The sequence below is a fragment of the Fischerella muscicola PCC 7414 genome, assembly GCF_000317205.1.
Taxonomy (GTDB): domain Bacteria; phylum Cyanobacteriota; class Cyanobacteriia; order Cyanobacteriales; family Nostocaceae; genus Fischerella; species Fischerella muscicola.
In genome coordinates this window covers 1-57,671 of record NZ_AJLK01000019.1, presented here as the reverse complement: position 1 = coordinate 57,671, position 57,671 = coordinate 1, and the positions used below count along the sequence as shown (strand labels likewise).

General features: G+C 41.5%; 45 protein-coding genes and 2 pseudogenes (1 of these 47 running past the window's edge). 24 read left to right on the top strand and 23 right to left on the bottom strand.

Features of this window, described 5'->3' with window-relative positions; translation table 11 throughout:
• The 3 genes from ftsZ to UYI_RS0102630 all read right to left on the bottom strand — a co-directional run.
• A protein-coding gene (gene ftsZ, locus UYI_RS0102640; protein ID WP_026085701.1) for a cell division protein FtsZ crosses the window boundary here: on the bottom strand, window positions 1–987 show its 5' portion. Its footprint begins 306 nt before the window's first position; only the first 987 of its 1,293 coding nucleotides appear in the window; the start codon lies at window positions 985–987; the stop codon falls past the left edge of the window.
• Window positions 988–1,191: 204 nt separating this feature from the next.
• A complete protein-coding gene (locus UYI_RS38620) occupies window positions 1,192–1,332 on the bottom strand; it encodes a hypothetical protein (protein ID WP_016865134.1) in 141 nt (46 codons plus the stop codon).
• Window positions 1,333–2,129: 797 nt separating this feature from the next.
• Window positions 2,130–2,993: a cell division protein FtsQ/DivIB gene (locus UYI_RS0102630; RefSeq protein WP_016865133.1), complete on the bottom strand. Its 864-nt coding sequence runs from the start codon at window positions 2,991–2,993 to the stop codon at window positions 2,130–2,132.
• A gap of 1,015 nt (window positions 2,994–4,008) precedes the next feature.
• Between UYI_RS0102630 and UYI_RS0102625 the strand changes: the two genes are divergently transcribed.
• The 3 genes from UYI_RS0102625 to UYI_RS0102615 all read left to right on the top strand — a co-directional run bounded on the left by UYI_RS0102625 (window position 4,009) and on the right by UYI_RS0102615 (window position 10,956).
• On the top strand, window positions 4,009–5,355 hold the full coding sequence (locus UYI_RS0102625; protein WP_016865132.1) for an ATP-binding protein: 1,347 nt from the start codon (window positions 4,009–4,011) through the stop codon (window positions 5,353–5,355).
• Between the two features lie 258 nt (window positions 5,356–5,613).
• Window positions 5,614–10,671 carry a WD40 domain-containing protein gene (locus UYI_RS0102620; protein WP_016865131.1) on the top strand — a complete coding sequence of 1,686 codons (5,058 nt, stop codon included), beginning with the start codon at window positions 5,614–5,616 and terminating at the stop codon, window positions 10,669–10,671.
• Between the two features lie 69 nt (window positions 10,672–10,740).
• A complete protein-coding gene (locus tag UYI_RS0102615) occupies window positions 10,741–10,956 on the top strand; it encodes a hypothetical protein (RefSeq protein ID WP_016865130.1) in 216 nt (71 codons plus the stop codon).
• Between the two features lie 101 nt (window positions 10,957–11,057).
• On the opposite strand, the gene UYI_RS36415 is transcribed toward UYI_RS0102615, so the two are convergent.
• A complete protein-coding gene (locus tag UYI_RS36415) occupies window positions 11,058–11,768 on the bottom strand; it encodes a hypothetical protein (RefSeq protein ID WP_157226285.1) in 711 nt (236 codons plus the stop codon).
• Entirely contained in the window at window positions 11,747–12,079 is a 333-nt protein-coding gene (locus UYI_RS0102605) for a hypothetical protein (RefSeq protein WP_016865128.1), read from the bottom strand. Before UYI_RS0102605 ends, UYI_RS36415 begins: the two co-directional genes overlap by 22 nt.
• 699 nt (window positions 12,080–12,778) lie before the next feature.
• Between UYI_RS0102605 and psbO the strand changes: the two genes are divergently transcribed.
• From psbO to UYI_RS0102585, 4 genes are all read left to right on the top strand, one after another.
• Entirely contained in the window at window positions 12,779–13,612 is an 834-nt protein-coding gene (gene psbO / locus UYI_RS0102600) for a photosystem II manganese-stabilizing polypeptide (protein ID WP_016865127.1), read from the top strand.
• 611 nt (window positions 13,613–14,223) lie between these two features.
• A complete protein-coding gene (locus UYI_RS0102595) occupies window positions 14,224–15,000 on the top strand; it encodes an RNA polymerase sigma factor SigF (RefSeq protein ID WP_016865126.1) in 777 nt (258 codons plus the stop codon).
• A 101-nt stretch (window positions 15,001–15,101) separates the two neighbouring features.
• Window positions 15,102–15,986: a hypothetical protein gene (locus UYI_RS0102590; protein WP_016865125.1), complete on the top strand. Its 885-nt coding sequence runs from the start codon at window positions 15,102–15,104 to the stop codon at window positions 15,984–15,986.
• Window positions 15,987–15,991: 5 nt separating this feature from the next.
• Window positions 15,992–16,237: a hypothetical protein gene (locus tag UYI_RS0102585; protein ID WP_016865124.1), complete on the top strand. Its 246-nt coding sequence runs from the start codon at window positions 15,992–15,994 to the stop codon at window positions 16,235–16,237.
• Between the two features lie 139 nt (window positions 16,238–16,376).
• Here UYI_RS0102585 and UYI_RS0102580 read toward each other — a convergent pair whose 3' ends face one another.
• Both UYI_RS0102580 and UYI_RS0102575 read right to left on the bottom strand, forming a co-directional pair.
• Complete coding sequence (locus UYI_RS0102580) at window positions 16,377–16,886, bottom strand: pyridoxamine 5'-phosphate oxidase family protein (RefSeq protein WP_016865123.1); 510 nt, start codon at window positions 16,884–16,886, stop codon at window positions 16,377–16,379.
• A gap of 353 nt (window positions 16,887–17,239) precedes the next feature.
• A complete protein-coding gene (locus tag UYI_RS0102575) occupies window positions 17,240–18,829 on the bottom strand; it encodes a glycoside hydrolase family 57 protein (RefSeq protein ID WP_016865122.1) in 1,590 nt (529 codons plus the stop codon).
• Window positions 18,830–19,007: 178 nt separating this feature from the next.
• Here UYI_RS0102575 and UYI_RS0102570 point away from each other — a divergent pair, with 178 nt between their 5' ends.
• Window positions 19,008–19,715, top strand: a complete 708-nt coding sequence (locus tag UYI_RS0102570; RefSeq protein ID WP_016865121.1) for a hypothetical protein — start codon at window positions 19,008–19,010, stop codon at window positions 19,713–19,715.
• A gap of 483 nt (window positions 19,716–20,198) precedes the next feature.
• On the opposite strand, the gene rsgA is transcribed toward UYI_RS0102570, so the two are convergent.
• The 5 genes from rsgA to grpE all read right to left on the bottom strand — a co-directional run bounded on the left by rsgA (window position 20,199) and on the right by grpE (window position 26,272).
• Window positions 20,199–21,308, bottom strand: a complete 1,110-nt coding sequence (rsgA, locus tag UYI_RS0102565) for a small ribosomal subunit biogenesis GTPase RsgA (RefSeq protein WP_016865120.1) — start codon at window positions 21,306–21,308, stop codon at window positions 20,199–20,201.
• A complete protein-coding gene (locus UYI_RS0102560) occupies window positions 21,305–21,562 on the bottom strand; it encodes a sulfurtransferase TusA family protein (protein WP_016865119.1) in 258 nt (85 codons plus the stop codon). The genes rsgA and UYI_RS0102560 overlap by 4 nt, the downstream gene beginning before the upstream one ends.
• Window positions 21,559–22,689 (bottom strand): molecular chaperone DnaJ, encoded by a 1,131-nt coding sequence (dnaJ, locus tag UYI_RS0102555; RefSeq protein WP_009456791.1) that lies wholly within the window; start codon window positions 22,687–22,689, stop codon window positions 21,559–21,561. Before dnaJ ends, UYI_RS0102560 begins: the two co-directional genes overlap by 4 nt.
• A gap of 596 nt (window positions 22,690–23,285) precedes the next feature.
• Window positions 23,286–25,247 (bottom strand): molecular chaperone DnaK, encoded by a 1,962-nt coding sequence (gene dnaK, locus UYI_RS0102545; protein WP_016865117.1) that lies wholly within the window; start codon window positions 25,245–25,247, stop codon window positions 23,286–23,288.
• Between the two features lie 284 nt (window positions 25,248–25,531).
• Window positions 25,532–26,272 (bottom strand): nucleotide exchange factor GrpE, encoded by a 741-nt coding sequence (gene grpE, locus UYI_RS0102540; protein ID WP_016865116.1) that lies wholly within the window; start codon window positions 26,270–26,272, stop codon window positions 25,532–25,534.
• A 609-nt stretch (window positions 26,273–26,881) separates the two neighbouring features.
• On the opposite strand from grpE, the gene UYI_RS0102535 reads away from it, so the two are divergent.
• From UYI_RS0102535 to UYI_RS31790, 5 genes and pseudogenes are all read left to right on the top strand, one after another.
• On the top strand, window positions 26,882–28,894 hold the full coding sequence (locus UYI_RS0102535; RefSeq protein WP_016865115.1) for a GspE/PulE family protein: 2,013 nt from the start codon (window positions 26,882–26,884) through the stop codon (window positions 28,892–28,894).
• A gap of 115 nt (window positions 28,895–29,009) precedes the next feature.
• Complete coding sequence (locus UYI_RS0102530; protein WP_016865114.1) at window positions 29,010–30,137, top strand: type IV pilus twitching motility protein PilT; 1,128 nt, start codon at window positions 29,010–29,012, stop codon at window positions 30,135–30,137.
• Window positions 30,138–30,253: 116 nt separating this feature from the next.
• Window positions 30,254–31,474 carry a type II secretion system F family protein gene (locus UYI_RS0102525; RefSeq protein ID WP_016865113.1) on the top strand — a complete coding sequence of 407 codons (1,221 nt, stop codon included), beginning with the start codon at window positions 30,254–30,256 and terminating at the stop codon, window positions 31,472–31,474.
• Window positions 31,475–31,568: 94 nt separating this feature from the next.
• Window positions 31,569–32,117 (top strand): hypothetical protein, encoded by a 549-nt coding sequence (locus UYI_RS0102520; RefSeq protein ID WP_016865112.1) that lies wholly within the window; start codon window positions 31,569–31,571, stop codon window positions 32,115–32,117.
• 210 nt (window positions 32,118–32,327) lie between these two features.
• A pseudogene (locus UYI_RS31790) lies at window positions 32,328–32,828 on the top strand (EH signature domain-containing protein); the annotation flags it as partial.
• A 67-nt stretch (window positions 32,829–32,895) separates the two neighbouring features.
• On the opposite strand, the gene bioU reads toward UYI_RS31790, so the two are convergent.
• Window positions 32,896–33,918 (bottom strand): (S)-8-amino-7-oxononanoate synthase BioU, encoded by a 1,023-nt coding sequence (gene bioU, locus UYI_RS0102510; RefSeq protein ID WP_016865110.1) that lies wholly within the window; start codon window positions 33,916–33,918, stop codon window positions 32,896–32,898.
• Between the two features lie 603 nt (window positions 33,919–34,521).
• Between bioU and UYI_RS0102505 the strand changes: the two genes are divergently transcribed.
• The 4 genes from UYI_RS0102505 (at window position 34,522) to UYI_RS0102485 (ending at window position 37,646) form a co-directional block, all read left to right on the top strand.
• On the top strand, window positions 34,522–34,731 hold the full coding sequence (locus UYI_RS0102505) for a DUF2997 domain-containing protein (protein ID WP_016865109.1): 210 nt from the start codon (window positions 34,522–34,524) through the stop codon (window positions 34,729–34,731).
• 42 nt (window positions 34,732–34,773) lie between these two features.
• The gene (locus UYI_RS0102500) at window positions 34,774–35,160 is read left to right on the top strand and encodes a DUF1257 domain-containing protein (protein WP_016865108.1); all 387 of its coding nucleotides are present in this window, start codon (window positions 34,774–34,776) and stop codon (window positions 35,158–35,160) included.
• The gene (locus tag UYI_RS0102495; RefSeq protein WP_016865107.1) at window positions 35,161–35,622 is read left to right on the top strand and encodes a ferredoxin; all 462 of its coding nucleotides are present in this window, start codon (window positions 35,161–35,163) and stop codon (window positions 35,620–35,622) included.
• Window positions 35,623–36,611: 989 nt separating this feature from the next.
• Complete coding sequence (locus tag UYI_RS0102485) at window positions 36,612–37,646, top strand: glycosyltransferase (RefSeq protein WP_016865106.1); 1,035 nt, start codon at window positions 36,612–36,614, stop codon at window positions 37,644–37,646.
• A 167-nt stretch (window positions 37,647–37,813) separates the two neighbouring features.
• Here the strand turns inward: UYI_RS0102485 and UYI_RS0102480 are convergent, their stop codons facing one another.
• The 4 genes from UYI_RS0102480 to UYI_RS0102465 form a co-directional block, all read right to left on the bottom strand.
• Complete coding sequence (locus UYI_RS0102480; protein WP_016865105.1) at window positions 37,814–38,098, bottom strand: YiaA/YiaB family inner membrane protein; 285 nt, start codon at window positions 38,096–38,098, stop codon at window positions 37,814–37,816.
• A 332-nt stretch (window positions 38,099–38,430) separates the two neighbouring features.
• Window positions 38,431–40,059 (bottom strand): DUF4335 domain-containing protein, encoded by a 1,629-nt coding sequence (locus UYI_RS0102475; protein WP_016865104.1) that lies wholly within the window; start codon window positions 40,057–40,059, stop codon window positions 38,431–38,433.
• Between the two features lie 25 nt (window positions 40,060–40,084).
• Entirely contained in the window at window positions 40,085–40,690 is a 606-nt protein-coding gene (locus UYI_RS0102470; protein WP_009456761.1) for a DUF3038 domain-containing protein, read from the bottom strand.
• Window positions 40,691–41,332: 642 nt separating this feature from the next.
• The gene (locus tag UYI_RS0102465; RefSeq protein ID WP_016865102.1) at window positions 41,333–43,819 is read right to left on the bottom strand and encodes an endonuclease MutS2; all 2,487 of its coding nucleotides are present in this window, start codon (window positions 43,817–43,819) and stop codon (window positions 41,333–41,335) included.
• 555 nt (window positions 43,820–44,374) lie between these two features.
• Here UYI_RS0102465 and UYI_RS0102460 point away from each other — a divergent pair.
• From UYI_RS0102460 to UYI_RS0102450, 3 genes are all read left to right on the top strand, one after another.
• Window positions 44,375–45,538, top strand: a complete 1,164-nt coding sequence (locus tag UYI_RS0102460) for a GuaB3 family IMP dehydrogenase-related protein (RefSeq protein WP_016865101.1) — start codon at window positions 44,375–44,377, stop codon at window positions 45,536–45,538.
• Window positions 45,539–46,208: 670 nt separating this feature from the next.
• Window positions 46,209–46,556 (top strand): thioredoxin, encoded by a 348-nt coding sequence (gene trxA, locus UYI_RS0102455; protein ID WP_256678112.1) that lies wholly within the window; start codon window positions 46,209–46,211, stop codon window positions 46,554–46,556.
• A 576-nt stretch (window positions 46,557–47,132) separates the two neighbouring features.
• A complete protein-coding gene (locus UYI_RS0102450; protein ID WP_016865100.1) occupies window positions 47,133–48,206 on the top strand; it encodes an LOG family protein in 1,074 nt (357 codons plus the stop codon).
• 355 nt (window positions 48,207–48,561) lie between these two features.
• On the opposite strand, the gene UYI_RS0102445 is transcribed toward UYI_RS0102450, so the two are convergent.
• Window positions 48,562–49,044: a helix-turn-helix domain-containing protein gene (locus tag UYI_RS0102445; protein WP_016865099.1), complete on the bottom strand. Its 483-nt coding sequence runs from the start codon at window positions 49,042–49,044 to the stop codon at window positions 48,562–48,564.
• A gap of 129 nt (window positions 49,045–49,173) precedes the next feature.
• Entirely contained in the window at window positions 49,174–50,655 is a 1,482-nt protein-coding gene (locus UYI_RS0102440; protein ID WP_026085699.1) for a leucyl aminopeptidase, read from the bottom strand.
• 384 nt (window positions 50,656–51,039) lie between these two features.
• Between UYI_RS0102440 and UYI_RS0102435 the strand changes: the two genes are divergently transcribed.
• A complete protein-coding gene (locus UYI_RS0102435; RefSeq protein ID WP_016865097.1) occupies window positions 51,040–51,663 on the top strand; it encodes a Uma2 family endonuclease in 624 nt (207 codons plus the stop codon).
• A 296-nt stretch (window positions 51,664–51,959) separates the two neighbouring features.
• On the opposite strand, the pseudogene UYI_RS31785 reads toward UYI_RS0102435, so the two are convergent.
• The 3 genes and pseudogenes from UYI_RS31785 to UYI_RS0102420 all read right to left on the bottom strand — a co-directional run bounded on the left by UYI_RS31785 (window position 51,960) and on the right by UYI_RS0102420 (window position 53,951).
• Window positions 51,960–53,128: pseudogene (locus UYI_RS31785) on the bottom strand (hypothetical protein).
• Window positions 53,129–53,372: 244 nt separating this feature from the next.
• Window positions 53,373–53,507 carry a hypothetical protein gene (locus UYI_RS39520; protein ID WP_268742081.1) on the bottom strand — a complete coding sequence of 45 codons (135 nt, stop codon included), beginning with the start codon at window positions 53,505–53,507 and terminating at the stop codon, window positions 53,373–53,375.
• Window positions 53,508–53,543: 36 nt separating this feature from the next.
• A complete protein-coding gene (locus UYI_RS0102420; RefSeq protein WP_016865095.1) occupies window positions 53,544–53,951 on the bottom strand; it encodes an EVE domain-containing protein in 408 nt (135 codons plus the stop codon).
• Between the two features lie 260 nt (window positions 53,952–54,211).
• On the opposite strand from UYI_RS0102420, the gene UYI_RS0102415 reads away from it, so the two are divergent.
• Window positions 54,212–54,958, top strand: coding sequence for an SIMPL domain-containing protein (locus UYI_RS0102415; protein ID WP_016865094.1), 747 nt, complete (start codon window positions 54,212–54,214; stop codon window positions 54,956–54,958).
• An 81-nt stretch (window positions 54,959–55,039) separates the two neighbouring features.
• Here the strand turns inward: UYI_RS0102415 and UYI_RS0102410 are convergent, their stop codons facing one another.
• Window positions 55,040–55,402 carry a single-stranded DNA-binding protein gene (locus UYI_RS0102410; RefSeq protein WP_009458019.1) on the bottom strand — a complete coding sequence of 121 codons (363 nt, stop codon included), beginning with the start codon at window positions 55,400–55,402 and terminating at the stop codon, window positions 55,040–55,042.
• A 368-nt stretch (window positions 55,403–55,770) separates the two neighbouring features.
• Between UYI_RS0102410 and UYI_RS0102405 the strand changes: the two genes are divergently transcribed.
• Window positions 55,771–56,778, top strand: coding sequence for a rod shape-determining protein (locus UYI_RS0102405; protein ID WP_016865093.1), 1,008 nt, complete (start codon window positions 55,771–55,773; stop codon window positions 56,776–56,778).
• A 79-nt stretch (window positions 56,779–56,857) separates the two neighbouring features.
• Window positions 56,858–57,634, top strand: a complete 777-nt coding sequence (gene mreC / locus UYI_RS0102400) for a rod shape-determining protein MreC (protein WP_016865092.1) — start codon at window positions 56,858–56,860, stop codon at window positions 57,632–57,634.
• Window positions 57,635–57,671: the final 37 nt, after the last annotated feature.

Sequence of the window (57,671 nt, the reverse complement as noted above, 5' to 3'; positions counted from 1 at the left end):
AGCATTCACTTCGTGCAGGGTGAGATCGCTACCACCAGTGATGTTAAAGACAACACCTCTCGCGCCCTCAATTGAACATTCGAGCAATGGTGAAGAAATCGCTGCGATCGCTGCTTCTCTAGCTCTAGATTTTCCAGAACCAATACCGATCCCCATGAGTGCGGAGCCTGCATCGGCCATAACTGCTCGCACATCTGCAAAGTCAACGTTGATCAAACCAGGAATGGTAATAATATCGGAAATGCCTTGTACCCCTTGCCGCAACACATCATCTGCATAGCGAAAAGCTTCTTGCATTGGTGTTTGCTCGGGGATAACTTCTAGTAGCTTGTTGTTAGGAATGATAATTAGTGTATCTACCCTACTTTTTAGCCCCTCGATCCCTTGTTCTGCTTGGCTAATGCGGCGGCGTCCCTCAAAGATAAAGGGACGTGTAACGACACCAACAGTAAGAGCGCCCATTTCTTTCGCTACTTCTGCCACAATCGGAGCCGCACCTGTACCAGTTCCACCACCCATGCCAGCAGTAATAAATACTAAATCAGCACCATCTAGAGCTGTCGCAATCTCGTCCCGTGATTCCTCGGCAGCTTTAGTTCCAATAGCAGGATTACCACCTGCTCCCAGCCCCCGTGTCAGTTTCTGCCCTATTTGTAGTCGACTGGGAGCTGCTGCCAAAGTTAAAGCTTGAGCATCAGTGTTGATAGACCAAAACTCTACCCCACTTACATCTGATGCAATCATGCGGTTAACAGCATTACTACCACCGCCACCGACACCAATCACTTTAATGTTGGCGACTCGACCAGGAACAATGTCACCTATTCGGGTTTCTTCACGCTCAATTTTCTTGCTGTCATTATTTTGCCCAAAGCTCAGCCCTGAATGATTAAACGGATTGGTGGAATTAACAGCCAGTGAGAAAGTCGACTGTCCTGGAGATTGAGAGTTTTTATAGGTAAGTCCTTGGTTATTATCAAGAGTCATTGGATTCACAAAGGTAGATAAACGACTTTTTAAGGTGTTATTCACCTAAGAGTTAACTATAGTGTGACGCTGCCATCAACAATATGACATTGTTCTTTCTTGTTCTCCATACTTCCAACCCTTTCAGGATGAGAGATAGGAAACTTTGTTATGGGATAAGCCATCAAGGCACCTGTTTGCACAGCTAATTCTAGAGAAGTATACCTAACTATTTACCTGAAATTGACCTGTATCAGTTCTACTAGACATTAATATATTCACTGCTTTTTTACCGATTTGGCTCGGTATGCCTTTGGTAACCCCAATAACCTCTCCCTTTTGCTGCCGTTGCTTTATATTGGTCATCAATTTTACAGCTGTAAGCGTAAATTTTTTCTTGAGTTGCTGAAACTACTAAATAATTTTGGTATAAATTATTCAATACCAACGAAGAAAAATAATGCTGAAAGCTAGATATTGATGGATGTAAGTTAATAAGCCGCATGTTATTAAGGTAAATTAATTATACTTTTGTATCCCGCTAAAGAATTTCTGCACGGAAAATACTGTGCTAATTGTATTACTCGCCAACACTGGTCATGACACCTCTGTTCTCGGTTAGGTATATGTTTAATAGGATTCACCATTGGGGATAATTGCAACTTAAGACACAAAATTTGTCTTAATACTTTATTTATCAATGTTCAAAATAGAGACAACAGAAAATGATGTTTGTTGTGGTTTACTCAAATTTTGAAACATCTAATTGATTTACTGTTTTACTTACCTTCATTAAAGCATCGACTCGACGGGCAATTGTCTAAAAGTGGTTAAAAGTAATACTTTACCCATATCAGTTAGCAGGTAATAAAAAGAACTTTACTATAGCAAGTATTATGCTAAACTAAAGGGTGGACAGGTAAAAAGTACTTTTAGGCAAGACGCCATAGGTAAAGAACCTAACACCTTCCACCCTTCATTTAGATGTTAGGCAAATAACCATGAAACTTCTGACTGTCTAAAGAGAGGTTTTGCAACTAATCCTCCAACTTAATTTAGAAGTTAATGCCGATTTTTACATAGATGGGTCGGGAAACCCAACTTAAATAATAAATATATTTTTTCAACACAAAACTTCTTGATTGGCTAGGATTGCTTTAATCTCAAACACGCAGATTTTTTTTGGTCTGTTTGGGAATTGGCTTGCTATTTTTTTGGTTCATTTGTACTAGTAAATGTTCTGGATTTTTCAGATCAATGTACTCTATTTCATTGGGATTGAGTTGTGAGGGTAGATGGCGAAGTTGGGCAAGCACCTTAATTTGTTCTGGTAACTGGGGACTTGGTGTACCGAGATGTACTAAACCTAGTTCTGTTTTTAAAATTAAATTTGTTGGATCTTGCCAATCTATTTCCGTTACTTTTAAGGAAGTTTGACTCATCGCTTCATACAAAGAACTCCAGTAGGGACGGTATTGTTCTGGTGATCCGATCACTTTTAAAGTTGGTAGTTTAACTCTAGAGTCGAGGGAATTAAAATTCTCTAAAGGTATCCATACGCCATTGGCATCTAGTAATCCCATGATTACTTTTGTATTGCCATTTTTCCTGTTGGCTTGTTCTCGGCGTACTTGAGCGATCGCTACTGGTGTTCTTTCCTGAAGTTGGACTACCAATCCCGGAGGAAACAGACGACGAGTGACGGTTGCTTGGGCAATACTTGGCTGCTGCTGTAAAGAATGAGCAATCCTATAAGGTTCAATCCGCCACAAAGATTGCGGATAAGACAGCACCAGTAGAGACTGAACCTCCTCATCCGAAAGTAATTGATTTCCTGAGATCACCACATCTTTGGGAGTTTTAAGAACCCAAATCGGTTGAATTGCGATCCACAGCAAACCACCAGCCAAACTAGTCACAGCAATAGTTCGCCAAATTGCTTGAATAAATTTGATCTGGCGCTTTTTGCGTAACTTCTTACGGCGTCCTGCAATGATTGTGCGGGAAATCGATACTATACCAGCCATTCAAACCTCTGCCACACTCTTAATCCAAGTTGTGATTGCACATCTGTAACATTCAATAATTTTAGTCAAAGCTGACTTTCCAACACTGTAATAGCAACAAAATTAAGATTTTAGTAGTTAGCTATTGTACATTCATAAAATTTGGAATTTGGAATTATCTGCAAATCTGGACATTGAATTTATGTAGCCTTGTTTTACAGATGATATTCATCATTTCTGCAAGAAGACTACAAATACTTATTGACATTTTGTTACTTGTATGTAGGAAAGGCAAAATTCAGAACAAAGTGCGAAACCGAAATTATACTCTGATTTTGCATCTGTCAGAGAATTATCTACCATCAAGACTGCTATTAAAACAATCCTTCTTGGATAAACACGCTTTATCTTCATTTGTGTCTGGGAAAAGGTAAAAGGTGAAGGGGTACTCACCAGTAGGGTGATGGGGAGATCCTAATTCTGTATTCTCCCCATTGCCCCTAATCCCCACTCCCTACCTCCGCACCTCCCTATCTCCCTCACTATGAAGTTTTCCCCTTTAACCAAAAAGTATTGGCTAATAAAATATTTATTAGTATAATATATTACTTCCTACGCATACCTATTTTAATTATTGCGAAAAATAAAAATAGACATATATACTGTAATTTGGTTAACAAAATATAGTCAAAATAATAACCAGTTGATGAAATGACTGATTAATATATCTGTGTGACTCTTTTTAAATACTTGTTGTCGCTGCTACAACTAAGTATAAATTTACTGTCTCGTTTATTTCATGGTAAAACGGGGCATAGACTTACATTAAGTTAACCCGTGAGCAAAATCAGAGATTGCAAAATCTCAACAACAGGTGTAAAAAAGACAGAATACAATCAACCATCAGGGATGATAAAATTCCTACCATGCTACGGACTTACTTATGGCAAAACATGCAACAAAGAAGTCTAGTGCATACCTTTATAGGAAGGTAGGGATTATTTGTATATTAAGATACAAATAAATCTGCATCTACATGAAAACAGCACTAAATTTACAACGTTTTTATCAAGCCTGTAATCCTAGTAAAACCCTGGTAATGGGTGATGCGGCGGATCGGCAATACTACATAGACTTTTCTGATGTGCGTGGTTGCAAAATTGTAGAAGAGCTACAACGCACAATAGTTCGTATTTCTCCAGACGACCCGACTTGTCAGTTGTTTACAGGTCACATTGGTTGTGGTAAATCAACGGAATTACAACGCTTAAAGACAGAACTAGAACTGGCAGGATTTCATGTCGTTTATTTTGAGTCTAGCCAAGATTTAGACATGGCGGATATTGATGTCAGCGATATTTTGCTGAGTATAGCCCGTCAAGTCAGCACTAGTTTAGAAGCGATTAATATCAAAGAGAAATCAGGTTACTTTAGCAATCTGTTTAGAGAAATTGGGGATTTTTTACAGACTCCGATAGAGTTATCAGCAGAAGCAGAATTATCTTTAGGTATTGCGAAAATTAGCGCCAAAACTAAAGATAGTCCGCAATTACGTAATCAGCTGCGGCAGTACCTAGAACCACGCACCAATAGTATTTTGCAAGCAATCAACGAAGAATTGCTAGATAAAGCTGTTCAACAGTTAAAGCAGCGTGGTCAAAAAGGATTGGTGGTGATTGTCGACAACTTAGACCGAGTTGATATGCGTCCTTTGGCTTCGGGGCGATCGCTACCAGAGTATCTTTTCATTGACCGAGGCGAACAGTTACGCCGCCTCAAATGCCATGTAGTCTATACTATCCCCCTGGCATTAATTTTTTCTAATGAATACGAAACACTCAAAAACCGTCTTGGGGGTGGTATTGCTCCAAAAGTGTTACCAATGGTACTTGTGCGCCAAAGAGATGGTAGTGACTACGAACCAGGAATATCTCTGTTACGGCAACTAGTACTGACAAGAGCTTTTCCTGAAGTTCCCTGGAATATAAGGCTAAGTTTAATCACAGAGTTATTTGATCACCCCCAAACTTTAGATCGTCTATGTCGGATCAGTGGTGGTCATATTCGTAACTTATTGGGGCTGTTGTATAGTTGTCTGCAACGGCAAGATCCACCCTTTTCTCAGAGTTGTTTAGAAGCAGTCATCAAAGACTATCGTGATGACCTGCTATTAGCAATTGATGAACACGTCTGGGAATTGCTATTAGAGGTAGTGAATCAACAGAGTGTCAAAGGCGAGTCTGATTACCAGATATTGCTACGGAGTATGTTTGTCTTTGAATACCGTGATACTACAGGACGTTGGTTTGGTATTAGTCCAGCTTTAGCAGAAACAGAAAAAATTCTCGGTTGGCAGCAAAGCAAGTTTATTCACAACTCATAACGACTTCTGACCGAAGAAAGGCAGAAGGCAGAAGGCACAAGGCAGAAGGCACAAGGCAGAAGGCAGAAGGCACAAGGCAGAAGGGAAGAATTTATTTTCCCTCTGCCAAAAGGGTCACAAGCCTCTTAATTTATTAAATCCCCTAAATTTATTTATGGGGATACATAGCTGTCCTCTGTCAGAGTACTTCTGCCTTCTTAAGTTTTCTAAAATCCAAAATCTAAAATCTAAAATCCAAAATCCAAAATCCAAAATAGGATGACAGAGTGGAAATTCACAGCTGCTGAGAACGCCAGCGAAAATCAGCGTTCTGTGCAAAGGTTGATCCGGGCGATCGCACTCTCTAAAGGTCAATTTGCTCTTATTTTAGTGCGATGCAATTACAGGCAACTATGCGAACAGATGCTAGAGAATCTCCGTTCTCTAACTCAGGATATTTACTTACGAGAAATTTTTCTTTCGACCTCAGTTACTGCTCTGCACACCACTATTGTTTCAGAACTATTTTTAGATAATCCTGCTGTCATTACAGATTGTTTGCCATCTGCTGTGATGGTTTTTGGTCTAGAGACAGTCAGCGCTTTGGAAGACTTATTAATTGGTATCAACCAAGCACGAGATATTTATGCTGATAGTTTTCCCTTTCCTGTAATATTGTGGCTCAAAGACGAAGTAGCAACATTGCTGTCAAAATTAGCACCTGATTTTCGGAGTTGGGCAGCAACTACAATCAAATTTGAAATGGCAAAAGAAGATTTGATTGCTCTGATTAAGCAGCAAACAGAATCTTTATTTGCCAACATATTAGCAGCAGGAGCAGAACAGTTTTTATCTAATGCCGCCCTTGATTTAGATCCGAAATCTCAGCAACGCCACGAAATAGAGTCAGCACGTCATGACCTGCAAACATGCTATGGTGTCAAATTAGAACCAGAATTAGAAGCAAGTCTCGAATTTGTCTTAGGACGCGATCGCTATGCCAATGATGAAATTGAAGAAGCCTTAGATTATTTTCAACATAGTTTAGAGCTTTGGCAGCTTTCTTTAGATAGGAAGATGGGGAGAACCGGAGGTGGGGGTATCTCATCACCCCATCACCCCACCACCCCACCACCCCATCTTCTTCGACAAGCCGTAGTCCTCTTCCACCAAGGACTGTGCTATCGCCGGATGGCGGAATTACGTCCTGCACTCAACAGAAGGTATTGGCAAGACGCACTCTTGTGGTTTAGGCAATGTCTGGAAGTCTTAGAAAAAGCAGAAAGACAAGATTTAGTAGCCAAATTCATTTGGCCAGCTTGCGAAATGTTGCAACGTTTACAAGCTTGGAAGGATTTGAAAGAATTAGCTCTCCAGTCTTTAGAATTGCATCGAGTTTATGGTGATGAAGCACAAGTCGCTCAAGACTATGGCTTTTTAGCTGCTGTGGCTGCTTCTGAATCGAATTGGACAGCTGCTCATGAATTAGCCAATTCTGCGCTTTCTATTGCCGAGGAAGCGCCAGAAGTTTCGCGTCAACAGGAAAGTTCCTACCTGCTTTTATTGGGACGCACCCAGCGACAAATGGGTGAGTGGGAAGAAGCAGTCAATAACCTAGAATGGGCGAAGGTGGTTTGTGAACCACAGTATGAGCCATCACTGTACTTAGAGATTGTAGATGAGTTGCGATCGCTATACTTTTTTGAACGCCATGACTACTTAGAAGCATTTAATCTCAAACAAGAAAAAATTCAAATTGAGCATCAGTACGGCTTTCGTGCCTTTATTGGTGCTAGTCAACTACAGCCACAACGTTACAGAATTAATTCAGCTTTCCAATCACAAACAAGCACAACTTTTCCTGAGGAAATTGCCCTAGAAATTGCTGCTTCTGGAAGGCAGCAAGATATTAATCGTCTGATTGAAAGAATCACTCGCGCCGACTGTAAACTCACGGTTATTCATGGCCCTAGTGGCGTTGGTAAAAGTTCAATTCTCAAAGCTGGCTTAGTACCAGCTTTAAAACAAACAATCATCGGAGAACGCAATCCTTTACCGATTGTTTTATCTGTTTATACAGATTGGCAAACAACTTTAGGACATAGTTTAAACCAGGCGATCGCTCAAACAGAAATTACTATTAGTAGTGAATTTTCCAATAATACTATTCTTGAACAATTGCGGACTTTAACTGAGCGTAATTATACTATTATTCTCATTTTAGATCAATTTGAAGAATTTTTCTTTGTAAACAAAAATACTTTAAATAGAATAGAATTTTATCGTTTTTTTAGTGAATGTTTAAATATTGCATATGTCAAAATAATTTTATCATTAAGGGAAGATTATTTACATTATTTATTAGAATTGGAACGTCTATGCAATCAGAATAACGAGTTTGGTTGTAATTTAAGCGTAATCAATAAAAATATTCTTGATAAAGATATTCGCTACTACTTAGGAAAATTTTCTAAAAAAGATGCTATCGGCGTTATTCAAAGTTTAAATCAACGTTCTTATTATGGATTAAGTCATGAGCTAATTAATCAGATAGTACATGATTTAGCAGGAGAATTTGAAGAAGTACATCCGATTGAATTACAAATAGTCTGCGCGCAACTCCAAACAGAAAATATCACTACAATTGAAGAATATAAGCGTTGTGGCAGCTCTAAGAAATTAGTACAACGTTGGCTAGAAGAAGTCATCAAAGATTGTGGTCGGGAGAACGAAAAATTAAGTTGGCAATTATTGTTTGAATTAACTGATGAAAAAGGTACACGACCGATTAAAACAAAAGTTGAGTTAGTAGCTGCATTGGTCAAAGAAAGAGGTGGGGAGGTAGGCAGAAATATCGCTCCATCTCGAAATCTTTATCACTCTGTCACCAATATAGAAATGATTTTAGATATATTGGTCGGTAGTGGGTTAGTATTACAAGTCAAAGAAGAATCAGGCGATCGCTATCAGTTGGTTCACGATTATTTAGTGGAGCCAATTCGTCAAAAAAATAAATATGGAATGGTCGCTGAACTTGCCAAAGTCAGATTTGAAAAAACCAGAGCAGAAGTAGCCCAAAAACTCAGTCAAGAACAGCTGAATTTAGTTTTACAAAAACGACTGCGAGAGGCACGTATAGCAGGTTTAGTTTTGGCAATGATGGCAACAACAATTGCCGGGTTATGGTGGCAAGCTGACTTACAAAGAAGAGCAGCAATTCGCGAAACTAGGAGGGCAGAACGTAGTGAGACTAACTTGAAAATTAGTGCGATCACTGCCTCCTCAGAAGCTTTATTTGCTTCTAATAAAGAATTTGATGCTCTTTTAGAAAGTTTACGGGCATGGCGGAGACTCAAACAAGCAAGTGGAGTAGAACCAGATACCCGAATGCGGGTAGTAACAGCTTTACAGCAGGCAGTCTACGGAGTCACCGAGGTCAATCGGCTAGAGGGACATAATGATATTGTTTGGGGGATTGCCTTCAGCCCTGATGGTAAATTGCTGGCATCAGGTAGCCGCGATCGCACTGTGAAATTGTGGCATCCTGGCGGTGCATTACTCCAAACATTGGAAGCCAATAGCGATGCAATTACTGGTCTGAGTTTCAGTCCTGATAGTAAAACTTTAGCCTCAAGCAGTCGCGACAAAACAGTCAATCTTTGGCGTCTCAACGCAAAAACAGGAAGATTTGATTCACAACCAGAAAAAATCCTCCAAGGACACACAGATTGGGTTTTTAGCGTTGCTTTTAGCCCTGATGGCAAATTATTAGCTACAAGCAGTAAGGATAGAACTGTTAAGCTATGGCGTCGAGATGGAAAATTAATCAAAACACTGCGAGGACATCAAGGTTGGGTTAACTGGGTAAGCTTCAGTCCTGATGGTCAGTATCTTGCCTCAGCCAGTGACGACAAAACAGTCAAAATCTGGCGACGAGACGGTAAATTGGTGAAAACTTTGTTAGCAAATCAAGAAGGAGTAACCGCCCTAGCTTTTAGCCCTAATGCTCAAGTACTAGCGACAGCAGGTCGAGACAAAACAGTCAAACTTTGGCGTTTGGACAAAAGTCGTAAATATGGCTATAGTTTTCATCTTTACAAAACTTTGCAACAACACAACACTATTGTTTGGAATCTCAGTTTTAGTTCTGATAGTCAACAGCTAGCTTGCGCTGGTGATGACAACAGTGTATACCTTTGGAAAATCAACGAAAAAGGCGAGTTTGAGAATCGACCTTACAAAACCTTTAAAGGACACAGTGATGCTGTTGTGAGTGTAGCTTTCAACCCCGATGATCAGCTCCTAGCATCTGCCAGTTATGACAAAACAGTGAGATTGTGGAGTCTAAACGCGCCAACATTACCTGTTCTTCAAGGTCATACAGACCGAGTTTTGAGTGTGGCTTGGAGTCGTAATGGCAAACTGTTAGCTTCTGGTAGTAAGGATCACACTGTTAAACTCTGGCAACGTGACCGCAATAGCGGTAGAACTCGCTTATATAAAACTCTGGCTGCACACGCTGATAGAGTTCCTAGTGTCAGTTTTGACCCCAAAAATCAAATGCTAGCTTCCGGAAGTTATGATCGAACCGTGAAACTTTGGGGTCTAGATGGTCATCTACTCAAAACCCTACATGGACATAGCGATAGTGTCATGAGTGTTAGTTTCAGTCCAGATGGGGAGCTGTTGGCATCAGGTAGTAAAGACCAGACAGTAAAACTTTGGAACCGTGAAGGTCGCTTGGTTAAAACCCTAGTAGGACATCACGGTTGGGTAAATAGCGTCAGTTTTAGTCCTGATAGTCAAATTCTCGCTTCAGCTAGTGATGATCAAACAGTGAAGCTTTGGGGAAAAGATGGTACTTTGTTGAAAACCTTTTCACCTCATGACAGTTGGGTTTTAGGTGTAAGTTTTAGTCCTACTGATCATTTGTTGGCTTCTGCTAGCTGGGATAACACTGTGAGGTTGTGGCGTTCCGACGGCAGATTATTGAAAACATTGTTAAAGGGCTATAGCGATAGTGTTAACTCTGTGACTTTTAGCCCAAATGGTGAAATTCTTGCTGCTGCTGGTTGGGACAGCACAGTGAAACTCTGGAGTCATGATGGCAAATTGATTAAAACTCTCAATGGACATCATGCTCCAGTATTAAGTGTTAGTTTTAGTCCTGATAGTCAAACATTGGCATCTGCTGGTGATGACAACACCATTATTCTGTGGAATTTGGACATGAATAACTTACTATCGCGTGGTTGTAACTGGGTAAATAATTATCTTCGATACAATCGCAACGTAGATCAGCGCGATCGCTCCCTCTGTTATGGTGTCAAGAGTTAGTTGTTAATAGTTGGTTGTTAATGGGTGGTAGTTAGTGGCTTTCTACTCATCACACACTGATCCCCTTGTATGAGAACCTTGACTGAGTTGGTGGAAGAGTGGTTGGACGTGCATCACGGTAAAAATCGCGCTTCTTACCAAAATACCATTCGCAAGTTTCTAAGTTTTATCTCTGTAGATGTGATCGCCGAAATTCAGATCCGTCACGTCCGGGATTGGTTAGATTCTCTGCAAGAGGCAGACACGACGCCAGAGATAGCGAAAGTTGTAGGGCTGAAGGGGTGACAAAGGGGCTAAAACTGAGGAAATATAAGAGTGTGACCGTTTTGGGGTAAAAAAAGATAGGTCAGGCATTCTCAACAAGACCTATCAAATGATAATGTTACCTAAATTCTACCAAAACTGCTTTCAGAATCTACTGACACCTGCACAGTACAAGATGCTCGAAATCTTGGGCGATCGCCCCAAAGTGCGCGTATCATATTGAACTTTTGTTTATACTTACTTTGTGCTGGTCTAGAGCGGTCAGCATTAAGCTGTAATGCCTGGTTGAGGGCATCAACTACCACACGCCTGTTTTCAATGGCGCTCATTATATCGTCAACTGTTGCACCACTTTCAATCCAATCTTTTAAATCAAGTCCCCCATGTTTAGTTAAATGCGTCCAGTAAAAATCGCTGGGCGGGGCATACAACCACTTAGCGTCTGGGAAGTCCCCAAAAATATCTTCCATGTGCTTTAATCCAGGCTCGTCACGGTCGGGACAAAGCACTAGGTTAGCACCTTCTAAATCCGCTTTATAACTACCGTATGCTCGATATTTGAGCGCACCGTCAAGGGTTGTTGTGGCTGCTAGTCCCATGTTCCACAAAGCATCTACAATTGGCTCCCCTTCTACCATCCAGATGGTTTTACCCTCGGATTTAGCTTGCATGACCTCGGCATAGCGGTAAATGGGAATTTTGGCTCGAACCTCATCTGTTAGCTCCTTAATCCAGTTTTTGCCGTCCCAGTGGGACTGAAAAATCTGCTTTTTACCGTTACCGTCATCAATGCTCACTACTCCCCATCTCCTCACACCCCTCCACTCCCCCACTCCTCTTCAGGATCAGTCTCTGGTGGCAAATTTGCTAAAAATTCTTGCAGTCTCATCCGTTCTATGTAAGGCCAGCCACCCTCTGCCTCAATATCTTTAAGTAGTGAGTAAAGAGCTTGACGGTTATTAGGCAAATTTTCCTGAAAAGCTCCATCTCGAATCTCTCGGTGTAATTGTTCTAACTGTCTTAATAAAGCCAAAAGCGCGATCGCATCTCCTTGACAAAAGGCTACTGCATCATGTACCACCCTGACAATGTCTTGGAGCTTGTAAGATAATTTCTCTGACTCAAAAATTTTGCCTTGATTCATGCCAACTTCTGTCAATGAGACCAACTCAAATTTACCGAAGATTTCCCATTTTCATTGTTCGCTAAAAGACTTGTTTACGGAAAACAAAGGAAATTAGCCTTTAGATACTTCATCTTCATTTGTGCCTGGGAAAAGGTAAAAGGTGAAAGGGTAAAGGATGTTGCTTCCATCCCTTGCGCTTTTTTCTTTCACTTTTAACCAAAAAGTATTGCATAGTAAATGTGAGATCGCTTTGATTTTGAGTTAAAAAAAATCGTATGATCTGGCTGATCTCCCCATAAAAATATGGGCTGTATGTAGTGGCGGCAAATATATCACAAAATGACAAAAGCGACACTACGAAAGTAAAAATACTGGCACACTCACGGACACTGGGTGATGACCTAAAAAGTTGTAGCAACAATATTTACAGTAGCTCTCAACTTGGGAAAGCCGTCCGGAGGTTGGATACAGTATCTTCTTTCGAGTAATCTGCTCAAGTTACTGTGTATCGAGGCGTACTCATCCATAAACACGCCCTAGCTTTAACCAAATGCCGCCAACAATAAAACTGCTGGCTTTTGCTTGCTTTTAAGATGCCTTCCTCGTTGAATGCATCTTGACTAGTCTGGTGTTTCAACTTCAGACTCTAAAAGCAGAACTTTGAGTAAGTCGCAGTTTTACAACTTAAGATATCAATTTTTGACATTGAGGTTGACCATGAGGTTTCGCGCTGTAATTGTTGCACTCTTGGCTTTGTGCTTGGGGTTACTAACTGCTTGTAGTGAGGGTCCTACTGCTGGTAGTACAGACTTACTCACCTACGATCAAATTAAAGGTACTGGTCTGGCTAATAAATGTCCCCAACTCACAGAAACAAGTCGTGGTTCTATTCCCATTGATGCTAGCCAATCCTACGTCATAAAAGAACTTTGCTTAGAACCAACTAATTTCTTTGTAAGAGAAGAACCCGCTAATAAGCGCCAAAAAGCAGAATTTGTTGCTGGCAAATTAGTCACTCGTAAGACATATTCACTAGATCAAATCGAGGGCGACCTGAAAGTCAATCCAGATGGTAGCCTTACCTTTGTGGAAAAAGATGGCTTTGACTTCCAAGCTACCACCGTGCAATTGCCTGGAGGGGAGCGAGTGCCTTTCTTGTTTACCATCAAAGGTTTGGTTGCTCAATCACAACCTGGTATGACCAGCATTAATACCTCAACAGATTTTGAAGGTACTTTTAGAGTTCCTTCTTATCGTGGTGCTACCTTCTTAGATCCTAAAGGTCGCGGTGTTGCCACTGGTTATGATAGTGCTGTAGCTCTACCTGCTCAATCTGATGATGAAGAACTTTTGCGCGCTAACGTCAAGCGTGCTGATGTTCTGAATGGTAAAATTTCCCTCTCCGTAGCCAAAGTAGATAGTTCTACTGGTGAAATTGCGGGTACATTTGAGAGCGAGCAACCCTCTGACACTGATTTAGGTGCTGGTGAACCTAAAGAAGTCAAAGTTCGTGGCATCTTCTACGCTCGCTTAGAAAAAGCTCGTAGTTAAATGATTGTGAGTATAAAACTTGATTGCGATAGCTATGGTCGTCTTGTGTGGCGATCGCAATAGCTAATCCTCCATCACCCTTGTAGACACTCGTTACAAGGGTGATTTTTTTTGATGTTCCTTCCATTTTTTACCCTTTCCCCTTTCACCAAGAAGTATTTGAAATTTAGTTGTGAGAGCGCACGGCTGTGCGCTCCTACCGCGTATAAATGCAATACGAGAATCGCTTTTTTAAGTATTATTTCTGATACAAATTTTCTTTATCTAATCGCTATCTCTTGAGTTTCGGTTTTCGTCTATACGCCAAAATTAACTTAATTTACTTAAGTTAAGTACAATTTCGGTTTTAAATAAAGTAAAAAATTTTATATGTTTTGTATGTGTTTTCAAACACTGTAACTCATACCAAAGTTTACTAATCGATTACTCTTTTCGCTGATTTAAATCTAGCTGCATTGTCATACTCCTGATAGCAGACACTTTCATCACGACTCTTTGTGTCTCCTATGGGAGTTACTTTCCATGTCCATATTTTGAAGATATGTACATTGGAGCTTGGTTTAACAGCGAATAGTTGACTGTTTGTTTGCCAAGAGAAACAAAACGGTGCTATGCCAACCACACTCACCAACGAACTGAAGCGTGAAATTCTACAGTTGCTACGAGAATATCAACAATCTCGCTCGGCAAATGTTCGCAATCAACTGGTGAAGCTCAATTTTGGGCTAGTGAGAAAAGAAGCTCACTATTGGATAAATCAGTGCCATGAAAGTTATGAAGACTTACTCCAGGTGGGTTGTCTAGGTTTAATTCGAGCAATTGAAAGATTTGAAATTTCTAAAGGTCATGCCTTCAGTTCTTTTGCTATTCCCTATATTCGGGGTGAAATTCAACATTACCTCAGAGATAAAGGTGTGACCGTAAGAATTCCCCGACGCTACTTAGCGCTGCAACAGCAGGCTATAGGAGTTTCGCGTTCTTTGCGGGAAAAATACAATCGTCAACCAACCGATGCAGAATTAGCCGCAGCACTGGAAATTTCCACCCAAGAATGGCAGGAAATCAAATTGGCATGGATGAATCGCGCCCCTTTAAGTTTGGATGTACCAGTCCAAGATGGAGAAGAGGGGGCTACTTGCTTGGGAGAGCTGGTTGTTGATCATCGCTATCGTAGTTTTCAACTGGCACAAGAAGATCAAATTCGCTTACAACAAGCGCTGTTCCAACTCGAAAAACGTACCCGTGAAGTCTTAGAATTTGTGTTTTTACACGATTTAACACAAAAACAAGTCGCAGAACAGCTAGGTATCAGTGTTGTCACTGTTTCTCGCAGAGTCAAAAAAGGGCTGGATTTGTTGAAACAGTCAATGAGTGTAGCTGAAGATTAAATGTGAAAAGTTAGGTTATAACGGTATCAGATTTCACACTTGCTTTGATGTGTAAACAGGTTACTTTTGATACATAAAATTGACGTGATAGAGAGGGGCTGATGGGTATAAATTTAAAAATATTAATTGCAGCCATTTCAGTTTTGGCAATCGCTGCCTGTGGCTCTGAAGGAGAACAACAATCTAGTAATCCGACACCACCACCTAATACGCCAGCGCAAACGCAAAAAGCGCCACCACAAGCATTTAATAATCCTGTAGTGCCTGGTAAATCGACTTTAGCCGCTTCTGCAACTGCTAGTTTGATTCAACCCACCAATGCTAAAGAACGGATAGATATTGTGTCAAAAGGACGTAATGATCCGTTTGCTCAAATTATTGGACAATCGCCGCTAGGATTATCGAATGCTAATACAGGAATGCGAGCTGTTCCCAGGTTACTACCTCTACCAATTACCAACACCAGAGGTACATTAATAACGACAAGAACACCGCAAAAAAGAAGTGTAGTGTTAACTGCCAACTTAAATAAATCAAAAAACAATATCAACAAAGGAGTTTCAAACAAAAATCTTCCGAAATTAACTCCTGTCTTACCTAAAGTTATGCCCCAAGTTGTTCCCGAACAACGTTTGGCATCTGTATTACCACCACCATCACAACCAGATTTAGCCAAAGCAGTTTTTGTTAGTGGTGTAGTTATGGTTGGTAATCAACCTCAAGCTATTATTAAAGTACCAAATGAGCCAAACAGCCGTTACGTACAGGCAGGACAACGACTAGCAAACGGAGTTTTAATCAAACGAATTGAAATGAACGAAGGTTCAGAACCGATCATAATTCTGGAACAATATGGTATTGAAGTTACCAGAATGGTTGGTGAAGCACCTGCTAGCAGTCCACCAACAGCGACAACAGCAGCTACTGGTAATCCTGTTTCAGCAGAATCACCAGCCCCAAACGCGGTTAATATAGGATCTTCGTAAACAAGATGAAGACAAAAGAAAAAGTAGAATTTACTGGTTTACCTCTGGCAGTTTATCGCGAGGTAGCGGCGCATCTACGACAAGTAGAAGGAGTGGAAGTAGAATTAATTCCCCAATCTTCCCCACAGTTCGATTACAATCAAAGCCAAATTGCTGGCATGTGGATTTCAGTGTCTTCTGAGTCTGGTTCTATGAGTCAACAAAGAGTGGAACAGATTTTGGCTTACTATCGCAGTCGTTATACTGTTTGACAATTTACATCTGATGTGAATTGAAGAAGTAACATAAGGTTTTTGAACAATTGTCCAGTTTGATTTTAGTTAACTAACACAGATGCACACAGATAGATTATCGGTGTGCATCTGTGTTCCATGAGTGTTCGACTTAAAATTACTTTAATTCCAGTTTTTCATGCTCAGAAACATCAGCTGGTTTGCCAGTAACAGCCCCCTTCACCAAACTAATGGTGTTTGCAACTAGGCTTGATGGAGAATCCCAATATTCAGCTTTTTTGACACTAACTTTAATTAAAGCGATATCGGGTTCGTCTATTCCTTTGGGAAACCAAGCCTGAAGTTGGGGTTTCCATAATTCCTCTAGTTTTTGGCGATCGCGTACCAATTCGGCTATACCAGATAAAGAGACATAACGTTGTTTGTCTGGTGCAGCATAACTAACATTAACTTGATGATTGCGATTAATTTCAAATACTTTATAAGAACTGGCATAAGTAAAAAACCAGACATCGCCATCAAACTCAACTTCTCGATTTGTAGCCATCGGACGGCTATGTAATTCACCTTCCTCGTTTATGGTTGTCAACATAGCGTATTCTATGTCTTGAATCAAATCTCGGAGTTTTTTTAAATTTTCACTACTTGTTTCATGAGATTGAGTCATCGTTTTTTACTTCCTTCTTGTTTTGCTCCTGAGTGATAAACACACAGGTAACTTAAATCAGGCGCGAAGATGATTGCATTTCGCACTTCTAGGCAAAATTAATTATTTCTTTTCTCACAATAGCTTTCTACTCAATTAATAACCTGAGTCAATAGTTAGGTTTTCTATTAGTTAGTCGTTAGACTTGGTGGCAAGTCGGGATATACGTGAAGGGTTAAAGGAATTTAAAAATCCCTTTCCAAACTCTTACATAATTTACTTTTACAAGAGATTTAATAAATAACAAAAAATAAAAAACACACAGATAACATCATCCGTGTTCATCTGTGTGAATCTTTGGTTGTATTTATTTATTACAACGGACGATAGACGCGATAGTTAATATTAGGGAATATATTATCCATTAACTCAACTTTTTCTAACCAACCGCTATCGATTTTGCCAATATTTATATCTTCGTAGAGTTTGTTAAACCGCATGAGGTGCGATCGCGTCCTTCTCACGGCATAAGGAACCATCGTGCCTGTTCGCATAATAAACGCCCAGTCAGAAGATTGTGCCAAAAGTAACTCTCTTGCCGCTTGGTTAAGTGCTTTCCACTCCAGTTCATCTGCTGCTTCTCTTTTAGATAATTCAATCATACGTTCAGCTGCTTTATGCAGATGTGGGTAAATCCATGCATTAGTTTCGTTCAACCAATACTCGTGGAAGCCCTTGAAACCCCAACTTGATTGAGATGGACGGCAAACTTGCTGATTTGGATGGGCGCGTAAATAATCCGCTAAGTGAGTCATTTGATATGTTTGTTGGTCATACCATGACTTGCGGAATAAATAATCAATAAACCAAGGTCCTTCATACCACCAATGTCCAAATAACTCTGCATCATAGGGCGAAACTACAATTGGCGGACGCTGCATAATCCCGTAGAGATGCCCTACTTGCTGCTCACGATTATACATAAAATTGCCTGCGTGTTCAGCAGCTTTTTCCCTTGCCCAATAGGGATCGTAGAGGGCTTTATCTGCTAGACCTAAACCACGACCTGTTATTTTATGATATTTAATGCCCGTATTTTTTCGCTGACCGTTGGGCATAATATAGGGCTTGATATATTCGTATTCAGCTTCCCAACCCAAATCTTTGTAGAACTCTCGGTATTCTGGTGCACCAGGATAACCTACTTCAGAAGACCATACCTGTTGAGAGGATTCATGGTCACGTCCAAAGGCAGCTACACCAGTTTCTGTAAAAATAGGGGCATAGGTGCCAAAGCGGGGGCGGGGACGGGCGTAAAGGATACCATGTCCATCAATCAGAAAATAGCGCAAACCAACATCTGCCAACATCCGCTCTAAGCCTTCATAGTAGGCACATTCAGGCAGCCAAATTCCTCTAGGCGGACATCCAAAATTTTCCTCATAGTGTTCACAGGCTACCTTCAACTGCGCCCACACAGCTTGGGGATACATTTTCATCAGTGGTAAGTAACCGTGGGTAGCACCGCATGTGATGATTTCGAGATTGTTTGTATCTTGGTACTGCTTAAAAGCTGTTACTAAGTCACCTTTATATTGCTCCCAGATTTTTCTGGTGGCGTTAAATTCACTGGCATAATGTTCGGCTAAATATTTGATATGACCGTTGTGAGCGTTATGCTCAATTTCAAGCTCTACAAGTTCTTCCAACTTTGCTAAGTGTTCGTCGTAGCGTTCTTGTAGTAACGGATCACGTAGCATTGACACCAGAGGTGGTGTCATACTCATAGTGATTTTAAAGTTTATACCGTCTCGCTTTAAGCCTTCAAAAACTCGTAGTAAAGGGATATAAGTTTCTGTAATGGCTTCATAAAGCCATTCTTCCTCCAGCACATAGTCACTTTCTGGATGCCGGACAAAGGGCAGATGGGCATGGAGTACTAGCGCAACGTAGCCGATAGCCATAATGATTTCGGGTATATGTTGAAGGTTGGGGATTTGGCAGAAGTTAACAATATTTTAAGACTTTCTGGGGATCGTAACAGGCTTTAGCCAATTCTTTATGATGACTGATACTCCACACTCAAACAAGGCAGCTATGCTCGAGTGATTGTTCCTCCTAAGCAAAAGGAAAATATTACAAGTGAAAAAGCAAATTGCTTTAATTTTATCTATCTTCACTAGTGCTGTTTTTGCAACAATTCCAGTTCAAGCCGTTCCCTCTGTTGATATACCCAAACAACCAACTTCCCCAAATTTAGAAAAAAAAGCACCAACACAAACCACTACGCTGACACTTCAAGATTTGCCATCTGGTTATAAGGAAGTTCCACCCCAACTTAAAGAGGCGATCGCAGTTCAGTTGGAACCTTTTAAACAGCTAATTGCTAAAGAAAATCTGCCACTGAATAACTTTTTTGCCTTTATCGAACCCCAAAAAATGGAAGTAGTAATGGGCTTTACGGGAATGCTGGCAAATCAAACCCAACAAACTCAATTCGATGCTGCTTTACAGCAAGTGCAGCAACCAGAGTTTGAGAAAGAAATCAAAAAATTACAGCAAGTACTACCATCAGATCAGCAAGTTCAATTGCTAGGTTACAAAGCCCTTCCTGAAGCTAATAAACTCGCTAACACCTCTACAGGTTTTAGTTTAGGCGCCAAGATTCAAGAACTACCAGTAAATTTTGACGTCATCGGTTTCCGCCGTAGTAATTTTGGATCATTTACAGCAGTAATGTATTTAACAGAAAAGCAACCTTCTATATCTGTGAAAGATGTGGCTACCAAGTTAGATGAACGGTTTTTGCAATCATCTTCTACAAGAAATTCACCACGAGTAACTAAATAACGTCTCATGTGAATTAAATTGTTCTCATCGAACACTCATGGAACACAGATGCACACCGATAATTTATCTAGTGTACCCTACAGGAAGCCACTCTTGAGTGTGTCTACGTTAATCAAAATCAATTGGGTAATCGCCAAAAAACCTTATGTTGCTTCTTCTATTCACATTAGACATAAATAGTTCAATTTGAGCAAAATACAATCAATGCATAAATGCATAAATACTGTATACTTGCTCGTTAAATATTTTTTCAGACTTTTGACATCGCTAATACCATTTCACGTTAATTACGATACATTTAAATCCTGTACCAGACGTGCCATGGCACGTCTGTACATTGGTTAGTGGTTACTGGTTGGTTGTCTCTCTTATCCCCAATCCTCTCCCCTAAACTGTCTATCAGCCAAGGTAACGGTAAATGTACCATTGTGGAAGTCATTATTAACCGAACTCGCCACTATTTAGCGTGAGCTTCCAACGATGTCAATCTTCACTCTCTCGATACAACTCTTGCAACTCTTGTAACTGCGTGCGTCGAGCTTTCTGGCGATATTTTTTACTTTCTAACTTCGGTTCGTATTGGTGCTTGCCTTTACCTTTTGTTTTGACCTTAACAGTAGATTCTGGATCAGCTTGCTGATTGAGTTGAGATTGACGGGCGATCGCTTCTTCTAAAAACTCTAAATAATGCTGATAACGCTCCCAATCTCCCCTTACTGCACAATCAGGTTCGTCTCGATGCAGACAATTACTAAATCGACACCTAGCAACAGCTAATCGTTGTCTAGCTTCTGGGAAATAAGCAGCTAATTCTTCTGGTGTACAATCTAAGTCAGGTTGGTTAAAACCGGGCGTGTCGGCTAACAAGCCACCATTAGGCAAATCAAACAATTCCACGTGGCGAGTAGTGTGACGACCACGAGCAAGTTTACCAGAAATTTCACCTACTCGCAGGTTAATGTTAGGAATCAAAGCATTGATTAGACTGGACTTTCCCACACCCGAGGGGCCAGCGAGAACAGTGATATTCTCTTTGAGTAGGTTTGCTAAATTGTCAATATTTATACTCTTATATATACTGATGAATATTGGCTGATAACCCCAATTGCTCAGACGTTGATTTATTTCCGCCTGCTGTTGGGTTGTAATTAAGTCACTTTTATTTAGACATAAAACTACATCTAAACCTGTAGATTCAGCTTTTACTAGAAAGCGGCTAAGTTGATAGGGTTCTAGAGGTGGATCAGCAACGGCAAACACCAAAAGAATTTGATTGACATTCGCGATCGCCGGACGATCCAATTGATTTTTTCGGGGTAAAACATCAGCGATCGCGCCTCTTTGGCCAGCCCAATCAGGTTCTTCTACCACGACGCGATCGCCTACCATTACCTGCTGACCAATTTTTTTTAAGCGCGTTCTACGGGTACACAACAGAAGTGGAGGATGTGGGGAATTTGATTTTGCATTCTCCCCACCTCCTAAACTCCCCACCTCCCCATCGAAATCTAGCTGTACTCGATAATAATTAGCCTGCACGGCTAACACCGTACCCAACAACCTACAAGAATCTTGTAATCCTTCCTCTGTCATGAGGTGCTAAGGGGACGGCGTACTAACAAAGAAAAATAGCCAGCGCAGTCTGTAATTTGTTCTACCTGATAACCAGCCATTGTCAGACTATCAGGGACTTGCTCAATTGGCTCGCCGGGGTCTAACCAGACTTCTAATAAAGCTCCCGGTTGCATTTGTTCTAAACGAAGCTTTGTACGCACAAAATTAATCGGGCAAGGGGTGCCGCGCAAGTCAAGTTGAGCATCAGGAGTTGAAACAGAAGATAGACTCATCGTGGATGAAATATATTACCCAGAAAACCTTCTATACCACCTTTACCAGTTCGGTCTCCTCTAATTTTAGCTAGCTTTTCTAACAATTCTCGTTCCTCTGGGGTGATCTTGGTGGGAATATCTATCAATACTGTAATCATGTGGTCGCCTCGACTCACTGGGTTCCCCAGACGTGGCACACCACGATTTTCTAGCTTCATTACTGTATTTGGTTGGGTTCCGGGTGGAATAGTAAGTTCTACAGGCCCATCTACTGTATTAACTTCTATGCGAGAACCCAAAATAGCTTGGAGATAGCTAATTTTTATTTCTGAAATAATATTAATGCCATCCCGTTGGAATTCTTGGTCTTCATTTACAAACAAGTAGACGTACAAATCTCCAGGAGGGCCTCCACGTTGACCTGCGTCTCCTTCTTGAGATATCCGCAAGCGTGTACCGTTATCTACCCCAGCAGGAATGGTAATTTTGAGTTTCTTAGTAACTTGATTTGCGCCCTTACCGTCACAAGCATCGCATTTGTCTTCTATAACCGTACCTGTGCCATTACAGGTGGGACAAGTCGAGACTTGAGTAAAACTACCAAACGGTGTTCTCGTCACACGGCGTACTTGACCCGAACCGCTGCAAGTTGAACAAGTGCGAGGACGAGTACCAGGTTTTGCACCAGAACCGCTACAAACTTCGCAAGTCTCTAAATGCGAAATGCGAATTTCCTTTTCACCGCCAAATACCGCTTCTCGAAAGTCTAACTTCAGGTCTAGCCGTAGGTCATCACCCCTAACTGGGCCACTGCGTCGTCTTTGTGCTTGAGCGCCCATACCACCGGCAAAGCCACTGAAGATGCTTTCAAAGATATCGGCAAAACCACCCATATCAACATCTTGGTAGCCTACACCGGCTCCACCTGAAACTCCAGCTTCACCGAAGCGGTCATAACGAGCGCGAGTTTCGGGTTCTGAGAGTATCTCATAGGCGCGGTTAATTTCCTTAAAGCGCTCTTCGGCTCCCGGTTCCTTGTTCACATCTGGGTGATACTTCCGGGCTAAGCGGCGATAGGCATGTTTGATTTCTTCTTTATCGGCGTCACGAGAGACACCCAGAATTTCGTAGTAGTCGCGGGCCATATAGCAAAGGTGAAAGTTAAAAGGTAGAAAGCAGCTATGCAGGGATAACTTCGTAGACGCACTAGACTCAAAGCGTCAACTCGATAGAGTTGCAACTTCCCTTAAAGATTATGGGACGGCTTACGCCCCCAAGAAGTTCAGGCAGAAGGGGTTCTCCATCAATTCGCGTTCTGATCGCGAATTTGTGTAGGCCCCGCAGAAGGCAGAAGGCAACGGTTAAATTTTATTAATATATTGATTTTACCTTTTACCTTTTATATAAATCACCAGGAAATTTACAGCAACAGGTGCTTTCTTCATGAAGCAGTGCATTGCGGAGCCAGTGCTAACTTGGAGGTTTCCAAGGCTGTGCCCTAACAGAGCGTTGTCGCACTTGCTAGTCCGTTGTCGCGACTGCCGTCAAAGACGATAAATGCTCTGACCTGAAGCTGTCTCTTTTACAATTGTGCTACGTATAAGAGAAAAACTCTGCCCATTAGTTAGAGGGGCTAGCCGCACTTATAGGTGTGGAAAACCCCCCATGAGTCTGAAATTATGTATTTTGTTGGTGGTTGGCGGTTGTTTGGTGTTTTGAACCAACAACAAACAACTAACTACTAATCTATCGTCTCATAATCAGCATGTAGAGTATTTTCCTCTTCAAAATCAAAGTTAAATTGTGGTGTAAGCGTGCCATGCAATGATTCAGATTGTTCCGGTGTAGGGGAACTATCTGCATAGGAGGGAAAATCATCCATTTGACCATCATTAACACGGTTGTAAACTTCAACACCAATGTTAAATAGCGTTTGCTGGAAGTCTTCTAAGCGCTGTTTGAATTCCGCAACAGAAATGCTGGATTCAGAAATAGCTGCTTTCAGATGGACAAGTTTTTCATCTGCCAAACCTTTCATCTGTTCGCCGATCAAGTTGCCATTATCTTTGAGGGTTGATTCGTAGCTGTACAACAAATTATCCGCTTGGTTTTTCAATGCTGCCAGTTCTATGCGTCTTCTGTCTTCTTCGGCGAACATTTCAGCTTCTTGCCGCATCCGTTCTACTTCGTTGCTGCTTAAGCCACCTGTGTTAGTAATTCGAATACTCTGTTCTCTGCCTGTACCTTTATCTTGAGCAGAGACTTTCATGATCCCGTTGACATCAATCTCAAAACTGACTTCAATTTGCGGTACACCACGAGGCGCTGGCGGAATTCCTGTGAGTAAAAATTTACCCAAGCTTTTATTATCTTTTGCCATCGCCCGTTCACCTTGGAGGACATGAATTTCCACTGAGGTTTGCCCATCAACAGCTGTGGAAAAAACTTGGGATTTACTGGTAGGAATTGTAGTGTTGCGTTCGATGATTTTGGTGAACACTTCTCCTAGAGTTTCAATTCCCAGTGACAGAGGTGTAACATCCAATAACAGGAGATTGTCAACTTCGCCACCCAGTACCCCAGCCTGGATAGCAGCTCCCAGTGCCACTGCTTCATCTGGGTTAATAGAACGATCAGGTGTTTTGCCGTTAAAAAATTTAATTAAGGCATTTTGGACAGCGGGAATACGAGTAGAACCACCGACCAAAATAATCCGATCAATGGCTTGTGGTTTCAGGTCTGCGTCTTTGAGTGCCTGAACCATCGGTTCTATGGTGGATTCTATTAAATGACCCGTCAATTCTTCAAATTTGGCACGGGTGAGTTCCATTTCTAGATGTTTTGGCCCTGTTTCATTGGCAGTAATAAATGGCAAGTTAATTGAAGTACTCATCATAGTTGAGAGTTCAATTTTTGCCTTTTCTGCTGCTTCCCGCAAGCGTTGCAGAGCCATTTTGTCTTGGGAAAGGTCGATTTTCTCTTGTTGTATAAATATATCTATCATCCAACGGACGATACAGTTATCAAAATCGTCTCCACCCAAGTGGTTGTTACCACTAGTTGCTTTAACCTCAAACACACCATCCCCTAATTGCAGGATGGATACATCGAAAGTACCACCTCCCAAATCAAACACTAGAATTAGCTGTTCTTGGTCCTGCTTATCTAAACCAAAAGCTAAAGCGGCTGCGGTTGGCTCGTTAATGATCCGCAATACTTCAAGTCCAGCGATGGTTCCAGAGTCTTTGGTTGCTTGTCTTTGAGCATCTGTAAAATAAGCAGGTACGGTAATTACTGCTTTTGTCACCGTTTCACCCAAAAAGTTTTCCGCATCCTGTTTGAGTTTTTGTAGGATCATTGCGGAAATTTCTTGTGGTGTGTAGTTTCGTCCACGAATTTGAACATCAACAGTGTCATCTCGACCTTTGACACAGTTATAAGGTACGCGATCGCGTTCTGCTTCTGTGTCATCCCAGCGACGACCGATGAATCGTTTAATACTGTAGATTGTGTTTTCGGCATTCGTGACGGCTTGGCGCTTTGCCAGTGAACCAACCAAGCGTTCACCGCCTTTGCCAAAACCTACGATACTAGGAGTGGTTCGTCCGCCTTCTGAGTTGGCAATAACAACTGGTTGACCACCTTCCAAAACTGCGACGCAACTGTTGGTAGTGCCTAAGTCGATCCCAATAACTTTTCCCATTTGTATCGGTATTTTTACTTAGTACTTTATCCCTCGAAGTATAGACGGTAGCTTTCGGAGGACAGTTTTTCCAGTGGTGTTTATCCACTGGGAACCGTCCCTCCGTTGGCGTTTCCACTAGGGAAAGCGACAAAACTTCGGGCGTTATATTTCGCGGACTACCTTTTGTTATATGCGATGCTCGCCTAGTTAGTCAGTGGTCAATAGTTAATTGTTGGTAGTTGGTGGTTCGTTGTTGATAGTTAGATGTTTCAAACAACAAACAACAAACAACAAACAAATATTTAACTATTTGTTGGAGGAGACTGGTTTTCCTCTGAAGATGGGGTATCTTCTTTAGGAGCAGCCACTTTAACCATTGCATGGCGTAGCACGCGATCACCCAAGTAATATCCGCGTACTAACTCTTCTAACACTGTTCCTTCAGGATATTCATCCGTAGGTTCCCGCATTACTGCTTCGTGTAGGTTGGGATCGAATGGTTGACCTTCGGGACGCATTGGTGATACACCCAGGCGCTTCAGGCTATCTACTAGTAATTTGTAAACTCCTTGATAACTTTTATGAATTGCCATTTCCCCATCGTTTTGGGGTTTGATTTGCGATCGCGCCCGCTCGAAATTATCAACTACTGGTAGCAATTCAGTAATAGCATTCCGCTTTGCCTGCGCCTCTAGATCCTCTTTTTCTTTAATCGTGCGTTTGCGGTAATTCTCAAAATCTGCCGCAATTCGCATATATTGGCTGCTACGTTCTTCTAACTGAGCCTTGAGAGACTCGATTTGTTGACTCATCTGTGCTAAAGCAGCTGTATCAACTGTCTGACCAGCAGCAACCCCATTTTCTTTACTGGGTGTAACTGTGTTTTCAGGTACGCTAGTAGCATCTGCCACTTGCTCTGTCACCTCGCTGCCAGGTTCGTTGGCATTCATTGGAACTGGGGAGTCACTGTTCATTGCTTGTTTGACCTCTATTGGTTCACCCAATTGCTGACTCGTGTTGTTTATTTGTTTATCTTCGTCCATCATTATGTACTCATCCCAGATACTTGATACGACAATTTATCGCTATATTTGCAGCTATACATTAGACTTTTTGTAGAAATTGAGAAAAGAGTAAAGTTGTTGTAGGGAAAAGATAAAAGAAACTGGAAAAAAGAATTGCTCAATAAAATTCCTTTGCCCTTTACCCTTTAACCTTTACCCCTTACTCTTTACCCTTGCCCCACAAGAGTGCAAGAAGTCTATGGCTAGCTGGCAACAATAGCGTGTTTTGTTGCCGACATTCTCCTGGAAGTGATGTCACCGTCATCTATTTTGACAAATGCTGGACATCTTAGTGCAGACGCTGATGCTAGATAAAAGCCAATAGCTCTAGTTATCTTAAATTTTGGCGATCGCCACTTTGTTTTCTAGTCTCCTGTTCTGAACATTAGAGTTTTTACGTATATTCAACAATTTAATTTTAAATAATTACATACTTTTTATTGGGTAGAACGAGGGCATAAAAATTCCTCTTTCCTTTCCCCCTTACCCTTTCCCCTTTACCCTATTTTTATTTAAGTGGGTATGTAAATTCTTGTTCTCAGCTTGGGAATACTCTATTGAGAGGTTCCCGCTATTCATAGCTGATATATGACTAACTCGTCACCACAAAGGCGTAGTACGGCTCTATCTACCAGAGCAGAATTTTCACCCTTCGGTAACAAACTTGTACAATCTGGCTTTGTTAACAGCGAACAAATGAGACAGGCGCTGATTGAAAGCCGCAAGTCTGGTATCCCTTTAACAGAAGTACTGGAATCAGTATCGGGTCGACAATTATCACCAGAGTTACTTAGGCAGTACAAAAAACAGCAGTTATTTGAACTTAAAATACTTTATGGCGTAGAATCCCTCGATCCGGAAATTAGTTCAGTAGGCAGCACCACAGTAGCCCACCTGATTGATACCCTGATTCCAGTTGATGTTTGTCGTCGTCACCGCTTAGTACCACTGTCGAAAAACGAGGATCAAAACCCGCCCTCTGTTCTAGTAGCGATGGTTGATCCAGATAATCTCGAAGCTTCCGATGACTTAAACCGGATTTTGCGCCCCCAAGGGTTGGCCTTGCAGCGCATGGTAATTACCCAAGAAGATTATCAACTGTTAATCAATGTATATCTAGATGATTTAGCTGTTCGGCAAAAGCATTTAGAACAAGAAAAATACACAGACATCAATCAAGATTTAGAAAATCTAGAAAATCTTAACATAGACGACGCCCCAGAAGAATCCGAGGCTGACTTAGGGGCGGCGATGAAGGGTGCTGAGGATGCCCCTGTAATCAATCTGGTTAACAGAATCTTAGCTAAAGCACTGCATGAGAAGGTTTCTGATATTCACATCGAACCCCAGGAAGAGAATCTCCGGATTCGCTTTCGTAAAGATGGAGTGTTGCGCGAGGCTTTCGACCCTTTGCCAAAAAAAATCATTCCTGCTGTGACAGCGCGGTTTAAAATCATCGCCAATTTAGATATTGCTGAACGACGCTTACCTCAAGACGGACGGATTAGGCGGTTGTTCGAGGGACGTAAAGTTGACTTCCGTGTAAATACTTTGCCGAGTCGCTACGGGGAAAAGGTAGTACTACGGATTTTGGATAACTCTGCCACACAACTGGGTTTGGATAAGTTAATTACCGATCCAGAGACTTTGCATATTGTTCAAGAAATGGTTAGCCGTCCCTTTGGCTTAATTTTAGTAACCGGGCCAACAGGTTCTGGTAAAACAACTTCGTTGTATTCGGCGCTAGCAGAAAGAAACGAGCCGGGAATTAATATCAGTACTGTAGAAGATCCAATTGAGTACAGCTTGCCGGGAATTACTCAAGTACAGGTGATTCGGGAAAAAGGGTTAGATTTTGCGACTGCATTAAGGGCATTTTTGCGGCAAGATCCAGATGTGCTACTGGTGGGTGAGACACGGGATAAGGAAACGGCAAAAACAGCGATTGAAGCAGCGTTAACAGGTCACTTAGTATTGACTACTTTACATACTAATGACGCCCCTGGTGCGATCGCTCGTTTAGGAGAAATGGGGATTGAACCTTTCATGGTTTCCAGTTCATTGATTGGTGTCTTGGCCCAGCGTTTGGTACGGCGTGTGTGTCCTGACTGTCGCATTCCCTATACACCAACTGTAGAAGAACTCGCTCGTTATGGTTTGTCGGCTTCCCAAGAAGTAGGAATAACCTTTTATAAAGCTAATACTCTGACCACAGAGGAAATTCAAGCAGCCAAAACTCAAGGTCATATTTGTCCCACCTGTAATGGCGTAGGCTACAAAGGACGTTGTGGTGTCTATGAGGTAATGCGAATTAGTGAAAATCTGCAAACCCTCATTAACGAAGAAGCACCAACAGAACGCATCAAAGAAGTAGCAGTAGAAGAGGGTATGAAAACCTTGCTGGCGTACAGCTTGGACTTAGTACGCCAAGGTTTAACCACCCTAGAAGAGGTAGAACGAGTCACCTTTACTGACACAGGCTTAGAAGCAGAATTAAAAGCCAAACGCAAGACTAGTCTGACTTGCCGGACTTGCGATGCTGGGTTGCGGCCAGAATGGTTGGATTGTCCGTATTGTATGACGTCTCGTTTTCAAGATTAATTGATGAGTTCGTAGTTGTTAGTTGTTTGTTGTACCCTGCGGGAAGCCGCTTACGCGTCTATGGAATAACTAACAATCAACAACCAACAATCAACCAATAACAAAGGAAAAAACTATGGAGATGATGATTGAAGATTTAATGGAACAAATGATTGACATGGGTGGTTCGGATATGCATTTATCCGCTGGTTTGCCTCCCTATTTTCGCATTAGTGGTAAATTAACACCCATTGGCGAAGAGCCTTTGTCTGGGGATCAGTGCCAAAGGTTGATTTTTAGTATGCTCAATAACTCCCAACGAAAAACATTAGAGCAAAACTGGGAATTAGATTGTTCTTATGGTGTTAAGGGATTAGCACGTTTCCGCGTTAATGTTTATAAAGAACGCGGTTCTTATGCAGCTTGTTTGCGGGCATTAAGTTCTAAAATACCTAACTTTGAAAAATTAGGTTTGCCCGATGTAGTACGAGAAATGTCGGAAAAGCCTAGAGGATTAATTCTAGTTACAGGCCCTACTGGTTCTGGAAAAACAACTACTCTAGCGGCAATGATTGATTTAATTAACCGCACACGCGCAGAACATATTTTGACTGTAGAAGACCCGATAGAGTTTGTTTATGAACCAATTAAAAGTCTGATTCATCAAAGGCAATTGGGTGAAGATACAAAGAGTTTTGCTAATGCTTTGAAAGCTGCTCTTAGAGAAGACCCAGATATTATTCTGGTAGGAGAAATGCGGGACTTAGAAACTATTTCTTTGGCTATTTCTGCTGCTGAAACTGGTCACTTAGTATTTGGTACTTTACACACTAGTTCGGCAGCACAAACTGTTGACCGAATTATTGACGTTTTTCCCCATGAAAAACAAACTCAGGTAAGGGTACAGTTATCTAACTCGTTAGTTGCCGTATTTAGTCAAACTTTAGTTCCAAAAAAGAATCCTAAACCTGGTGAATTTGGTCGGGTAATGGCACAGGAAATAATGATAGTGACTCCGGCCATTTCTAACTTAATTCGTGAAGGCAAAACAGCACAAATTTACTCATCTATTCAGACAGGTGGTAAATTAGGTATGCAAACTCTGGAGAAGGTTTTAGCTGATTTATATAAAGCGGGAACTATTTCTTTTGAAGCAGCAATGTCTAAAACTTCTAAGCCAGATGAAGTGCAACGTCTCATTGGCCCTGCTGCACCACCTGCTGCTGGGAAAGTCGGTACTGCTGGGACTGTAAAAGCACATTAAAAATTTTGTTATTAGTTGACAGTTCGTTGTTGCTTGAATGTTTCAGTATTTCTCAAACAACTAACAACTAATAACCAACAACTAAATTATTAACTTTCATACGGATAGAGGAAATTATGCCTACATTCGTTGCCCGTGTTCGGGATGCACAAGGCAAATCCAAAAAAGAAAAAATTGTTGCTGAAAACTTGGTAGAAGCACGTACTACTCTTAGGCAGCAAGGATTTGTTGTCCAAGACTTGAAAAAATCTCAAGGTTTTGCAGACTTTGATTTGAACAAATTCCAGACATCATTAGTCAAAGTATCTGTTAAAGACAAAGCTGTTTTTTCTCGTCAATTTGCTGCTTTGGTGAATGCAGGAGTAGCCATAGTTAGAAGTTTAGGAGTACTGTCTGAGCAATGTACTAATCCTAAACTCAAACAATCCCTCTTGGATATTAGTAGTGAAGTCCAAAATGGGGTAAACCTTTCAGAAGCAATGCGTAAGCATCCTGATTGTTTTGATGGTTTATATGTCAGTATGATTCAGGCTGGCGAGGTCGGTGGTGTTCTAGATGAAGTCCTAAATCGCTTAGCCAAGTTATTAGAAGATGTTGCCCGTTTACAAAACCAAATTAAATCAGCACTTGCTTATCCAGTTGCCGTTAGTATTATCGCGATCGCTATTTTTGTGGGTATGACGGTTTTTCTGATTCCCATTTTTGCCAAAATTTTTGAGGAATTAGGAACAGAATTACCACCCTTGACTCAATTCATGATGTTTTGTAGTGAGGTGCTACGAAGTTGGCGAATTTTTGTGTTTGTTGGATTTTTAATGGCAGCAGCATTTGCTTACAAGCAGTACTATAAAACTCGTGTTGGTAAAGAAACTATTGATCGTCTTTCCCTCAAAATGCCATTATTTGGTGACTTAATCCAAAAGTCATCTGTTGCTCGTTTTAGTCGTACTTTTGGGGCTTTGACTCGTTCAGGTGTACCAATTCTCACTTCTTTAGAAATTGTGCGAGATACTTCTGGTAATCAAGTAGTTTCTAATGCTATTGATGCAGCACGTGCAGAAATTCAACAAGGAGGTATGATTAGCATTGCCTTACAAAAAGAGAAAGTTTTTCCTCCTATGGCAATTCAAATGATCAGTATTGGTGAGGAAACTGGTGAATTAGATGGCATGTTGATGAAAATAGCTGATTTCTATGAAGATGAAGTAGAACAAGCAGTGAAAGCCCTTACTAGTGTTTTGGAACCAGTGATGATTGTAGTTTTGGGTGGAATGGTTGGTACTATTTTGATGTCGATGTATTTACCTTTGTTTAAGGTGTTTGAAAAGCTGGGCTAATAGAAAATTAGGGATAAAGGATGAAAGATTAACATGATTTTTTCATCCTTAATTCCAAAGTAAAAATAATAATTTATAATTCATTATTTTGATCATGATCCTCAAAAAATCACATTATGAAACTAGTTTAGCTGAGTACAGTAATAATATTGGTGCGATCGCTTTACTCAAACAACATCGTCCATACTTGGAAATGATTCCGAGTCTGCGTTGTCCAGACGAAAGCATCATTACTATACCTTTACCAATTGTGCGTTTGCGTGGGGAAGCAACAACAACAGGTAAAACTATTTCTCTACCCTGTGATGTAGCAGTTTTGATGTGTGATCCTGAATGGAAAATCAAAACAGGAAGCGAAATTATTGTTTTTATTCATCGTCCCCATGAAGACTTTTCAGATTTTTTGGGACGCTGGCGACAAACACAAGTTTGTTTGGATCAAGATTATGAATGGTTGATGTCCCCCCGCTACCAACATATTTTAAGCGAGGGGACAAATACTATATATCCTCTGTTTGTGGTTTTTCCAGAGACACTTGAGCGGATCAAGCGGGGTATACTAGGTGCTGATTTACCGTTTGTAGTGCAAACACCAGAATTAATTTTGGATGAGGAAGAAGAGGGATTGGGGATCGGGGATTAGGGATTAGGTTGCGTTTTGAAGTATCTGATACTTTCAAAAGTTGTATCTAGCTAAACAGTGATCTCAATTTTTCAATATACCGCAAAGGGTTCAAACCCTTAGCCCATCGTGAAAGTCGTTTGAAGAGAACTCAAATTAATCAAACAGTCTGCTTAAGCAGACTTTAGCTATAAGACTGCGATTTAAAATTTTACTTGTCAACTTTCACGTCGTAGTAAATTTTGGAGTTTTTATAGCGATCGCTTTGAGCGTATTCGCATTTTACTTCCTCAAAAAACATTCAATACCATAGGAAGTCACATCAAAGGAGATGTTGACATATTGAAAGATGACGGTAGCGACCCAACAGAAATTTGTATTTTCGATTTTGGTGAGTGGTTTGTAGTAGAGTTCTTTCGTGGAAAAGGTAGTGAAATTCGCTTATTTCCCAATAACTCAAAAAATCAACAAATACTTTTCGGTCAACATCAACTATCTGTCAAACAAATTCGTTGTCTTGGTGGTGATACACACGATCATGTATATCTTTGGCAATACTATTGTTGTCAATGGCTAAGAAGCAGGAGAATTTATCCTAACCCAGGTACACAACCTTCACAAACCCCTACAGAATATCAATTAACAGAGCGAAGGAGAAAAATTCTGCGCTGGGAAACCGATATTAGAAGGTTGGAAGAGGAAGCAAGACGCTACGTAACTAAAGAACTCTAGAATTTTGAAGGTTTGTAGTGAGGGCTTTAGCCCTCAAATTTTAAGCACTAAAGTGCTTACTACAAACTTATTTCACAAATTGCGGCATAATCTCAGCGGCAGTGAATATTCCGTGGATACCGCGTTGATGTAGGTTTATTCCTGCTTTGAGATAACCGAAAGCTGGGCCACAAACGTTTGCAGCCATGCTGGTTTCATCTCCTAACGTAAAAGTGTGGGTGGAAATTTTACCTTCAAAGGTGCGACCTGTTACCTTGACGTTGGTGCTGAGGGGCTTTTTGGGATTTCTGGTATCAACGACACCGCCAACAGTAACGCGATCGCGCGAACAAATTCCTGCTAACTCTAACATCACGTCGTCGGCGTGTTCCATATTTTCTAATGTCAACACACCATTAGTTTTATCCAAAAGTGCTTCTACTTCTGCATCTGTCATTGCCCTGGCTGTTTCTACGTTGTAACCAGGCATATGGGCAATATCTTCGCGGATAGTGGCGCGGTAAGCTTCCCAATTAGCAATACCTACTCCAAAGGTGATTTCTACTCGATGAATTTCAGCATAGCTTTGGGCGGCGATCGCTGCTGCTGCTGTTAATAGTCCTGGTGTCGCCCCGCATCCTGTCATGTAGGTAATACCTGCGGCTTGTAGTTCTTCTTTCAGGGCTATTAGCTGTTCTACTGCACTGGTGCGTTTAATGGCATCTACTAATACCCCACGCCAACCAGAATTAATAAATTGCTTGACGACAGTTGGAATAAAATCATTGGGTAAGTTTGGTAAAGCTAAGAAATATCCATCTACAGGCTGATTGCTTTCTAATAATTCCTGAATACTACGATTGCTTAATGTGCCAAATGGTTCTAAATAACCTACTGAACCCTGAGACTTATATGTGGCAATGCACTCGTCGGCATTTAAACCCTCGGTAGCGTAAGCATAACCTTTGTTGTCTGCTGCCGCTACTAAAATCATTTCTCGTTTGGGGTCAAGGACTTTAGCCGCAGCTTGCCCTAGTCCGCCAAAACCTAGTACTCCGATACGTATTGCTTTAGAAAAATTGGTAGAACCCATTACTTGGTTTGTATTCATAAGTTAATTAGCTGAGTTAAATAATTAGCTTTCACATTCAGCCTCTATAGCAATTTTCCTACTCTTGATTGCTGGTTATGACTTTGTTTATAGCTAATAGCGATAAATTTTATCTTGATTTGTGATGCTAGGTTATTCCGTTGTGTAACTACGCTATAGACTGTGGCGGTTCTCGGTTAGGTGCAGTACAGTTTTGACCTCTCTCCTACATCTCCTAATGCGATCGCACGCTGTCATTTAACCAGGGCAAAATTAATCATGATGATAAATATTTTCAATAAAAACCATAGCTTTTTAGCTGATTTTGCTGGCTCTACTACGTCTAGCACTGCTTTTCTAGGATTTATACAATTTTATTACTAGTTATTTTTTGAGCTTGACTTCTCGATCAGGTTAAGAGAAACTTACATGTAATAGATGTGTTGACTAATAAGACTAATAATTTTTGTAAAGTTTCTGAGATATATATTTTGAGAGATGGAACATTAGTTAACAAATAGCTAATTTTGTAGCTAAGGAAAAATGCTGTTCCCTAGAGCTACATTTTTAGCCATTTGCTAGAGCAGTACAATCCAAGCGTACTATTTGTGGTTGGCCAAAAGCATGGAGACATTAGAATTCATCATTTATCCAGATGGTCGGGTACAGGAAAAAGTCACTGGTATCGTGGGTAATTCCTGTGCCGAAGTGACAGCGGCTATAGAAGCACAGTTGGGACTAGTGCTTAGTCATGAGCCAACCTCAGAATTCTTCGCCGCCAAGGTGCAGCAATCTGGAGTGGTGAACACCCAAACCGCTTATAGCGATTGGTAAATTTGCAAACCGAACATTTAGTTTAGTCGATTCATAACCGCCATGTCACACTTTAGCCAAATTAAAACCCAAATTCGTAACCTTGAATCTTTGCAAGATGCTCTCTCTGACTTGGGTATAGACTGGAAAAAAGGCCCGCGCGAAGTGCGTGGCTATCGTGGTCAGACTCACAGTGCCGAGATTACTATCGAGCAAGATAATGGCTATGATGTTGGTTTCAAATGGAATGGTAAAGAATACGAATTGGTAGCTGACTTACAGTATTGGCAACAAGACTTGTCTGTAGAGGGATTCTTACGCCAGGTAACACAGCGCTATGCTTATCATACAGTAGTAAAAGAGACAGTGCGTGCAGGCTTTCAAGTTGCTGAACAACAAAAAAATGAAGATGGTTCCATTCGCCTGGTAGTACAACGCTGGAGTGCGTAAATGTCTGATTTTTTGCCGTCGCTGGAAGAGAAGGAAGATAACCGATCCGGACTAGAACCAGAGTTAGGCGGCTTTTTGCGGGATGCCCCAGAACGTTCCGGTTTAGAGCCGGAATTAGGGGGTATGCTACGCCAAAAAGGTGTGTATGTTGATGAGATCACCTGTATTGGCTGTAAACACTGCGCCTTTGTTGCCCGTAATACTTTTTATATAGAACCTGATTATGGGCGATCGCGTGCTATACGTCAAGATGGCGATCCAGAGGAAGTAATTCAAGAGGCAATAGACACTTGCCCTGTTGATTGTATCCACTGGATTGATTATACCGAACTAAAACGGTTAGAAGAGGAACGTAAATATCAGGTCATACCTGTGGTGGGTTATCCTGTGGAAGGTGCAGTTGCAGCTGCTGAGCGACGACGCAAAAAGCTAAAATCAAAACAAAAAAAATCCCGTTATTAAAAACAACTGGTTCCAAAACATTAATAGGAGGTAGGGCTGGATTTACCAGCCTTTTTGTTTTTTTAGATAAATTTAGTTAAATTTTTGGTTTTTTGGCTTGGTTGCTTCATCCTATTTTTATAAAGATTTAGTATAAAAATCATGAAATTCTTGTTAAATCACCTTAGAACTAGTGTGATTTAGATTTTCTTGCTTTAAGATTTTTAATTAATGCTTCACGAAAAAATATTAGTTGTAAAACTGTGAGTATGTGCGAATGGTAGCGCAACTCTGAAACAAAATCTCAGAGGGTACCCTTATGTTCAAGCTAGGTTCAACTAAATCTATCTTCCTGGCTCACATTCAGCAAGCACTGCTAGGGGGTAATCTTTTCATTGAATATGATCTTGTGCTTCAGAGTGTTCCTGCTGTGAGAATTCCTGGCGGTTTGACTCCACCCTGAGTATATGGATTTGAATGCCTCTCTCTGTAGCCGTAAAAAGTAGTAATGAAACTATTATCTTCAATATTGCTGGAGAGGGATTCTACACAACATTAGAGACATCTATTCTACACTTACCTTCCTCTGACGCAAATCTACCTAAATTAACCATCTAAAGTTTTAGTTAATGGTTAATTTAGCCCCGTGGAGTGTGAATACTTTATCAATGCAATAACTCAATCAGTGTAATCAAGGGCTTATCAAAAATTGGGGATAAAGTCTTACTTTTCACCATCCTTGGAAAAATTTACCCAGTAAAGGTGGCTGGAAAAATGTTGAAAGTCGCCTAGTGTGGTGGCGCTTATTTGCCAGAAGGAAGCTTAAGACAACAGTTTAGTTGACCTCACAAAGATAAAGTCATAAAACTTTGCACCAGCACAAATGCAGTAAGACAAACTTTATCTCTGCAATCACTACTTAAACCTAATTGGTTATCACTTCACTCTGTTGCTGCTCTTCAGCGTAATACAACAAAAAACTATTTTCAGTTGTAGGACTAGATTTGATTATGACTTCAATGCCAAAATTCCCCTCAGTTGCCGTATGTATTCCCACTTATAACCAAGCCCAATACTTGATTCAATCTGTAAGTAGTGCTTGTTGTCAAACTTATCCCAATGTGGAAGTATGGGTTTCAGACGATGGCAGTACTGACGAAACCCCTCAGGTGATGGAACAGTTGTGTCAGCAGTTTCCCCAAGTACGTTACTATCGGCAACCCAAAAATTTAGGTATTGCTGGCAACAATACTTGGTTGATGAGTCAGCCAAAAACTGACTTTATCGTACGTTTGGACTCAGATGATGCTTTAATGCCAAATTATGTAGAGAAACTAGTCTCACTGTTACAAAAATATCCAGAAGCTGGTTATGCTCATACCGCTATTCAAGAAATTGATGAGCATGGGAAGAATCATGCAATAGCAAGAGTTGTCAGAAAAAAAGAGTTTCAAAACTCTGATGAAGCACTAATGGCAGCGGTTTCTGGCTATAGAGTGGCAGCAAACATTATCATGTTTAGAACTAAGGCACTCCAAGAATTAAGATATTACGAAAATCGCCCTGAATATGTTGAGGATTATGATTTATCTGTGAGAATTGCAGATGCTGGCTACGGGAATGTTTATGCAGATGAAGTGCTAGCAAAATATCGCGTTTGGACTGATGTGAAGAAAACACGTTCCAAGCGTAAGCATTTGCAGTTGAGAGGATATATTCGGATTTTTGAAGAGAGTTTTTTACCAGCTTTTCAACGGCGCGGCTGGGATGTAAAAGTGCTAGATAAACAGAGACGGAAGATGGCAATCATAAATTCAGCCTATTGTTTTCTGCCTATTTTTAATCAAGAAGAACGAGCAGAACTTGTAGCTTTATTAAAACAATTGGGTGATTCGCCTCTGTTACGGCTGCGAATTGTAGCACTGTCTTTGGGTTTTGCTCCTTTCTTTGAGTGGCAACTCCATACAGAAATTAAGTTAAAAGGCTTTGTTAAAGACTGGTTAAGCAAACTGAAAAGTATGTCATTAGTCAAAGCAGTAGGATAATTTTTTAAGGTGTGAAGGTATAGTTAATTAGATTTTTAGCTATACTACACCTAAACTAAAATTTTAAACGTAAAGGGGCGCGAAGGCAGCGCAAAGGTACGCAGAGTTTTTTCCAAGAAATTGGCTCTAAATTAATTAGAGGCTTAGAAAATAATTAAATATATCGCTCATTTCGTTAAAGTATCATGTTGAGCAAGCAGCCTTTCTACTTTCGCTTCATCTATCCTGGCTGTCAGCTTTTTGGATTCATGTAAATCCCTCATGGTTTTCGCCAAAGAAAAACTAGAACCTATTGAAAAAGCCATACCCATACTCATAAAACCTTTCACCCAGTTATCTACGGGTAAGTTAATAATACCGACGGTAGTCATAGAAATGGCAAGCAAAAAAGCAGCCCATGTTTGAAAAATCCAAGCTGCACTTTCTTTTTGCTGTGGCCCTAGTGTTTGCATGTGCCTAACCTTTGAAAGGACTAACTAATCGTCATTGTAATGAGCGGTATTGTGATGGGAATATTTTAAAAAGACAGTTTGATAACTGGACTCAAATACTGTTATTGCTAAAGGTTAAAGGGCAAAGAAAAAGGACATAATCTTAATCCTTTAATCTTTACCCTTTAACTTTTCACCTTCATTTTTTTGTCACAGTTTGGTAACTGGCACAGAAGCAATATGAGCGATTAACAGTCATCAGCTATCAGTTACAAGTTATAAGGGGTTCATCAGTCGGGTAACGTTTCCCCAATATATTGGTGTTAACTGATAACTGTTTACTGTTCACTGATTTAATCCTTCTCAGCAAAAGTTTTTACTTTGCCATCAGGACTGTAAACGGCTCTAATGATCACAGTTTGCCCATTACGATTGGGAGAAACAAAACGTTCGCCAATTAAAGGCATTCCTGTACGATCTATATATATTCTCGAAGCTTTTCCTAAAGGAAGAATACGTTCAATAGTGCCATCGACACCCACAACCAAACTATATTCTAGCGTTTGGTTTAAGCCAGAAGGTGGCTGCCAGCGCCTTGTTAAAACTTTTCCAGCTTCGGACACTTGAGCAGTTGCGTCAAATAAAGGATTGCTGTTTCTAGTCGCGACTTGGTTAGAATTATTATCCTTTCGTAATCTCTCAATTAATTGGGAAGTATCTTCTGCATCAACTGAGTTATTAGTTGGTAATTGATTTTGTTGGTTGAGAGTGCTATTACGATTATTGGGTGCGGTAGCAATGGTCGGTGGAATACCAGGCAGAGTAGAAGGCAGGCTAGTTTCTGTAGTGGATGAATTTGGTGAATTTAATGAAATGTTCCCATTTTGGGCAACAACTCCACTATTAGAACGAGAGGCGGTGGTATTCTGCTGTGGGGATTTGGGTTGAATAAGAATTTGTTGCCCAGGATTTGTTAATGTCCGTGGTGCGGTTGTAGTGGGAAGTTTCGCTGTTGGTGGGACGCTGAATACTTTGTTCCCGGAAGATGATTGGGAAGGTGGAGGGAATGTGGATGTAGAGGCAGAGGGGGGAACAGCTTGAGAAGGTGCGTTAGGTAATGTGGGTGCTGTGGGAAATCCTTGGGCTTGGGGAGAAGTGGGAGTAGGTGAAGCTAAGGTGGAACCAGGTATTGACAAACTATTAGAACCAAAGGGTAGGGGAGGTAGTTGATCGGTGGGGGTGATTGCAGGTGTGGGCGAATCTAAAGGTGATGGTTCTAAGGCAAGTTTATCTTCAGTGGCAGTAGGTTTTTGCTTACTCTGAATTGCATACTGGTAGGTAAAGGGTACTAAACCAACAGCTAATACTAGCACTGCTACCGCAGGTACCCAACCAGGAATAGCAAAACGCGATCGCCCTTGATAGAGATTAGGTAGGGCAAGTATATCCTCAGAGTACTGATCTAAAGCTGTTGCCAAATCAAATAACTGTAGCAAACTCAGTTGAACAACAGGCTTTGATGCTTGGTATCCTAAAGAGCCGAGAAACAAATTATGCGTTAAATGGCTGTTTGGTTTGATGTGTATTTCTGTTTCTGGTATTTGATTATTAAAAGAATTTAATGTTTCGGTAGAAGCAGAATATTGTAATGGTTCTTGTGATTCTGGTTCATCTGGTGCTTTGGTTGAGTCCTCTAGTTCTGAAAAGTTTGCCCAAAAACTTTCAGGGGACATTTGAAGGAATTCCTGCACGTAGTTTGTGACTGCTGCACACAAAGCTTCTAGTTGATCGCGATCGCCCCGAATAACGATCTTCTGTTCTTCGCTGAGTCGTGGATCGTCAAAGCTTAACTCAAAGCGTAGATCCTTGAGAACAGATCTTCCCTTTCCCACCCAACGAGATAGAGATGAGCTTTGTGCCAAGACTTCTAGCGTGCAAGTGGGTGGTGTGTAACGACGGATGACAGAATTTGTTACAGGCATGGCAGGAACTGCAAGCAGGACATTTTCAAAATTTCGTTGAACGGTCTATAAGTGCTAGCCAGAGGCGGCGATGTCCACCAGGACCACTATAAAAAAGAAGATCTATCAGCAGTTTTAAAGCCAGGTGGGTAAGTTCATCCGTGGAGATCGTCGAGTCTTCCTCCATCCGTTCTTGGTAAGTATTGCAGAAAGCATCGATATAATCTCCTAATAAAGCAGCCTGATGAGGTTCTCGGTTATTTTCCGCCATCTGTTCTAACAAGCCAACAGCACGACGAATCAATTCTTGATGCTGCTTGGCAAGATAACAAATAATGAGAACAAGCGCTCGTGCTTCTTCAACATCGAGCTTTTTTCGCCCTCCTTGACCTTTGCGTAGCGGATTAGACTGGCGTAGCCGCCACAGCGCTACACGGTCTGGCACTCTGGACTCTAAATTTAGATTAATTGCCGCTGAAAGCATTGCCTCGGAGCCAATGCCAGTCAATGTTTCTAATGCCAACAGCACCAAATCTAATTGGGTTTTAATGTTTTCCCATTGAGTTGTGTTTGGGGCTGGAAGCTTTATTAAATCCTCCCACTGAGGAGTAGGAGTGGGTGAATTAGCGGCAGAGTGCATAACTTTTAGCATAGGTGATCGGGCTAGTAGGGGCTGTTGCTGTTACCCATTTTGAAACCAGACTTTTACGAGTGAATATTAGTTTCCTAAAGCTACGAATAGAAAGTAGCCTACAGCAAGCTGTTGGGCATTGTTGAGAATTGAGATGGTTGGGTAAACAGCAGTGGTCTTTGTCTTACTCTATGACGAAAACCGATTTCGGATAAAGTACAAGCGCTTTTAATTAAGTTTTGTCTGCTAATTGCACCAACCTTGTGTTTAACTATTTTCTGCTTAAACTGATGCTTTATACAAAATAAATAAATCTTCCTTAAGATAGATATTTTCTCCTGTTTAATGATTAGTTGTTTGTCCAGTTACTTTACTTACAACCAAAGAATACCTAATCAGGTATATTTCAACAAGCAGGAAATAAAAAAATTCTTGTGATGTTGACATAGGAATAAGACTTTTTGGCAGTTATTGTAAATTCTTGGATGAAAAAATCAATATAATTTTGTTTTTGCTGCTTGCTGATTAATTTTTCATCAATATTTCTTAAGCTGCTAATATTAGGATTTCTAAATCATTGGTGAGATACAAGATCCCCGACTTCTTGAAGAAGTCGGGGATCTAAGCTCTGCGATTCTTACCAATCAGATAGGATTGCTATATTCAGTCCACATACGCAACAGTCACACCAGTACCACCATCAGATTGTTCTGCTGCTTCGTAGCGACTGACTCTGGGGTGTTGTTGTAAAAAGGTATGAACACCTTGCCGCAGTTTACCAGTGCCGTGTCCGTGAATAATCCAGATTGGCCCTGTTGCTTCGGAAATTGCTTTATCTAAAACAAGTTCTGCATCTGCAACTCTACGTCCACGTATATCTATAGTATTTTTAGATGTGCGAATTGCTGGGGCTGGTTGGGTTGGTGTGACTGGTGTTGCTGCTGGGGTTGGTTTTGCTTTCGCTACTGGTTCAGCTTTTTTCCCATCTAAAGATTCTACATCTTCCAGTTTGACTGTCATTTTCATAATCCCAAACCGGACTGTTAACTCACCATCTTCATCGGGTGCAGTCAAAACTTCTGCTGTTTGTCCTAATTTGGGAATTCGGATGCGATCGCCTTCTTTGGGGATATATCCTTGTTTCGGTTTTGGTGGTGGTTGGGGTATAAATTTTTCGGCAATTTGATGCAAAGCATTTGTGGCTTGTTGGGCATCTTGGGCAGTGGGTGTACCTTGCTGCAAACGGCGAATTACTTGAGCAATTTCGCTTCTGGCTTGGGCGATCGCTTGCTGTACCGCTATTTCTTGGGAAGCACGCAAAGTTTGTTCTCTTTCCTGTAAATTTGCGGCTTTTGCGGACACTTCTTTGTATAAACGCTCAGCTTGCTGCAACAAATCTTGTGCTTGTGCAGCTTTGGTTTCTTGGCGGCGGCGTTGCGCTTCTAACCCAGCAATTACCTGGTTAACTTCGTCTGTTGATCCTCCCAGATTAGTTTTCGCCTGTTCGATAACTTCTGCTTTTAACCCCAAGCGTCGGGCAATTGCCAAAGCGTTAGAACGTCCAGGAATCCCCCACAGTAGACGGTAAGTAGGCGAAAGGGTGGCTTCATCAAATTCTACTGAGGCGTTTTCAAATCGTTCATCTTGATATTTCAACGCTTTGAGTTCGCCAAAGTGAGTAGTTGCCATAGTCAACTGGGCATGATCTGCCAGATAGCGTAATAAGGCGATCGCTAAGGCACTACCTTCAGCAGGGTCTGTACCTGCACCCACTTCATCGAGGAGTACTAGGGCAAAACTTTGATGGGGTAGTGGGGTGCAATCTTTCTCCCCATCTCCCAATCTCCCCATTGCCCCTAATCCCCACTCCCTGTCGGTCGTGGGGGCCCCGAGTTCCCCATCAAGTGGCTTATCTATCGCCTCCAAAATCCGACTAATACGGCGAATATGCCCAGAAAATGTAGACAAATTTTGTTGTAGTGATTGTTCGTCGCCTATATCTGCCAATACCTGGTCAAACCAAGGCAATTCTACTGGTTCACGGGCAGGAACAAATAAACCGACTTTTGCCATTAAGGCTGCTAAACCCAAGGTTTTTAAAGTTACTGTTTTACCACCTGTGTTTGGCCCAGTAATAGTTACTACTTTAATTTCTGGTTGAATCAGTAAATCTACAGGAACTACTGCTTGTCCTTGTTCGTGTTGTTGCTGCCATACTAACAACGGATGCCGTAATTGCCGTAGGGTAATGTACTCGTTTGCTTGGCGATTGATAAAACGGGGTGGGTTGGCTTGTAGCCAGAAACTATAACGTGCCTTGGCAGTTGCTAAATCTAGAGTAGTGGTAATGGCAAGTAATTTTTCCAAATCAGGTTTTACTTCTGCCACTTGTTCAGTTAAAGCGCGACGAATAGCCTCTTCTTCTGCCTGTTCTCTTCTAACTAACTGCCGCAGCTGATTACCCCAGCAAACAATGGAATTTGGTTCTACATAGAGTGTGGCGCCACTAGCAGAAGTATCATGAACTATGCCAGGAATCGCATCTTTTTGTGGCGCTTTCACAGGAATTACATAGCGATCGCCTCGTTGGGTAATAATTTGTTCCTGAACTGCATTGGATTTTACTTGGATAATATTATGTAATTTTTGGGTAATTTGGTTACGTAATTTCCGCAATTCTGTACGAATGTCAGCAAGTTTTTGGCTAGCGCGATCGCTTACTTGTCCTCGTTCGTCAATACAACGATGAATTTCCTGTTCTAGTTCTGGATAAGTTCTTAACTCAGCCACTAATTCTGTGAGAATGGGCAAATCTGGCTGATTATCGATGATCCGGCGTAAATTTCTGCTTCCCGCCAGAGTGGTAGCAATAGCCAGCAGTTCCTCACCTGCTAGAACTCCTTGTAGTTCTGCCCTTTCTAGAGAATCACCAATATCTTGAATCCCTTCAAACGAAAGTCCTGTAGTGAGGCGACTTTCGAGTTCATACACTTCTTTAGTTTGCGTCAACAAATACTCACTCTCAGCTTGAGAGTCAGGCGGCGTCAAATCGCGCGCTGCGATCGCCCCAAGTTTAGTAGCCGCAAAGGTTGATAGATGCTGGCAGAGGCGATGCCATTCGAGTAGTTCTAGAGTTTCAGATTGAATCAAGGCTTTGATATGTACTGTTTTAATAATCGATTAATATCTGATTTGAATAATCTGAAATTTATCGTAGCAATACAAAACCCTCCACGGCTCACTCTGACAGGGTGAAATTTCCGTATAGATCAAGAAATAGGGGTATAGGCGGGTAAGGGTATAAGGGTTTAGGAAGATTTTGTGGCTATGGGGTGAAAATTTCGGAGTATTTTTAAAGATATGAATTTAAGAAAAATTCTTGTTTTTTCTTACACCCTCACACCCTTAAACCCTTTTGCTAAATCGACTAACTCAACCGTATTGAATTTAAAGATGCCAAAACAACCAGGCATGGGTGAAAATAACTAAGTAATAATCGACACCTGAATCACCAAAATTTTGAGAACCTAGCTAACACCAACCTCAAGTAAAAAATATGCAAAAACTGATTCATTCAGTCTCGTTATTTATCTTGATTATTGTTGGCATTTTTTGTTACTTAGGTAATTCGTTTTCAAAAAAACCGCTGCAAATATCTCCACAATTTGATACCCTAGCTTAAACAGATTTGGGAACATTAACAGCGTGGAAACTCAAATTGGGCGGGGAAAAACAGCTCGTAGGGCTTACGGTATAGATGAAATAGCTTTAGTACCTGGTAGCAGGACGCTAGATCCGAGTTTGGCAGACACAAAATGGCGTATTGGTAATATTGAGCGAGAAATTCCCATTATTGCCAGCGCGATGGATGGTGTTGTAGACGTTCGCATGGCTGTGCTTCTATCAAACTTAGGAGCATTGGGTGTATTGAATTTAGAAGGAATTCAAACTCGCTATGCTGATCCAGAGCCAATTTTAGACAAAATAGCCTCGGTGGGCAAAGAAGAATTTGTCCCCTTGATGCAAGAACTTTATGCCGAATCCATTAAACCAGAATTAATTGAACAAAGAATTAGAGAAATTAAACAACAAGGCGGTATTGCCGCAGTTAGTGCAACTCCAGCAGGGGCAAGTAAATATGGTGCAGTAGTGGCAAAAGCAGGGGCAGATTTATTTTTTGTGCAAGCAACAGTTGTTTCCACAGCACACCTGTCGCCAGAATCTATAGTACCCCTTGACTTGGCTCAATTTTGCCAAGAAATGCCTATACCTGTGGTTTTGGGTAATTGCGTCACTTATGAAGTTACCCTAGACTTGATGAAAGCAGGAGCTGCTGCGGTTCTTGTCGGTATTGGCCCTGGTGCTGCTTGTACTTCCCGTGGCGTGTTGGGAGTGGGTGTACCACAGGCAACAGCGATCGCAGATTGTGCAGCTGCCCGTGATGAGTATTATCAACAAACAGGTAAATACATTCCAGTAATTGCTGATGGTGGTTTAATTACTGGTGGTGACATCTGTAAGTGTATTGCTTGTGGTGCAGATGGAGTCATGATTGGTTCTCCTTTTGCCAGGGCTAGTGAAGCACCAGGACGTGGTTATCACTGGGGTATGGCAACTCCTAGCCCTGTATTGCCCCGGGGAACACGCATTCGCGTAGGTACAACTGGTACTTTAGAACAAATTCTCATTGGCCCAGCACAGCTAGATGATGGTACTCATAATCTCTTGGGAGCCTTAAAAACTAGTATGGGTACACTAGGAGCGAAAAACCTTAAACAAATGCAGCAAGTCGAAGTTGTAATCGCTCCTTCCCTGTTAACTGAGGGTAAAGTATACCAAAAAGCTCAACAATTGGGTATGGGTAAATAAGACATATTAGTTGATAGTTGTTAGTTGATAGTTGATAGTTGTTAGTTGATAGTTGTTAGTAAGGAGATGTGGAGATGGGGAGTAATGTAGAGACGCGCTGTTTGAAGCGTCTGGGAGTGTGGGGACAAGGAGGACTAGGGAGACAAGGAGGAAGTCAGAAGTCGGAAGTCGGAAGTTGTAACCACTAACCACTAACCCTACCCTTACCTTAAGCCACTACCCTGACCTTAAGCCGCTGTTGTGTCTACGTGACGGGAACCGCCTTTTTGGGGGGCTGGACTCACCACTAACTACTAACCATCAACAACCAACCACTAACTACTAACAATTGACAATTGACAATTGACAACTAACCACTAACAACCACAAAAAAATTTTTCCAGACTCTAAAACATTTACTGGAAAAATCACATATGTCGCCTACAATAGGAATAGCGGAGACGCATGTTTCCGTTCACTCCTCACACCACACTCCGCCCGAACTACTGTTCGGGCGGTTCCTTTTGTAAGAGAATCAGGTTCATGCTGAAGAAAGTAGAGGCAATTGACGCAGCCCTAGAAGTTTAACCCCTAAAAAATCCCGTCAAGCCGTGGAAGTGTTAAATACAAATGTATATGTCTGACTCCAAGCAGTGCTTTTTGCTATGGTAGAATTTCAGCACGATCAAAAATATATAGGCAAAGGTTTGTAGCCATGTCAGCAGCCGCACAAGTTACCGACTCTACTTTTAAGCAGGAAGTATTAGACAGCGAAGTTCCTGTTTTGGTTGACTTTTGGGCACCCTGGTGCGGTCCTTGCCGGATGGTAGCCCCAGTTGTAGATGAAATAGCTGCTCAGTATGAAGGTCAACTCAAGGTAGTTAAAGTCAATACCGATGAGAATCCTAATGTTGCTAGTCAGTATGGTATCCGCAGTATTCCTACATTGATGATTTTTAAGGGTGGACAAAAAGTTGATATGGTAGTAGGAGCTGTGCCCAAATCTACATTAGCTAATACTCTGGAAAAATATCTTTAAAGTTTAAGCTACTGCAAATACTTTTGGAGTGTTTTTCACTCCAAAAATTTCCGGTATTTGCTAGCCAAATAAAGGGACACTACAGCTAGTTTCCTGACTCTAATATTTTTCCAACTATTGTAGTTTGCACTGTGTTTTACTACCTAACACACAATAGCAATAAAATCTACTCTAAAAAAGTCATCTGTGATTCATTTTTCCCTCTTTGTTTGCCGACTCTTAGTCGCGAAAGCTTATGATAAGGCAAAAATACAAGGCTGTAAAGCTTTTGTTATCTGCTTTTAGCAGCTTTTTCCTGTTGTAGCCATTTTTGGCAAACTGCACTAGATTATGTTGTTTCAAAGTAACTTTTAGTTGGCAAAGAAAGTAATAGCGCCTTGGTTTTTATAACTGGAGGTGCTTTTTTGTCTGAAACAATTTAGAAGATGGCGAGGTGGGGAAGAATTTCTCCCTATCACTTAAGTGTTCTCAAGATAAATTGGCAGTGGCAGACAGTTGAAAATCTGTAGCGGTTGAGAAATTCCACATTGAAATCAAATTCAGGTAAAATATAGTGCCGCTTTGGCTACAGTTCTCATGACCTCATCTGCGTCGTCGTTTGACACATTAGAGTCTCTCCAAACCGATATCGCCGAATTATTTGAGCGTTTACCAACGTTGAAGCATCGACAATATATTCAGCAGGCGCTAGCTACCATAGTGCGTCTGGCTGAGAGTGAGGTTGATCGCCTTGATTGGAAAATCATGTCCGCTGCTTTAATAGACATGGAACGTGGTTTTCAGCTCTTTCATAACTACCGACACGTCCGGAAAGTAACCATATTTGGTTCGGCTCGCCTATCACCAGAAAGTCCAGAATATCGCATGGCAGCTGACTTCGCTCGCTATGTCACTCAATTGGGATTTATGGTTATGACCGGTGGTGGCGGTGGGATTATGCAAGCCGGTCACGAAGGTGCTGGACGAGAAAATTCTTTTGGTCTAAATATTCAACTACCCTTTGAACAGCAAGCAAACCCAATTATTGAGGGTGATCCGAAGCTGATTCATTTTAAATATTTCTTTACTCGCAAGTTATTTCTTTTAAAAGAAAGTGATGCTATCGCCTTATTCCCTGGTGGGTTTGGTACTCAAGATGAAGCTTTTGAGTGTATGACTTTAAGCCAAACAGGTAAGTTTGGCCCAGTACCCGTAGTCTTAATTGACCGTCCTGGTGGAGACTACTGGCGTTCTTGGAGTGAATATATTGATAAACAATTAGTGAAAAATGGTTTGGTAAGCCCCGAAGACCCAAATCTTTACACAGTGACAGATGATCTGGTGGTAGCTTGTAATGCTATTACCCGTTTTTACCAGGTTTATCATTCCAGTCGCTACGTAGGCGATCGCTTAGTAATTCGCCTCAGAACAGCTCTATCAGATGCAGAACTAGAGCAATTAAACGCTAATTTTAGTGACATTCTGGTGACAGGACGGATTGAAAAAAGTCAAGCTTTACCTCAAGAAAGGCAAGATGAAACTTTAGAACTACCGCGCTTAGTTCTTTACTTCAATCAACGAGATTTAGGACGTCTTTATCAAATGATTGCAGCCATCAACAGTATGGGTGCGCCTTCACCAGAAGATAGAGCGCATCCAGAATTGAAGTGATACCGTTTCACTATAAGTCTGATACATCTGATGACTGGGAGTGTGAGGAGTAGAGAAATAACTACTAACTACTAACTACTAACTACTAACCAATGTAGAGACGTGCCATGGCACGTCTCTACAACTACATTTATGATCAAGAGTATCGCGTTGTTGGTAAGGTCTTCCTAAAGCGATAGGTTTCAATAGATTAAATTGATTGGCAGTTGTTGAAGAAAAGGTAAAGGGGAAAGAAAAAAACTTTAATCTTTCCGCTTTACCTAAAATAGTGCAAAAACGACTTTTCCAAAAAGTCTATTCTATTTTTACACGGTAACGTGTAATATTGTCAATATATTATTTACAATTTTTAGTTTTACTCTCCAGCTTGGTACTTAAATCCAGCTTTTTCAGCTACCATGCTTAAAAGTTTTGATGTGGCGCGAGTTGGTTCATATACACTTGTTTCCCACTCGCTGACGGTTTGCTGGCGAACGCCTAACTCTTCGGCAAATTCTTTTTGGGAAAGTCCCATTTGCAGGCGTAGTGCTTTGATGGTTTCGCTGTTCCAGTTCATAGTATTGGTTGCAGTTTGAACTTTGTAGCTACTAGTTGGTTTGCGAAAAGTGACAGTTTCTGCTTCTAGGTTAAGTTCTACTAAGTACCCTGCCTTCATCCAAGCTGAGGCTTGGGGCGAACCTTTGCTGCGGTTTCCCCACCAGCGGCGTTCTTTTCTGGCTGAGTTGGGTAGAGTGCTATTAATCAATTTTTCAATTTCTGTGAAAGAAAGGGTGATTTCAGGGCAATCACTTCTTTGGAGATATTCTAAAAGTGGTTGATACTTACTTCCTCCTTTCACGCTGACTCCATCTCCCAATTGATATTACTTACAATTTCTCAAAACTATCAAAAATATTAGGGTAGGTGTTATGCCTACCCCTGGCAAATAAAAGATGAATTTGCTTGTCTGTAACAAGGATGGTGGAATTTACGAATAACTCAACACCCAATTTACAAGGGTGCGAACACCAAAGCCAGTCGCGCCAGGCCCGTTATAGCCGTTTTCTTTATCTGTCCAAACTGGCCCAGCTACATCCAAGTGTGCCCAAGCCGCAGTGTCTTTGACGAATTGTTTTAAGAACAAGGCAGCAGTGATGGAACCACCAGGACGAGGGCCTGTGTTTTTCATGTCCGCAATCCCAGACTTCATTCCCTCAAAATACTTTTCTTCCATTGGAAGTCGCCAAATTTTTTCGCCTGCACTGTGCGCTGCTGTTTCTAACTCTTTGGCTAAACCATCATCAGGAGTAAACAAACCAGCAATATCGTCGCCCAAGGCAATCACACAAGCACCAGTGAGAGTTGCTAAATCAACGATCGCATCAACGCCAAGTTTATCAGCAAATACCAAAGCATCGGCTAGAGTCAAGCGTCCTTCCGCATCGGTGTTATTCACTTCTATTGTTTTACCGTTAGATGCTTTGAGAATATCACCAGGGTGCATGGCATGGCCGCTAATCATATTCTCGGTAACGGCGGAGATGAAGTGAACTTCTACATCTGGTTTGAGTTGACCAATCACCTTGGCTGCACCAAAAGTCGCTGCTGCACCACCCATATCTATTTTCATGTTTTCGATGCCGCTACCTGGACCTTTGATGTTGAGTCCACCAGAATCAAAGGTTAAGCCTTTACCAATAATTGCTAGCTTGCGTTTGGGTGTACCTTCTGGTTTGTAGGTGAGGTGAATAAATTTTGGTGGCAAATCAGATGCTTTTGCTACTCCCAAAAACGCACCCATGCCCAATTTCTCACAGTCTTCCCGTTCCAGGATTTCTATGTGCATTCCTGCTTCGGAAGCGATCGCCATTGCGGTTTCTGCCATTGTAATTGGTGTTACTTCGTTAGCAGGAGCCGCTACCAGTTGCCTTGCCAAAATAACCCCAGAACAAATTTGATTAGCACGAGCGATCGCCGCCTCTTGTCCATTCAGTCCCAGTAATTCTACGATTTCTACTTGTGGCCCTTTATCCTCAGGTTCTGACTTAAAGCGATTATCTTGGTATAGTGCTAATTGCACACCTTCAGCCAAGGCTTGGGCAGTTTGGGCAGGATCGTTGTTCCAAACTGGTAAACTAATAGCCAGAGTTTTACATTTTTGCTTTTTGGCTTGGCGAGCGATCGCAGCTGCTGCACGGCGCAAAGTATCCAATTTCAATGCATCTGCTTTTCCTAAGCCCACCAGGATAATTTTACGAACTGGGCTACCACTACCTAATCTTGTGAAAGCAGTGCTACCGACTTTTCCCTTAAATTCCTCTTCAGCAATTAGTTCTTTTATATACCCTGCAAATTTCTCATTTAAAGTCGCTAGTTCGCCAGTTAGCTCTGTGTTATCTTCAAATAATCCTACAGCCAGACCATCTCCAGTCCACTCTAAAATCGGGGTACTACTAGGTATAATTTCCATTTTTTTTATTGTGTGTAACAGTTCTTGTACCAGTATTGCGTAAAATTCGTGTTTTATGGGTTGTTGGTTGTTGTACCAGACGTGCCATGGCACGTCTGGTACATTTGGTTAGTGGTTAGTAGGGGCGGCGCACAGCTAGCTGTGCGCCCGTACAGTAGTTGTTGGTGAAGAGTAAGTTAAGAAATAACAACTATTAACCATTGACCATTGACCATTGACCATTTGTTGAACTCACGTTAGCCGATAACGTTCTATGATAGTTTTGCTCATTGTGAAAAAAATATTAGCCCTAAACTTTAGTTCAGGGCGGTTTATGTCTAGAATGAAATAGCCTTGTACCTAAAAATAGAACAACAAATAAAATTTTTGCCGTGTGTGTTCATTATGACTCAAGCACTGCCAAAGCAAAAATTATTAACCATCCAAGAATTTGTGGAGCAAAAGCCGGATGGGAATCGCTATGAGCTACATAATGGAATAATCATTGAGATGGCGCAACCTTCTGGTAAGCATGAAAATGTTACCGGTTTTTTAGGTGTGCAAATTGGAATTGAATTTACCCGGTTAAATCTTCCATACAATATTCCCAAAACAGCATTAATCGCTTTTTCAGATGGAGAATCTGACTTTGCTTATTGTCCCGATGTCCTTGTTATTAACCGCATCAACTTAAAAAATGAGGAATTGTGGGAAAAATATTCTACCGTGCAGCAACCAGAATCAATTCCTTTAGTAATTGAGGTAGTTAGCCAAAATTGGCGTGACGATTACTATAAAAAGTTTGCTGATTATGAAAAAATGGGCATTCCTGAATATTGGATTGTCGATTACGCTGGGTTAGGAGGACGGGATTTTATTGGCAACCCCAAGCAACCTGCTATTTTTGTTTGTAAGTTAGTGGATGGGGAATATGTCAAAACCCTATTTAGAGGAAATAACCCAATAGTTTCTCCCGGTTTCCCAGAATTAAACCTTACCGCACAGCAGATTTTCGACTCAGCACTGTAGCGAAAATAAGTAGTTGCACAAAATTATAGCGGTTCTCAGGAGCGTGAACTACAAAACTTCACCCCGCCCTATCGGACACCCCTCTTTGCGAGTTCACCAAAGGGGCTGGGGGGTGAGGTAAAAGATTAGTTTCCAGGTGATAGTTAAAGTCTAAAACATGATCTCGAAATCGCTTACCTTTTTGCGCCTGGCGGGAGCTTCTGGAGAAAGAGTAAGACCAAGTAAAGGCACTGCTTTTACAAGGCGTTTTTCTGTGAAGGAAGAATCCCCACGCTTTAAGTAGGGGGAGTTGTCAACTACTGAGTATTGACCATTAACTGAATTTTATTCAAATCAATATTAAATTTAGTGGCGATCGCATCAATAACTTTTTGTTCTCCTGGTTTAATCTCACCATCGAGTTTGGCAATTCTGTAACCTTGAACTAACAGTGGTATGGCAAAATCACGGTTAAGTTGATTGAGAAGTTGCTCTAAAGGCTGGGGTGATTTGATATTTTTGCCTATTGCTTCTAAAGAAGCAGGACTGAGATTTACAGCTTCTAACTCTGGTAAATTTTCTTCCCAAGTCTTGTCTGGATGTCTGGCTAGGATCATGTGAACTAAAATTTGATCCATGATTGCTTGTTGAGCGATCGCAGTTTCCAAATAGCGATCGCTTTGTTGCTTCAGTTCTGCTAAGGTTTCTTCAGAAGTGAGAGACTTGGATTCATCTAGCTTCGCTTCATAAAATCGACAAGCGGCATACCCTAAAGAATAAATCATTGTCGCATTCGAGCTAGCACCAATCACCGCACCCGCAAAAGGTACATTTCGCAACAAGCCTAAACCTGCTGTTCTCAACAGACGACCACCACCTAAAGCTAAACCAAAAATTGCCAACACCTCACCTCTACGGCTGGGATCTTTTAAATCTAACCCATAGGCGGCGGCAATCTCATAAATCATTTCTGATTGCAATTGGTTGTAGCTGCTAAATCAATTGCCAACAGTCCTGCGGCAAAACCCGGTAAAACACTTGTTGCCAAACCAATTCCACCGGCTTTCGTTGCCTTATCCACCATGATCCGATGGGCAATTTGGCTAGGCGATTCATTAGGATGCTCCTGCTGAAGCTTTTTTACTAATGCTGCGGATTTGTCTAAATCAACATTGTCACTAGCACCAACTAGCCAATTGAGATTTAACGCACCAGCTACTCTGCGGATCAGCCAATTTTCACCCAGGCGTTCTGTTACTTGTCCTGCTGTATGAGTTGCTTGCTCAAATAGTTGGTGTGCTTGCTTGGCTGCTGCTTCCCCTACACCAGCTGCTGTTTCTGCTACTGCTTTACCAGCTTCAATCGCTGTACTACCAGCTGCTGTTCCTACCCCAACTGCGGTTCCAGCGACGCAGCCTAATGTTTCAGCAAAGGATTCTAACAAAGATGGTTTATCTTCTCTATCTTTTTTAGATTTATCTGCCATTGCTTGACCCTTCAGTAACATCCTTCTATTTCGGTTTTAGCGGAGGTGCGATCGCCTTGACCTCTTTCTGGGAGGATAAATCAAATTCCCCATAAGGTGAAAAGTTAAATTAACGAGCAACGACTAGCAACTGTTTTATTTTCAAGCTAGAACCCAAGGGGCGATCGCCCACAACGAGGGAGAAATTAAACGAACACCGATTAACACCGATTAACACCGATAGATTATGGGTTTGCTGTTCAGTTCATCGCTGATCGCTATTTTCAAGACAGTCAATCACGCTGCTGTTTTGGCACAACCAAATATGAAAATTTTTACCCCTTCTGCCATCTGCCATCTGCCATCTGCCATCTGCCATCTGCCATCTGCCATCTGCCATCTGCCATCTGCCTTATTTTCAAGCTAGGTCTAATCATTACCCCTTCGACAATTGTAGGAGGCGCTGCCAGTGGGACTGTGACACTGGGACTACAGATAGTCTGGGAAGACGCAGCAAGTCAAAGTCTGCAAAGCTACTATCTTGTTTTATTTGCGCTAAGGAAACTGGTTGAGGCACTCTTTGAAGAGGACGTAAATCTACAACTACTCGTTTAACGTCATCTAATTTTGGATCGGGGTAAGGTTGACTGGTTACTTCTGCCACACCTATAATTCGCCGCTCTTTGCCAGTGTGATAAATTAACGCTAAATCACCAATGGTCATTGTACGTAGATGCTTTAGGGCTAAGGCATTGCTCACTCCATTCCAAACCGTACTGCCATTGAGTTCTAAATCTGAGTAGGAATATTCCTCCGGTTCAGTTTTTAGCAACCAATACGCCATGCAAGCATCTCCAAAAGTTGTCGTGAATTTTTCAAGTTTCTAAAAATGTAACCATCCTAGATATAGTAATAATCACGTGTCAAAGTAGAGACACATAATTAGTTAGTTGTTTGTTGTTTGTTGTTTGTTGTTGGTAGGGACGCAAAGCTTCGCGGCTGTACTCAATGGTTTGTTAATGATTACTAATCGTGATTAGCAACCCACAACAAGCAACCACTATCAAACAACCAGCAAAAAGTAATTTCGAGGAGTGAAATTTTATGAATAAACCCACTTTGTTGGGTTCTCAGTTATTGACTGGGAACTTATGGAAGAGTTTATCATTTGCCATGCTGGTATGTATTACCTTTACCCAGCCTGTCCTAGCACAAGAGAAACAGAGGATGTTACGAACTCTTACAGTTACTGGTCGCGGGGTAGAATCAATTCCTGCTACTCTAGCTCAAGTTGTATTAGGTGTAGAAGTGCAGGCTAAAACTGCCCAAGAGGCACAACAAGAGGCTGCTCGTAGGTCATCAGCTGTGGTAGCACTGCTCAAGACCCGTAATGTAGAGAAACTACAAACTACTGGCATTACTCTTAATCCGGTATATAGTTATAAAGATAACATTCAACGTCTAACTGGTTATAGTGCTAGTAATACTGTGAGTTTCCGTATTGCTACTGAGAAAGCTGGCCCGTTGTTGGATGAAGCTGTCAAAGCAGGAGCAACGCAGATTAGCGGTATTAGTTTTGTGGCTACTGATGAAGCGATCGCTCAAGCCCAAAAGCAAGCACTAAAAGAAGCTACCCAAGAAGCTCAACAGCAAGCTGAAGCCGTTTTTGGTGCTTTGGGTTTCCAGCGTAAAGAAGTAGTAAGCATTCAAATCAACGGCGCAAGCGCACCACCTCCACCACCACGTCCCATGCTTCGTGCGGATGCGGTTCAAACTGCAAATGCTTCCACTCCTGTAGAAGGTGGTGAACAGCAAGTAGAAGCATCGGTGACGTTGGAAATTAGTTATTAGTCAAGTGTTGGTTGTTTGTTGTTGATTTTTGGTTGTTGATTTTTTCAAACAACAAACAACTAACAACAAACAACAAAATGATTAAAAATTATCAGGATTATTATCCATCATCTCTGCTTCGTCGCGCTTGGAACCAAGTAGGTCTAGTTGATCTACTCTGATGACTGGGGAAGAACGCAGCGCGCCGGTAGTGCGATCATTCCAGGTATCAAATTTTAAGGAACCTTTAACTCCGATTAGGCTTCCTTTACGTACAAACCGACCGGCGATCTCCGCAGTATTTCCCCATAGTTCTAAATTGAACCAATCAGGTTCATCACTACTACGCGATCGTCGTCTTACTGCTAGTGTTAGTTTACATTTTACACTACCACTATCCTCAAAATACTTCATATCAGGGTCGCCGCCTACACGACCGACTAGGGTGACGATATTAATGCTCATGGGTGTGACCTTTCAGTACAGACGTACTCATTACATAGTGACTTTCATAATAGCGAATTCTCAAACTGGAAAAAGTGTGTTAAATAATTAACAATTATATTTACTGACTATAATGATAAAAATTACTCTTTTCTAACCACAAAAGTGTACGGATATGTCCTTACAGTCAGAGAATATAAAACAGTAGCAGCAACAAAAAGGCAAAGATTCCTAAAACTTATACAAAATATAGCCTGCTTTACTAGACTCAGGTCAAAAAAAGTAATAAAATCCTGCACGATTCTCTCTTACGGTAGTAGTCAAAAGTATCGAAATAGGGGGCGACAAAACCCGTGGGCCTTTTCAGTAAGTTTTCCTTATCGCGAGATATGGGTATCGACCTCGGTACCGCCAATACCCTAGTGTATGTATCTGGTAAAGGTATTGTTCTTCAAGAACCATCAGTAGTTGCCATTGACCAAAACGAAAAGGTAGCACTGGCAGTAGGAGAAGACGCCAAAAAAATGCTCGGTCGAACACCGGGAAATGTGATTGCCCTGCGCCCCTTGCGCGATGGTGTAATTGCTGATTTCGATACAGCCGAAATCATGTTAAAAAGCTTTATACAGCGCGTCAATGAAGGTAAATCACTAGTATTACCCCGGATTGTTATTGGTATACCCAGTGGTGTAACAGGGGTAGAACGACGAGCTGTAATGGATGCAGCAACACAAGCCGGAGCCAGAGAAGTTTACCTCATTGATGAGCCTGTGGCAGCAGCAATTGGGGCGGGATTACCCGTAGCTGAACCGACTGGCAACATGATCATTGATATTGGTGGTGGTACTACAGAAGTAGCAGTACTGAGTCTTCAGGGTACAGTACTAAGCGAATCAGTACGTATAGCTGGGGATGAACTGACAGAATCAATCATGCAGTACATGAAGAAAGTTCATAACCTGGTAATCGGGGAACGTACTGCTGAGGATATTAAGATTCGCATTGGTTCTGCCTATCCGACTCATGATGACGATGATGCCATGATGGAAGTCCGGGGTTTGCATCTGCTGTCTGGTTTACCGCGCACTGTAACCATCAAAGGGCCAGAAATTCGTGAAAGTATGTCGGAACCGCTATCAGTGATTATTGAAGCTGTGAAGCGGACTCTGGAACGCACACCTCCAGAACTCGCAGCAGACATTATCGACCGGGGCATCATGCTAGCAGGTGGTGGCGCTTTGCTGAAAGGACTAGATACCCTAATTAGCCATGAAACAGGGATTGTCACCCACGTTGCTGCCGATCCTCTCTGTTGTGTTGTATTGGGTACAGGCCGCGTGTTGGAAAATTTCAAACAGCTAGAACGAGTGTTCAGCGGGCGTTCCCGAAATATTTAGTAATAACAAGCAATCCCTGATATTGGGTTTGTAAATAATCCAAATTTGTTAGTATTTACACTGCTAGATAAAGGTATATATGTTTACAGCACGTCGCTGGTGGGAGCATAAAGGATTACACATTGGACTACTGTCCCTAATAGTTGGTGGAGCCTGGATACTGAGACAAACTCAAGGAGCGCTGTTACTGGAGATTTATCAGGGTGTTACCAGTCAGTTCCAGATTTTACAGCCAGGGCCAACTCCAGAGGAACGGTTGAAAGATGCTCGTGTATTAGAATTAGAAGCTCAAATCACAGAATTAGAAAACCAGAATAAAAAGCTACAACAGTTGTTAGGTTACGTCGAAAAAGAGCCTATTTCATTACGTCCAATCCCAGCACGGGTTGTAGGACGCAGTGCAGACAACTGGTGGCAACAAGTGATTCTCAACCGGGGTAGTCTGGCGGGAATTCAACAAGGGTTTGTAGTCAAGGCTGAAGGCGGATTAGTTGGTTTAGTAGAGAGTGTAACTCCTAATACTAGCCGCGTGTTATTAATTAGTGACCTGAAAAGTAAGGTGGGTGTAAACATCAGCCGTACCGGCGCCAAAGGAGTTTTACGGGGTGATGCTTCCGCAGAAGCAGTACTGGAGTTTTATGAGAAAGTTCCCAATGTCAAACCTGGGGATGTAGTTGTGACATCGACCTATAGCCAAAAGTTTCCCTCTGGTTTGCCAATAGGAAAAATTAAGTCCCTAGATTTAAAGAAACTGCCAGCCTCTGTAGCGAAAGTAGAACTGTTTCCCTCAATTCGCTCTTTGGATTGGGTGACAGTATATCCCAAGCCAGAAAACCAACAACAGGAGAATCCCTAATCACAAAGATAAGGATGAAGGGTGAAGATTAATATCT

Excerpts from the sequence above, each read along its gene's own strand:
- UYI_RS0102605 (WP_016865128.1), bottom strand. The coding sequence starts at position 12,079 with ATGAATCAAGGCAAAATTTTTGAGTCAGAGAAATTATCTTACAAGCTC.
- UYI_RS0102630 (WP_016865133.1), bottom strand. The coding sequence starts at position 2,993 with ATGGCTGGTATAGTATCGATTTCCCGCACAATCATTGCAGGACGCCGT.
- UYI_RS0102415 (WP_016865094.1), top strand. The coding sequence starts at position 54,212 with ATGAATAAACCCACTTTGTTGGGTTCTCAGTTATTGACTGGGAACTTA.
- UYI_RS0102525 (WP_016865113.1), top strand. The coding sequence starts at position 30,254 with ATGCCTACATTCGTTGCCCGTGTTCGGGATGCACAAGGCAAATCCAAA.
- UYI_RS0102450 (WP_016865100.1), top strand. The coding sequence starts at position 47,133 with ATGACCTCATCTGCGTCGTCGTTTGACACATTAGAGTCTCTCCAAACC.
- UYI_RS0102480 (WP_016865105.1), bottom strand. The coding sequence starts at position 38,098 with ATGCAAACACTAGGGCCACAGCAAAAAGAAAGTGCAGCTTGGATTTTT.
- UYI_RS0102485 (WP_016865106.1), top strand. The coding sequence starts at position 36,612 with ATGACTTCAATGCCAAAATTCCCCTCAGTTGCCGTATGTATTCCCACT.
- UYI_RS38620 (WP_016865134.1), bottom strand. The coding sequence starts at position 1,332 with ATGACCAATATAAAGCAACGGCAGCAAAAGGGAGAGGTTATTGGGGTT.
- UYI_RS0102620 (WP_016865131.1), top strand. The coding sequence starts at position 5,614 with ATGACAGAGTGGAAATTCACAGCTGCTGAGAACGCCAGCGAAAATCAG.
- UYI_RS0102590 (WP_016865125.1), top strand. The coding sequence starts at position 15,102 with ATGGGTATAAATTTAAAAATATTAATTGCAGCCATTTCAGTTTTGGCA.
- mreC (WP_016865092.1), top strand. The coding sequence starts at position 56,858 with ATGTTTACAGCACGTCGCTGGTGGGAGCATAAAGGATTACACATTGGA.
- UYI_RS0102475 (WP_016865104.1), bottom strand. The coding sequence starts at position 40,059 with ATGCCTGTAACAAATTCTGTCATCCGTCGTTACACACCACCCACTTGC.
- UYI_RS0102500 (WP_016865108.1), top strand. The coding sequence starts at position 34,774 with ATGTCACACTTTAGCCAAATTAAAACCCAAATTCGTAACCTTGAATCT.
- UYI_RS0102470 (WP_009456761.1), bottom strand. The coding sequence starts at position 40,690 with ATGCTAAAAGTTATGCACTCTGCCGCTAATTCACCCACTCCTACTCCT.
- UYI_RS0102520 (WP_016865112.1), top strand. The coding sequence starts at position 31,569 with ATGATCCTCAAAAAATCACATTATGAAACTAGTTTAGCTGAGTACAGT.
- UYI_RS0102495 (WP_016865107.1), top strand. The coding sequence starts at position 35,161 with ATGTCTGATTTTTTGCCGTCGCTGGAAGAGAAGGAAGATAACCGATCC.
- UYI_RS0102560 (WP_016865119.1), bottom strand. The coding sequence starts at position 21,562 with ATGAGTCTATCTTCTGTTTCAACTCCTGATGCTCAACTTGACTTGCGC.
- UYI_RS0102615 (WP_016865130.1), top strand. The coding sequence starts at position 10,741 with ATGAGAACCTTGACTGAGTTGGTGGAAGAGTGGTTGGACGTGCATCAC.
- UYI_RS0102585 (WP_016865124.1), top strand. The coding sequence starts at position 15,992 with ATGAAGACAAAAGAAAAAGTAGAATTTACTGGTTTACCTCTGGCAGTT.
- UYI_RS0102435 (WP_016865097.1), top strand. The coding sequence starts at position 51,040 with ATGACTCAAGCACTGCCAAAGCAAAAATTATTAACCATCCAAGAATTT.
- UYI_RS0102440 (WP_026085699.1), bottom strand. The coding sequence starts at position 50,655 with ATGGAAATTATACCTAGTAGTACCCCGATTTTAGAGTGGACTGGAGAT.
- UYI_RS0102505 (WP_016865109.1), top strand. The coding sequence starts at position 34,522 with ATGGAGACATTAGAATTCATCATTTATCCAGATGGTCGGGTACAGGAA.
- UYI_RS0102420 (WP_016865095.1), bottom strand. The coding sequence starts at position 53,951 with ATGGCGTATTGGTTGCTAAAAACTGAACCGGAGGAATATTCCTACTCA.
- UYI_RS0102410 (WP_009458019.1), bottom strand. The coding sequence starts at position 55,402 with ATGAGCATTAATATCGTCACCCTAGTCGGTCGTGTAGGCGGCGACCCT.
- dnaK (WP_016865117.1), bottom strand. The coding sequence starts at position 25,247 with ATGGGAAAAGTTATTGGGATCGACTTAGGCACTACCAACAGTTGCGTC.
- bioU (WP_016865110.1), bottom strand. The coding sequence starts at position 33,918 with ATGAATACAAACCAAGTAATGGGTTCTACCAATTTTTCTAAAGCAATA.
- UYI_RS39520 (WP_268742081.1), bottom strand. The coding sequence starts at position 53,507 with ATGGCAGATGGCAGATGGCAGATGGCAGATGGCAGATGGCAGATGGCA.
- UYI_RS0102405 (WP_016865093.1), top strand. The coding sequence starts at position 55,771 with ATGGGTATCGACCTCGGTACCGCCAATACCCTAGTGTATGTATCTGGT.
- UYI_RS0102575 (WP_016865122.1), bottom strand. The coding sequence starts at position 18,829 with ATGGCTATCGGCTACGTTGCGCTAGTACTCCATGCCCATCTGCCCTTT.
- UYI_RS0102535 (WP_016865115.1), top strand. The coding sequence starts at position 26,882 with ATGACTAACTCGTCACCACAAAGGCGTAGTACGGCTCTATCTACCAGA.
- UYI_RS0102625 (WP_016865132.1), top strand. The coding sequence starts at position 4,009 with ATGAAAACAGCACTAAATTTACAACGTTTTTATCAAGCCTGTAATCCT.
- rsgA (WP_016865120.1), bottom strand. The coding sequence starts at position 21,308 with ATGACAGAGGAAGGATTACAAGATTCTTGTAGGTTGTTGGGTACGGTG.
- dnaJ (WP_009456791.1), bottom strand. The coding sequence starts at position 22,689 with ATGGCCCGCGACTACTACGAAATTCTGGGTGTCTCTCGTGACGCCGAT.
- psbO (WP_016865127.1), top strand. The coding sequence starts at position 12,779 with ATGAGGTTTCGCGCTGTAATTGTTGCACTCTTGGCTTTGTGCTTGGGG.
- UYI_RS0102580 (WP_016865123.1), bottom strand. The coding sequence starts at position 16,886 with ATGACTCAATCTCATGAAACAAGTAGTGAAAATTTAAAAAAACTCCGA.
- UYI_RS0102595 (WP_016865126.1), top strand. The coding sequence starts at position 14,224 with ATGCCAACCACACTCACCAACGAACTGAAGCGTGAAATTCTACAGTTG.
- UYI_RS0102530 (WP_016865114.1), top strand. The coding sequence starts at position 29,010 with ATGGAGATGATGATTGAAGATTTAATGGAACAAATGATTGACATGGGT.
- grpE (WP_016865116.1), bottom strand. The coding sequence starts at position 26,272 with ATGGACGAAGATAAACAAATAAACAACACGAGTCAGCAATTGGGTGAA.